Below are 57,671 nucleotides of genomic sequence, written 5' to 3'. Positions count from 1 at the left end.
TCTGCAAAGGCATGAAGTCCTTCTGGCCCTCTCTCCGAGGCTGCCGGAGGGGATGCTGGTTACGGAGCTTTACCGCGACGGAGAAGCTCTGTGGCAGTGGGTCGCGCAAGCCGGCTGGGAAGGCGTCGTCAGCAAACGCCTGGATTCTCTCTATAAGGAAGGCAAGCAGCACAAGGATTGGTTCAAGAAAAAAACCGCCCTGCTGCTGGATGTGGACATCGTCGGACTCAAGATTCGGGATGGAATGGCCGCAAGCCTCGTCATGAGCGTCGACGGGCAGTATTTCGGCAGCGTATCGCTTGGGTTGACCGGGGAGATGCGCGCGCTCCTGACGAGCCGGCTTGTGCCGGAAGGCGCATTCGCCGACGGCTCTTTGCATGCGGGGACAGCCCTTCCCTTTGCCGCTCTCCCCAATGACCTGAAAAAGGAACGGGTCGTCTGGCTTCAAAATCCCTTTCCTTGCACAGTAACCGGGCTGGAGATCACCGAGGCCGGCCAGCTTCGCCATCCCAAGATCGCCGGCTTCGGCCGCCGGAGAGGAGAGTAGAAGTCCATGCCAGCATCCAATGGCTATCGCAGCGAAAAGGGAAGCATCACGCTGGACGGCCACCGGTTGACGATAACGAACCCGTCCAAGCCGCTGTGGCCGGAGATGGGCATAACCAAGCTCATGTATTTGGAGAAGCTGGTCCAGCTCTCCCCCTTCCTGATTCGGCATTGCCGCGACCGTCATTTGACGACGATCCGTTATCCGCACGGCATCCATGACAAGTCCTTTTACCAGAAAAACTGCCCCGAGCCGCGGCCCGAGTTCGTCCGGACCCGGTCGGACGGCAGCATCGATTATGTCGTTCTCGACTCGCTGCCGACCTTGATCTGGCTCGGGAACCTGGCTTGCCTGGAGTTCCACGCTTCATTCGACCTGGCCGACGATCCCCAGCATCCGACCGAATGGGTCATCGATCTCGATCCTTCCGTGGAAGAGGAGCCGAGAATCATGGAGGCGGCCTGGCTTGTCGGCGAGCAGCTGAGAGGCCTCGGCATCGAGTCGATCGCCAAGACGAGCGGCGCTACCGGCGTACAGCTCATCGTACCGCTGGCCGATCGGCTAAGCTTCGACGAGCTGCGCTCGATCGGACTGTTCGTCGGGGGTTATATGACCCAGAAGCATCCCAAGCTGTTCACCGTGGAGCGGCTCAAGAAAAACCGCGGCGATCGAATCTATTTCGATTACCTGCAGCATTATCAAGGCAAGACGATTGCCGCTCCCTATACGCCGAGAGCCAGAGCCGGAGCGACCGTCTCCACTCCGCTGGAATGGGACGAGATCAGGCAGGGAGCGCAGCCGCGCGACTTTCACCTGCTCAATATTCACGATCGGCTCCAGCAGCGCGGAGATCTTCTGGCGCACGCTCCCAAGCAGGCGCTGAGGCCTATTTTGGATTTTTTGAAAAGCAGGACACCATAATCAAAATATGCTATAATGTGCTACATTATGTATCATTCAATTGAAACATACGGGGTGAACGGGGTTGAGTCTGGCTGTCGTCAAAGTGATCTGCTATAGCTGCGGGAATGCGGATTCATGCCCTTCCCTTGAGGACAAGCTCGGCTTATCCGACCCGGCTTCGAGAGAGCAAATAGCCGCAGGCTTGGAACGGAAAGCCTTGTTCCACACCTGCAGCCTCTGCGGCACGCTGTTTAGAATCATAGAAGCCGATCTTGTTCCTCGGCCGCCTGCGCTTTGAAGCTTCGAGCCGCCGGCTTGCCGGCCGCACCATGCCCTCTCTTCGGCCGGCTCCTCCCGGGCCGGCTTATGCCGGTTGTTAAGCCGGCATCCTACAATAGCGGCGACAGCATATGCGCCGCCACTTCCGCCGCCTTCTGCGTCCATGGACGCGCCTCGAATTCGCCGAGCTTCAGCTCGTAGCAGTCCTTCAAATCAAGCATGAAGTCCTCCTCCAGCCTTCCGATCGCCTTGCTTCCGAACAGATTCGCATTGATCTCGAAATTGCTGAAGAAGCTTCTCATATCCATATTCGCCGTTCCGACCGACGCCATGAGCCTGTCCACGATCATGACCTTCGCGTGGATGAAGCCTTTGCGGTAGCGATAGATGCGGACGCCCGCCTCAAGCAGGTCCTGGACATAGGAGAGCGAAGAATAGAGCACCAGCCTGGAATCCGACTTGTGGGGGAGGATGATTCGGACATCCACGCCGCTCAGCGCCGCAGTCCGCAGTCCCATCAGGACGCTCGGGTCGGGAATGAAGTACGGCGTCGCGATGTAGAGCTTGTCCTTGGCGGCGCTGATGGCGGAGAATACGCTCTCCAGGATGGAGTCCGCGCTCGTATTCGGTCCGCTGGCGACGATCTGGACCTGCTCGGTGCCGCTGCAGCCATGCTCCGGAAGATAGGCGGGATGATCCAGCTTCTCCCGGGCCGTGAACCACCAGTCCCGCATGAACACCAGCTGCAGATAATAGACCGCGTCCCCTTCAATCCGAACATGCGTGTCCCGCCAGAAGCCCAGCTTCGGGTTTTTGCCGAGATATTCGTCCCCGATGTTGATGCCTCCGACGAACCCGATCTTCCCGTCGACGACGACAATCTTCCGATGGTTCCGGAAGTTGACGCGCTTGTCGAAGAAGGCGATGCGCGGAGCAAGGAAGCATTGCATCTTCACGCCTCCGTCCAGCAGCTCCTGCACATAGGCGTTCCGGAGCTCCATGCTGCCGATTCCGTCGTAAATGACTCTGACCTCGACGCCTTCGGCGGCTTTGCGGAGCAGCATCGCCTTGAACTTGCTGCCGATCTCGTCATGGCGGATCGTATAATAGTCGAGATGAATGTGATGGCGGGCCGAATCCAGCGCCTGCAGGATCGAGGCGTAGGTCGGCTCCGCGTTGGTGAGGATCTCCGTCCGGTTGCAGCCGGTGACCGGCAGCATCGAGAAGCTGTCGAGCAGGTTGAACAGCCGCACCTCATGCTTGAAGTCCGGATTTTCCATGTCTCCTGGCCGATGGACGAGAACGCTTTGCCGCAGCGCCTTGAGCTGGACCTCATGGGCGATGACGCCCCTTCGCCGGACCGTGCGCCTCGTCTGGTATTCGCGCGCGACGAAGTAGTACATGACAAAGCCGATGACGGGCAGCACGAACAGGATGAGCAGCCAGGCGACGGTCTTGCTCGGCTGGCGGTACTCGAGAATGAGGATCGTCATGATTTGGAAGAGAAAGATGAACAGGGCGAGCACGAGCCAGAACATGAGGCACCTCTTTTGCGGATTGGCGGAATCGGATTGGACTCATCCGTCATTCGTTATTTTACCTGATGGAGAGAGTCCTTTTCTATCGCAGGAAATAAGGATGGCGCATGAATATATCCATTGGTAGTAGTATCAACGGCAGGCAGGATTTTCAAGCATTTTATCCAAGACGATGCCAGGATGGTGAAGTCCCCTTTCTTTGGGAAATGGAATGAAGGACTCCGTTGGGGAATACATACTACATAGCATGAATTCATCCAAGGGAGGCGGATATCGATGTTCAAGGAAAACAAGCGCTGGTCGGCTTCGGATACGTTGATCGGCCAGGGAACGCGTGCGGAAGGCACCCTATCCTGCCAGGCAAGCCTGAGAATCGAAGGCGAATACCGCGGAGACATCGATTGCAAGGAAGATGTCATTGTCGGAGAAAGCGGCGTGGTCCGCTCCAACATTTCGGCCAAGGACGTTACGATATCCGGCAAAGTGTACGGCGACATTACGACGACCGGACGCTTGACGATCATGTCCAGCGGCGAGCTCCACGGCAGCGCGACAGCCGCCTCGCTCATCGTCCAGGACGGCGGCATTCTCAGCGGCAGCTGCCGCATGGAGCGGCCGGCAGAACCGGCCGCTCCAGCCGTCCGCAATCCTGCCGAGCCTTCGGATGCGGCGGGGCGCGATATCCGGGAAGTTCGCGAGGCCGCCCGGGAAGGCTCCGTGAAGGAGCGGCGCCAGGCTGGTTGATGACAAAAAAGCCCAGCATCGGCTCATCGGCCAATGCTGGGCTTTTTAAATCAGCCTTTCATCATGTCGCTCATCAGGTCACGGCCTGCGTCCAATTCTTCGTTGTATTTCTGACGGTACTCCTGGATGATTGACGTGCTGTAGCCATACTTGTTCAGTTCGGCTTCCACTTGGGAGACAAGGGAATCAAACTGCGAGCTGAAGCTGGCCAGCGATGCTTCGCCTTGTTTCTTCAAAGCGGCTCGCTTAGCTTTATCCGACGTGTCCACATATTGCTGCCCGAGCTTGAGGAAAGTCGTTTTGGCGTTCATATACAGAGTCTGGAGCTTGGCGTCCGCCCGGAATTTGACATCCTCATAAGCGGGGGGAGAAGGCATCACGATGCCGCCGCCCGCCGATCCTCCCGAAGCATTGCCGGTCGAGCCGGAATTGCCGCTGCCAGCGGCATTGCCGGAACCAGGATCTTCCGGCTTAGGCTCCGTCGGTTTGTCGGAAGCCGGTGCCGGTGAAGTGATGGTGATCCGCTTGCTGGAGCTGTCCCATTTCACATTCATGCCCGTGCTTTCGCTCATGAACCGGATGGGAACATACAGGCTGTTATTCAGCATATAAGCCGTCTGGCCGGCAGGGAGCTGTTTTTTCACTCCGTAAAAGACAAACGAAGCTTTAGCCGGTGTAATGGACAGCTTTTGATTCCCGATCGAAGCCGGCGCTCCGGAAGCCCCGATCGCATTGAGAAAATACTCCCTCAGAACGACCTGTTCTTTGTCTGTCGGCTTGGATACCGTTACCGTAGATGTCGAGGCGTTCCATTGAACGGACTGGAGCAGACCGTACGCGATATAACGGATCGGAACGTAAGAAGTACCTTGGTAGGTGAATAAATACTGATTGTCAGGCATCTGCAGCGTTCTGCCGTCAAATATGGTCTCATAGGCAACAGATTGCGTTTTTACCGTTGACGCGGCGGCTTGAGCATAGTGCGGCTGGACGATGAAGGCGAGCAATGTCGCCAGAACTCCGATTTTCAATCGATTCCACATCATAAATCCCCATTTCTATTCTTAAAATTCTCCCCAGTGCGAAGCTCTGAGTTCGGTCCTCTCTGCCGGAGAGAGAGCTTGATAATGCTTCAAGAACCGCTCATACTCCGCTGCGACCTCTTCAATATCTCCGTATTTCTTCAGCTCGCCGTCATGAAGCCAGAGCCCTTTGCCGCAGAAGCTCTTGACTTGCGACAGAGAATGGCTGATAAAAAAGATCGTTTTTCCCCGCTCTTTGAATTCATTTATTTTGGCCAGGCACTTGTCGCTGAACGTCTGATCCCCTACGGAAAGAGCCTCGTCGATGACGAGAATGTCAGGATCGATGTGAACCGATATCGCAAATCCAAGTCTGGCCTTCATTCCGCTGGAATAGCTTTTGATAGGCTGATGAATGAATTTCCCCAGCTCGGCAAACTCGATCACAGCCGGCGTTATCGCTTTGATCTGCTGATGGGACAATCCCATCATCAACCCTTTCAGCTCAATATTTTCAAGGCCGTTGAGCTGGTTGTTCAGACCGGAGGATATCGCGATAAGAGCGGCGTTTCCGTTGATGTGAACCGAACCGCTGGAGGGAATCGTCACTCCGGCAATAAGGTTGGACAACGTGCTTTTGCCGGCGCCATTCAGCCCTATGATTCCGACTACATCGCCCTGGTCGACCGCAAAAGTCAGACTGCGCAGAGCATGATGAACAGGGAAATCCTTCTTGATATAAAATAAATCCCGAATCTTTTCATTTATGCTGGAATGCAGCCGAAAAGATTTGCTTACCTCTTGAAACTGGACTTGATGCACGCTTAGTCAACACCTCTATTGATAATCCATAAAATGCTTGCGGAATCGAACATGGATGAACGCGCCCCACACAAACAACACCGCTACTCCCAGCCAAAATCCGGCGGTATAGGCCGTAGCGATATAAAATTGATTGAAGAGCATCGCATTGCGGTATCCATCCACTAAGTAAGTGACGGGATTGTAGTGGATCACTTTTTTCAGCAGCTCCGGCGTCTTGGCGTTTACCGTCCACATGATCGGAGTAATGAAGAACAGGGCTCTTGTAACCGCGCCGATCACAAACCTGAAGTCGCGGACAAATGCCGAAACGGTCGAGGTAAACAAAGCCAACGCGGATAAAAGGGACAATGATGCGATCAGATAATAAACGATTCCCAAATAAGATAATCCGAAAAAGCCATATTTAATGACGACCGCAATCAAAACCATAACCAGCATAATCAAATGAGAGATCAGCTGTGTAAGGATGGTGATGGAAGGAAGTACGCTCAGCGGAAACTTCATTTTGGATACATGGCCTAGCTGCGAGCTGACTGAGTTGGCTCCCTGCACGATTCCTGAGCCGATAAACAACCAAGGAACAAGGCCGCAGCTCAGCCAGAGGACAAAAGGAACTCCCTCTACGGAAGCTCCCCCCCGGATCCCCAATCCAAAAACAACCCAATAGACGGCCAATTGACTGAGCGGATTCAGAAGCACCCAAAGCAAGCCTAAACGATTGGACATATAAGTGGATTTCAGCTGAAACAAGGCGATTCTTACGATCATATAGCGGTTTTTAAAATGTTCCTTTGCTACGATGTTCAAAAAATTCATGCAATCACGGTTTCAAGATTATTTACAAACTGATATAAGTTTCCGAAATTGACTGTTTGCAATCCTTGAGCATTTTCCGGCTTCACACTATTCCTCGTGTCGAACAGCAGCCGGTTCCTCATTCCCTTCACATACGGACTGAAGTCCATGACCCGAAACTCGGTATGAACCGTTAACAGAAGGATAAGATCGGCATCTCTCAGAGCTTCCTCGGCGGAGACAAATCTCGGATCCAGAGTATTTACATGCGGATCATGAATAGACAAGCGGAAGCCCGTTCCCGACAGCAGCTCTACGATTTCCATGGCAGGGCTTTCCCGGATGTCATCCACATCCGCTTTATAGGTAACTCCCAAGACCGCTATTTTCGGATTGTGGATCCCCCTGACCAGTTTCTCTGCATTTGCTGCCACGTAGTGTGGCATGGATGAATTGGTCTCTCTGGAAAGGTGAATGATCTTGGCCAGATCCGGCGACTTGGCGACGATGAAATAAGGATCAACCGCCAGGCAGTGTCCGCCTACACCTGGGCCGGGATGATGCAAATTGACCCGCGGATGTTTGTTGGCCATCTCGATGACTTCCAGCGTGTTGATGCCCAGATCGTTGCAAACCTTCGTCAATTCATTGGCGAGAGCGATATTCACATCCCGGAAGGTATTTTCCATCAGCTTGGACATTTCCGCCGTGCGGGCATTCGTTTTGATGATTTCACCTTTGACGAATGTCCGGTAGACATTCGCCCCCGCTTCCGCGCAAGCTTCCGTAACGCCGCCGACAATGCGATTGTTGTGGACGATCTCATGCAAGATTTTACCTGGCAGCACTCTTTCGGGGCAATGAACCAGATAAATGTCCTTACCAACAACAAACCCCGCGGCCTCAATAAGAGGTTTCACATGGTCATCCATGCTCCGCGGGGCGATCGTCGATTCAATTATGATTACATTGTGCTTTTTAACGTAGGCAAGGATTTGCTTTGTTGCTTGGAGCACATAGCTCAAGTCGCAGGATTTATGCTCATCATCGATATTCGGAGTCGGAACAGCGATGATAAAGACATCTGCTTCTTCCGGCATTAATGAAGCTCGGAACTTCTTCCTTTCGACCACATCTTTGACTGCTTCTTCCAGCCCCGGTTCCTCGATATGGATTCTGCCGGAGTTCAATGTCTCTACTACTTTATGATAGACGTCTACGCCTACGACGTCGGCTCCGTGCTGAGCGAAGGTGACTGAGGTAGGCAGACCGATGTAACCGAGACCTATGGTACAGATTTTCACGTGAATACCCCCATTAAATAAACTTTCTCAGAAGTTAGATTTAACCTTTGGTGATTTCTTCAATAGACTCTAGGAGATACGGTGGATAGAACGTAGCAACATCATTATGACTAGAATAAGGACCTAAATTTAATATATATTTAAAACCGCACTTATCAAACTCTTCCAGCAAGGGAATAACATGTTTTTTATAATGCATTTCCCCTTCTCCTACATGAATTCGTATATTAGGAGACTTCTCAGCTTTTTTTACTACATCAAAAAGTAAATTATCTAAATAGTTTTTATGATTATCTTTTGTTCCACCAGCTATGAAATGTGCAATATAGGCACCCGCAATAACTTGTTCAATTAGATAATGTCCTAATTTGGTTTGAGGAGAAGCTGAAATTACATTTCCATAGCCATACTTAAAGGAAAAATAAAGAGCAGCATACCCCCCCTTACTTGATCCAAATGTAATTACATTTTCCTTACAAATGTTATTTTCGACTCTGATTTTTTCTATTAATTCATAAACGGATCTTTCAACAGCAAATTCTTTGTTTTCTCCAAGATAATAACATCCGATCATTCCATGATGATCCAAAATAAAAAGTTGGTTTATCTCAGTATTCACAAGAGTTTTAGCATAATTATAGTTTGGAGGTGTTCCTATTTTCGGTATTCCAGAAAATCCAACAATTAAATAATCACTATTTCTTTTTTTGAAAACATATTTCACTTCTTTTTCTCCAACATAAATATCTTCTCCAGAAAAAGAGCGAAGTTTACTTTTCAAGATTTCAATTTCTTTGTCTTTCTTTTGTAATTCTAACTCAAAGTTCAATCAATGGCACCCTTTCAATTTCAAATAAAAATAGAACTCAAATATCTATTAGTCTTTTTATTTCTTTTAAGATTTTATTTTCATCAAAATATGTAATTGGATATTTTTCTATATCACTAGAAGTCACATCATATTTAGATTCAAAAATAAATGCAGACATTTCATGTTCATTCTCAAAAATATACTTCTTGGGATAAATCGTTTCTGCTCCAGGCCAATTGAAAATTACTGGGATACTGCCGGAAACCATGCCTTCCATTGGAGCCAAGTGAAAACTCTCATATTCACTAGTAGAAAGAATAAAACCAATTCTCCTGAACCACTCATTCACATCATCCCCAGAAGGATCAAATACGACGTTATTCTTCCAGGGAGCTTGCTCTATTCTACTAAAGGCATTATCGTAGTACAGCTTTTCTTGTTCCCTCTTAAGAACCCAAGGAAGTTCATGAGGTAGTTTGCTTTTAATGAATAGTTTATACCTTTGGTTCTTTTCCCATAAGTTTTCAAAAATATTCAATGCTCTGTCAAATCCTTTGAGAGAGGGAATTATTCCACAGATTCCGACATTAAATTGAATATCCGCATTTTCAATTTTCTTTTTTCTGAATTTTTTAATGTTGATCATATTGTAAATCATAGTAAATTTAGATCTGGGTATTTTAAGAACTCTGTGAAACTCCTCAAGGATGTAGGGAGAAATTGCCACGATATGATCAATATTGTCCAGTTGATAGTTGACTGGAAATACTGTTTCAATTTCTTGGCGATGCATTCTAACAATTAATTTTTGACCTTTTATCTTATGATTCGAGTACCAGACAGCATTGCCCAGACCCCATTCACAGAAAATCACATCTGCCCATTCCAAGCAGTGCTTGCTATGCTCTTCGTTATGCTTGTTATGCCCCGTCCAAGGATCAATCTTCACCTCGTATTCGGGCTGGACTACAAAATAATCAATAGCAGATTGAATAAATTTAAAATCATGTCCTGCAAATACCACATTTATTTTGTCCTTATTAAAGCTCCATAATGTTTCCTTGATTCTCTTATAGGATTCTTCATACCCAAACTTATTACAGGCCTCTTGAATTTTCCTTGATTCTTGCCTGTACAGTTGAGCATTATTCATTATTTGAATTGTCTTCTCAACAACCTCATCCTCAGTTTCTGCATACATAAAATAATCTTTACCTAATATGGATTCATGCAGCTTCGTTCTTCTTACGATCGTCGGTTTGCCTAACCGCCCATATTCCAATAATTTTGTCGATAACTCCGTACTTGAATCATTATCGATACTTTCACTTCTCCAACAAAAGCCGATGTCTGAACTTCTAACCAAATCAATAACAGCACTTCTGGATAAAGCGCCGGTCCATGAAATACCTTCTGTTTGTTGCATTCTCATAGTCAGTTCATTCTTTTTAGCGGCAAGATCACCTTGAAATTTATTTCCCGCTATATTTAATTTCATATTCAAATCCAATGCTCTTAATCTTGCAAAAATATTCAACATCTCTTCAATGTACCACTCTGAAGCAAACTTACCGCTATATACGATTGTATTTGACTTCACACGGGCCCTTGAATCCACGACCTTGAATTCTTCTGGAATCATAGGATATAACAGTCTAAACTTCTGACCGTCCACGTTTAGACTTTCAACTAACAGTTCTCTGGCTTGTTCCGTTTGAACGAAAAAATAAGTAACGTTGTGATATATCTTCTGCAATGCATAAGCATCTTCTGTATTAATGACACTGCCTGTATATTTTATATTTGTGATATACGGAATAACTTTTTGAGCATAGGGCTTGAGACACAACTCTTTTGCCAAATCAAAGCCTCTCACAATAATACAATGGTACTTGTTTTGACCATCAAGTTTCTCAATAGCATGAATGGCATCTTCAATGGACAATCTATTACTTCGAGTTGTAATAACATCATGATGTTGAATTAGTTTCACTCTCGGTTGTTTTTTCAGATCAGATAATACAACCTCGTTGATAGGTTTTGCTTTAAGCAGTACATCCACATCTACGTTTGGATCCTGTGACACTACTCTTGCAGTAGATTGGAGCCAAATCGCCGAGCCATCCAGATGATTTAGGTCAACATCGCCATAGAGCAAAATTTTTAAACGTCGCATAATTACCCTCTTTTATAGATCATATATGACAGGCTGCTTGGAAATGAAATTCTGAATATAATTAAATTTATCTACCGAAAACAACTTATGTCCTTGAGGGAAGTACCTATTGAAATTTTTATTTTCTTTTAAATCAGATAAACATTTAAACAAGTTTTCTTTGAGAATAGACGCTTTAATCATGGAGGAATGCGGCTCCAAATTCATCACGAATACGTACTCATCTTCATCATTATCTATGAACTCATTATTTTTGAAGCAGTACTTGTTGCTCTTGCCGATTATTTCACTATGGCTGTATTCAATAGCTATTGCCATGTCCAACAGGTAGTTTTCGCCGTAATGATCGTTGGGATTAATATAGCAGACATAAGTATCCCCGAAGAAAGAGGCTGCTTTTCCATAAAATTCGGCATAAGAATAAACATATGCGTTCACTTTATCGTTATTATAATGATTAAGGATATCTATGTATCCTTCAAAATTATCTAGAAAAATGCATAGTTTTTTATCATTCCAGGTTTGTTTTGAAAATAAATTGTAGACTCTTTCAAACTCTTCTTTAGAATGCACGACCGAAACCATGCAAATCTGTTTCATCGGCAAAGGATGTTCAACCTTGATTCCGATTTTGTTTACTAAATATTGAAGTCGATGTTGATAAGTATGATTTAAATATATCTCTCTGATTCCTTCAAGAGACTTGCGCCTGTAATAGAGATCATCATTCATTAATAGATTCATTTCTTCTTCAAGGACATGAACCTCGTTAGAATTGATAACTAGGTTGTTAAACATAGCTTGAATACCTTTAGACTTAGTACTCACAACAGGGGTACCGCTTGCCAATGCTTCGAAAACCCTTCTCGAAAACATTGTGGGAGAATCAATGACACTATTAACGTTCAAGCAAATTCTATAACCTTTATAGGCCTTCTCAATATCTTCGTAAGACAAGCTTCCAATGATATGATTCTTCAAGAAATCTGGGAATTGAAAATTACTATTTTTGTTTTTGAGATTAGCCTCGAAGTTCCGATCATAGATATCAAACTCATATTCACAAGCAAGATTAAATAAAATATCCATCGCATTTTGCCGATCCTCGTGTCGGTTCGAATAATAGGAACCCGCAAAATTAATTTTGTGCTTCCGGCCTTCAGGCAGTTTGACCGGATTATGCAAAGAAGGGTCGGCAGAAAAAGGCAGGGCAAAAACACGATTATGTTTAATTTTCTTCTGATAATCAGCAATCATGTTACTATCCGTCGTAAATACGTAGTCAAATAATTGGGCTGTATCTATAAATTTATTGAAATGTATTGGATCCTCTTTGTTCCAAAAAGCGGTGGGAACCCCGTTTTCCCTGCACCAGTTCAGCAATTCCTTCAAGTCTGTTTTATCTTGATTGCTGTAAGTCGCAATTTTATACTCCCAAGTTCCCTGATATCCTTTCCATGCGGATTCAACCAATAAAATATCCGGCACTTCGGAATCAAGAGTTTCTTTCCAGGTGGAAGGTGTAAGATTAATCAGCTGGACATTTTTCTCGTAACAAGTTCTCGAGAATTCGTCTAAAATGCATGCAACTTTAAGGCTCTTTAATGATTTGATTATTTGTTTACGTTTATTTGATATAGGTTTAGTGTTTTGTACATAGAGATCTTTTAATTCAGGTTGCTTTCGAATTAACTCTAATCTTTTAATTTTAGCCGTTCCTTTTCCATTTACCTTAAGAGCGCATCGTACAGCTTTCGTTTCATCCTTTAACCGGAACTCATTACGCTTGCTATTGACTGGCATCACGATTTGATTTATTTTTTCTTTTTCATCATATTCAATGACAATTAAACTAATTTCTATGTTGCCATATTCTTCCATTTCAATATTTATATTTAAAAAATCTTTTGAACATAGCGGGAATCTATGCTTCGGATAGACACTGAAACTGTTGTTTTTCTCTATGTAGGACAGATATCTTTTAGTCTCTTTAGTATTTGATATAACAAGTACATTTGCTTCGTTAACTACCGTGATATCATTAGAAGAGGCAGTCCAATTTTTTCTTAATAACGAATGCTTAGATTTAATTATGTTAGGATCAAGTTGATTTTTAATCAGGTTCATAAGACGATGATTATTATCAATTTGGCTATGGCTACGCTCGTCTTTTTTCATTAATTTTCACTGCCTTTGATAATTTTTTCTTCAATCTCCAATAAAACTTCATCATTACGATTACTTTCATTGTATTCATTTTTTCCAGCTTACGATTTAACTGCTCTACTTCTAACTTATGAGTATGAATTTCTTTTTCAAGATTATTGATTATATGATTATTTTCATCCAATTGTTTTAAAACATCTGCTAATAAAAGAGATACCTTATCCCTATCATTCAAAAAATACGTATTGTTTGGCTCCTCCATTAAATAATCACTTCCTTATATATCTTAATGAAGCTTTCTTTTTCACTTTTCCAATTAAACTTTTGTCTTGACTTCAAGGAGTTTTCTTTCCCACTCTTATAAAGCTGTACATCGCCCAATAGTCTATTCACGCCGCCTGCAATCGACTCCGGACTATGCGAATCCACGCATACACCAATCTGCTCGCCTTCAACAACCCGCTGAATCTCGGGGAAAGAGCAGGCCACTACGGGAACTCCGCTCATCATGTATTCAAACAATTTATTGGAGGAAGCGGAGTAATGATTGAAGCAAATGTTGTTCAGCACCTGGAAGCCGAGGTAGGCATTTTTTGTATAATGAAGCAGATCTTCCACCGGCACTTTAGGAAGAAACCTCACTTTCTGCTCCAGGCCTCGCTCCCGTACCATCGCAACCAGCTCCGGCTTGATTTTCCCGTCGCCGATCATCACGACCACTCCGCGATCGAACAATGGGACCGCCTTTATAATCTTGTCCAGTCCTCGTCCGATTTGAATTCCGCCCTGGTATAACAGGATCGGCTCATGCAGGGGAATATCAAGCAGCTCGTGCAGGTTAACTTGGCTGCTCTCTTCAGGCCTGGAGATCTCCGGGTAGTTATGCACGACATTCGGATAAATACCGTACAATTGTTCCGTATACTTGGCTCTCGTATGATTTTCTGCAATCATGACGTCCACACGCTTCACGAGGAAACGTTCAGCCATCCCGTAAATCGGACTGTTGTAACCCGTCCGGCTCGTCTGAACTTCGTGTGAATCATAAACGAGCTTGCTTTTTCTCCATATCCTGCTGCATAGATATCCCTGAGGCAAAGTGTTCAGATCGTTGCTATGATAAAGGTCGTATTTCTTTTTCAAGCCCAGCCTGACCATTTGCAGAAAGATCAACGATTTGTTGATAAACCCTCGACTTTTTCTTGGCAGAACTAGAGCACAGGCTATCATTGCCGAACAAGTCCATAGGGGAATAAAAAAAAGACCTGCCAAGGCAAGTCCTAAGGGTATGGTTATAAGGATTGGATATTGGCGCAGATGCCTTTTCAATCGGTTGGCTATGCCCGCAACAACGGATAGAAAACGGAATGAGCTTCGGACCCGATAAACCGAATAACCTTCCTTTCGGCTTTCGAACCTGGGCAAGTGCGGATTTTTGAAATCATGAATAGCAATCAAGTCCACTTCGTAGCCAGCCTCGGCAAGAGCGGAGCATTCTCTCATGACTCGAGCATCATTTGTAAAGTGGTTCCAAACGAACATGCAAATTCCCTTGCTCATAATCATTCTCCAATATTTGATCTAAAATGGATATGTTTCGCTGCCATTGAAAGTGCTGCAGAGCATATTCATATCCGCTTCTCCCAAGGTTCATTCTCAATTCTTTGCTAGCTAGAAGCTTTTCGATGAATTCAACGATTGCGATCGGATCGCGATCCTCCGACACGAACCCGCATTTTGCCTGGAGGATGAGGTCGGCGGAATATCCGGATACGGCTCCGATGATCGGCTTGCCCATGGACATATAATCGACGATTTTTCCAGGGAGCACTTTATCGAATACTCTCTGTGGAATCAGGCTAACGAAGGCAATATCCGCTTGATTGACGGCTTCGACCGCTTCCTTTTTGTTGGAGGCGTCAATAATCTCCAGGTTGTCCATCCCAGCCTGGTTCACACGGTCCTTCAGTTCTTTGTAGCGGTATCCATAACCCATGATTTTGAAATTAACATCTCTTCTCTTGCTCATGAGTTCGGCAGCCTTCAAAAAGATGTCCAAATCCTGAGCCAATCCAACGTTGCCGGTATATACCACCGTCAGCGCCTCATTGTCCTTATGCAGGGAAGGCTTGGCTTCGATATCCTTGTTGTTCAAGGAATTCGGCATGAAACTGATTTTGTCCGCTTCGATTCCTTTGCTCACGATATGAGGCTTGAAGCCTTCGCTGTTTACGACAATATGCTTAGCTGCTCTATAAATCCGCTTTTCGATCCAGCCGGCCAGGAAGATGATCGGCCTGTGATTGAACGCGCCTGTACCCAGCAGCGAATCCGGCCATAGATCCCTGACATCGAGAATCAGCGGACATTTCAACCTTTTTTTGGCCGCCATGCCCGCCATTCCCACAAAAATAGCCGGCGTTGAAGCCAGTATGTAATCATATTCAGGGTTGAGCCTGCGCACGGTGCGAATAAATTTATACATCATTTCCGTGTATAACAGCAGCCTGTTATACAGGTTATGACTATACTTCCTTGTCCTCATTTTAAGGCGAATGACCCGATAAGGAGGCTTGTCCTGCTCCCAGAAGCGACTGTCCTTGTACATGTTGCGATTAGGATAGCTTGGCTCCATAGTCAGCACGGTAACCTCGTGCCCCAGAGCCTGGAGTTCGTTCGCCATATTCGTGATTCGGTTGGCGGCGCTACCGATCTCGGGGTAGTAGTTTTGAGCCAGCAGCAATATCTTTTTGATACTATCCCCTCCAATACGACCAGTCTGCCGGTAAATGAAATCGAGCTACATCCTTTAATCGACGTTTGGACAGCTATTTTAAAGGATATAGCTCGATTTCTTTACCATAAAAAAAAAGGGGGCATCCAACCCGCCCTCACATCATGCCCCCGACGATGAACGTCTAAGGTCTCATAACCCACAGCATGACCGAGTGTCTCCAGTGATAGAGGTGCAGGAGGCATTACCTTCTATGCTTTTACTTGCTTTTTTCCTGTTTGAGCAGCCGTTCTTCCTGCTTGATCACTTCTTCGTAATTCCGGCCTTGGCTGACGCCATACTTCTTGGCAATCGTAATAAGCTCGTCATACTGCTCCGGCGTGACTTTATCGTGAATGATGGCACGGGCTTCGCGTTTCTTCTCTCGGGTCAAGCCGCCCTGGGCCAGCTGCTGAAGCTTGCGGATGTCGCTCAGGCTCAGCTTTTTCAGGAGAATCGCCATGACGTCCATTTTGTCCGAGACCGAGACATCTTCCTTTATTTCCTTGATTTTTTCTCCGGTCAGATTGGCCGTATATCCTTTTGGATCTTTGGCCGCTTCTTTTTTCGCTGCAGGAGCTTCTTCCTCCGATGAAACGGTTTCTTGAGCTGCTTTTTGCACGTTTCCGTCCGCCTGTTTCTCCTTTGAACCTTCATCTGCAGACGCTTCCGATGACGCATCTGTTTCCCCTGATTTGCCGACGGCAGTCGCGACGACCTGCTCCGACATGGAATCCAGAAACTTATTCAAGAGAAAATTTGTCGTTGCAATACCGCCTGTACCAAGTACGACAACAACCGCACCCGTCCAAACCAGTACTTTTGTCTTTTTTCGCATGGGCTTCCCTTCTCGGTCGGAATGATAGCCAGCCGACAGCTAAAGTTTAAAAAGTCTTCCTCTTAGGAGAACAAACAAAAGAGGAAGACGGCGACTATTTTATTCTTCAACGAAAGTGAAGAACATGTTATTTGACTTGCAGTGCCCGGTAGATCATGACGGCCGCTTCGGCGCGGCTGGCATTAGCATTCGGCTTGAAATAGCCGTTGTCCCCGATGACGATGTTGAGGCTGGCTGCCAGAGCAGCGCCTTCTCGGAGGGAAGCGTTGATGCTGGCGCCGTCTTTGAACGCAGCCAGATTCGTGTCCGTCCCAGCCGCGGCTTCCTTGCCGATCTTATTGCTTGCTTTCAGCGTGCGGGATACCATCGTCGCCATCTCGGCGCGGGTGATCGGAGCGTTCGGAGCAAAGAGCGAAGCCGTCCTGCCATTGATGATTCCTTTGTTGACGGCGTACCCGACATACGGAGCAAACCAGGATTGGCTTGGAACATCGCTGAACGAGCCCGCTTCCGATTTGCCCTCCAGATTGAAGGCATGAATCAGCATCTTCGCAAACTCGGCCCGGGTAACGGTGCCTTTAGGATCGAAGCTTCCGTTTCCTCTGCCTTCAATCGCGCCTTTGGCGGCAAGAACCTCGATTTGCCTTCCAGCCCAAGCTTTTACGGAGAGGACATCGTTGAAAGCGACTTTGTTCTCCACGACGACATAAGAAGAGAAATGATTGCGCGGCTCAACCAAGTAGTCCCCGTTCAGCTCCCCGCCCTGGAATTTCAGGCTTCCGTTATCGATGCGGGCTGCGCTGAGCAGCTCCTTGTCCACTCCAGCCGAAGCCGCAACCGGAATCCACAGGCTGATCGGATGATCAAAGCTCTCCGTCGCCACTCCGCCAAGGGTAAGGCTGAAGTCATATACGGGAGAAACAGCCTTGTACGCTTTCAGACTTGCTTGTTGAGAAGCATCCTGCTGCTTGATCGTGAAGGCAAACGATTTTTGGAACTCATCCGCACGAGGGAAGGATGCGGTCAAGCCATTCACGGTTACATCCAGAGAACCGAATGGAATCGCTCCCCACTTCTGCATGGATGCTTCCGGAATCTTGAGCGTAACCGTTTCCTGGGCAACATTCCCAAGATCAATCTTGAATGCGACGGATGGAAGGCTTTCCTTGGAGCCCGCTTTATTCAGGAAATCAGCAAGCTTGTCCAGAATAGCCTTTGCTTTGTCCAGCAGATCGTTCAACTCAGGACCCAGCTCTACCAACGCCTCGTTGCCGGCAACTACGGCAAGCTTGGATGCATCCAAGGTTTGAACTTTCTTCAGCTCTTCATTGGCCAGCTGGACGGCTTGCTTCACAAGCTCCTGCTTCTCGGAATCCGATGCATTGGCCAGCTTTTGGAGAAGCTGGTTGAAGGTCGAATCCAAATCCGATGCAGGAGGCGTGACGATAACCGTTGGATAGGTAGGATTTACGGGTGGATCTACAGGATCAACGGGATCTACGGGATCTACAGGATCTACAGGAACTCCCGGATTTGCAGCATCCAGATCAAGGATTTTGAAATAAGCTTTGACCAGAGAATTGACGGCAGCGCTATATACAGGCTGGCCGATTGCATCCCTGATGTTGTTTTTTACTGCCTTCAAGTCCTCGGAATTGATTCCGTAGTGATTCAACAGCTTGTTTACCGGGCTGTTTTCTTCTTTTCGAACGTCAGCCAGCAGCGATTCCAGAAACGCCTCCTGCTTGGACTCGTCCTTGGTCAGAGCAGAGAGTTCAACGGCGCTCAAGGCAAGCAGCTTGATCTGAGCGAGGTCTTGGATATGTAGGAAGTATTCCATTACAGCATCTACACTTACGCTTGTATCCAGTCCGGCGGCAGAGGATAGTTCAACAAGAACCTTTCGGTATGCCTCATTGCTGCGCAGCTTTTCAAGGAATGCGCCTTCTGGATCATAGTTCAGGTAGAGGATTTCGTTTGCCAGATCTCCTAGAACATGCTTCTGATCTTCCGTAAGATTGAATTTCCCGATTACCGGCCGGATGAGATCATGCTTGCTGTCGTCTGGAACCGCTTGGACAGCCTTTAGCGCGGCCTCAAGATTTTCTTTCCCCGCAGCATCGAGAGCCTCATGCAATTGCTTGATTTTCCCCAGCAGATCCGACTGAGTCGAACTGCTCGCCGCACGGACAACAGGGACACCGAACAGTTGAGAAACTCCATTCGTAGAAAGAGGAATTCCTGAGAGACTGCCAGCCAGTACAGTAGCAGCTACTGTACATTTAATTATATTTTTTCCAACTTTATTTTTACTCAACTCTTCACCCCATTTGTTGTATATATGGAAAATTAATCTTAGGCCATACTAGCACCATATTTAGACAATGGTCAAGGAAAAATCCCGATTTATTATATTTCTTAAGTCCTAAAACGAGTTGAACTGCTAGGAATTAGAACCTATATATCACTATATAATTATTTTTATTACGATATTTGTATGGTCGAATTCTCCTATTTTTCGTATTTATTCGAATCATTAAATACAAATAATTTTCATGGAAATAAATCACCATTTTTAGGATTTCAACATTTTCAGACTGATTATTTTACATTAAGTAATATTTTTTAAGGAATTGAAAATTTCATTCATTACTTCTTTACAGCACCGAAAAAAGCCTCCAAGACTATGTCCGCCCCTCCTTAACAGGAGAAATCGACATATCCGGAGGCTCGCTTATTTTTTCCCATAAAATTACTTAAGTTCATCGGTTAAACAAAGCCGTCAAGCGGCGACATCCCGCCTCGTAAACACGAACCATGACAAAGCCATGAAGATGACATAATAGCCGGCAAGGACGGCGAGAGAGAAGCCCAGCGTCATGCCGCCGTTCGCCCCGCTGGAGCCCATGCCGATGTATCGGGTCAGATCGAGATGCTGGAACAGCACGTAATCGACCCATTTGCGGTCGATCAGCCCGAACAGCTGGCCGAGCGTCTTGCCCATCAGCACGACGAACAAGGAAAGTCCGATCGCCAGAGCGCCGCTGCGGAACACCGACGAAATCATGAATGCCAGCGTGACGGTTACGATCAGGGAGATGAACTGCATGAAGAAGGATTGGTTGAAATACGACCAGGCCGACATCGCAGGGTCCGCGGCTCCGAACACCTCAGCCGCCTTGATGCCCTTCTCATAGCCGAAGAAGATGATATTGACCAGCAGCAGCGCGGCATACAGCAGCGCCATGCTGAAAAAACCGAACAGAAGCGTCGCCGCATACTTGGACAGCAAAATCTTCGAACGGGACCAAGGTCGGATCAGCAGCAGCTTGATCGTTCCCGCCGTGAATTCTCCCGCGACGATGTCAGCGGCGACAATGACGGCGAAAATGCTGACAAGCGGCATCATCACAATCATCTCGATGGCTACCATCTGCCACATGGAAGGCGGGTTCGCACTGGATGAATAGGCGATTCCCGATACTGCGGCTACCGCAAGGACCATCAGTCCCCACATGATCCATACCCGGGCGCGCCGGTAGATCTTCATGTTCTCGTTGAGCACGAGATTCCCGAAATCAAACAACCGACTCACCTCCCGTCACTTCCAGGAATTGATCCTCAAGCGACTTCGCTTTGGACCGGATTCCGTATACCCGGATGCCTTCCTTCACCAGGAGAGCGTTGAGCTCCGCTATATCCTCGCGCAGCGCGTCGATGACCAGCAAGCCTTCCCTTACCGATGCGCGGATCTCCCTGCCCCCGTCATCCCCGGCAGGACGGATCGACCGGCGGATGACCGCCAGCGCTTCGTCCGGACGGTCGAGCTCGAACTGGACCGGTACGGGCACCGCCTCCTGAGACCCATCGCCGCTGCGCAGCGATCGGATATCGATCAGCTTGCCGGCCTGGATGATGGCCACCTGATCGCACATCAGCTCCATCTCGGAGAGCAGATGGCTCGAGACGAACACCGTAATCCCTTCCTCTTCGGCGAGCTTGCGCAGGTAATCCCTCAGCTCCCGGATGCCGGCGGGATCAAGGCCGTTGGTCGGCTCGTCCAGAATGAGCAGCGACGGCTTGTGCAGCAGCGCCTGGGCGACGCCAAGCCTCTGCCTCATGCCCAGCGAGTAGGTCTTCACCTTGTCGTGGATCCGTTTGTCCAGCCCCGCTAGGCGAATGACTTCGTCGATGCGGTTCCGCCCGACTCCCGGAATCATCCGAGCGAAGTGAAGCAGGTTCTGGTACCCCGTCAAGTATTTGTACATCTCCGGTTTCTCGACGATAGCCCCTACATGGCGGATCGCCTTCTCGTAATCCGTCGCGATGCTGGCTCCGCCGATGCGGATCTCGCCTTCCGTCATTCTCATCAGGCCTACCATCATCCGGATCGTCGTCGTCTTGCCCGATCCGTTCGGTCCGAGAAAGCCGAATACTTCCCCCCTCGGCAAATCCAGAGTGAGGCCGTCGATAATGGTCTTGCCGCCTATTTTCTTGGTCACGTTCCTGAATTGAACGATCGCGCTCGTCTCCAAACTTGCACCTCCTCATCGACCTTCCAGCCGTTTACATATCCTGTTGTATTATAGACCATCAAGCAGGGTAAGTGGAACCTGGACCTTGGTCGGGAAAGCGGACCGCAGGCTGCCGCACGCAAGGCAGGAGCGGATCCGGGCAAAAGAAAAACCTGCCTTGCTCAGGCAGGATCAGCTCTGTGGAAATGTCAGGCCGTCAGAATCTTGCCGCGCCCGATAAATCCGCTTCCCTCTCTCGTCCGGCGCTCCGCAGGCAAGGCCACGATCTCGATATGGGCAACGCCGCTGTCCGAATCATCCGCATCCTGGCTCAAAGCGCAGGACCGGCAGTAGCCGAGACGGTAGGAACGGCGGTAGAAACCGGTTTTGAACAGCATCTCCGCTTCCTGGCGGGACATCAACTTCTCGCAGCATACGCAGTGGAATTGCTCAGTCAAGCTGCATCTCTCCTTGGAGTAAATATAGGACGGCTCGGGTTACGAAATGTATCTGATTCCTGGACCAAAAGCTCAGGATTCGCGGGCGACTGCTCTTCTCGACTGTACCCTCGCCATGACTATGACCTCATCCGACGACATCAACGACAAGATTTTGCTGCATGACGGACAGCTGGCATAGGGCTCTCAATGACCCTAACCATTGTTACGAAATGTATCATAACTCCTTCTATAATTTATGACAAATCTCGATTCCCGTCAAGGGCTAAAACTCATTTTTTTGTCGAATGCCTCCACGGTATGAATACGCTTACATATTTGACGAAAATAGCCAAATTCCTTCTTGGGATACTAATAGATCAAATAGCCCCGGATGCAATACCGTTAGGCATTGCATCCGGGGCTCTGCGGTCCATTTCTACAGGCTCAGGCTCGTCCTCAACTGATCTTGCCCCACTGCTCCCGGCTGTTCCGATCCATCCGCTCCAGCCCGGACAGCTCGTAGCGCCGCTGGTCATCGTCCGTCACGATCCATCTGTCGTCGGACAGCTCATGGATGCCTTCATGGAGGATGCTCATGCGCAGCGTGCTCGGGCCATAATCGGTCTCGACCGACCAGATCCACTCGGAGCCTTTTTTGCGGATGGACACGATCCGTTCGATCCGGGGAATGATGTAGCTTCGCTCCAGCTCCAGGACGGCGGCCTGGCGGCTCTCCTCCTCCAGCAGATCCAGCTCGGCCAGCAGGGCGATCTCCACGTTGTCCTCATAGGATCGGATGGAGATGAGCCGGTCCGGCAGCGAATAGGGGAAACATCGGACCAGCTTCACCCTCCCCATCTGCTCGCCGCCGCGCACCGCCTTCAAATAGCCTTCGCGGTTGTGGTACAGCAGCACGTCGTCCGGCTTGGCTCGGTTCATATAAACGAGATTGTTCGTCATCCCTATCCCACCTCCTGAGGCGACTCGGTCATCTGCTTCTGCGACTCCACCAGCCTGTAATAAGTTCCCTTGCTCTTGTACAGCTCGTCATGCGTGCCCGTCTCGGCTATGCGGCCGTTGTCCAGCACGATCAGCCGGTCCGCCCCGCGGAGCGTGGACAGCCTGTGCGCGATCGCGATCGTCGTCCTGCCGCGGATCAAGCGGGCAAGGGCTTCCTGAATTTCGCGCTCCGTCTCGGTATCGACCGAAGCCGTCGCCTCGTCGAGGATGAGAATCGCCGGATCGAGCAGCACGGCCCGCGCGATCGCGATCCGCTGCTTCTCCCCGCCCGACAGCCGGTGCCCGCGCTCCCCGACCCTCGTCTCGTAGCCCTCGGGAAATCCGCAGATAAAGGAATGGGCGTTGGCGATCCGAGCCGCCTCGATGATCCGCTCGGGAGTGGCGTCTTTCATGCCGTAGGCGATATTCTGGGCGATCGTGCCGTCGAACAGGAAGGTTTCCTGCAGCACGACCCCGATATGGGAGCGCAGGCTTTCCTGCCGGATATCCCGCAGATCGATCCCGTCCAGGCAGATGCGGCCGTCATCGGGATCGTAGAAGCGGCAGACCAGGTTGATCAGCGTCGTCTTGCCCGCTCCGGAATGGCCTACCAGGCCGACCATCTCGCCGGGCCGGATGGCCAGGTCGATTCCTTTGAGAACCGTCCGCTGCTTGTCGTAGCCGTACCTTACACCCTCGAACCGGATCTCGCCCTGGACGGCCGGCAGCGGGGAGGCATTCTCCCGGTCCGGCGTATCGCTCGGCGCGTCCATGATCTCGAAGATCCGCTCCGCCGATCCCATGACGCGGTTGATCATTCCGAGCGAGGCGCCCATGAACTGCAGCGGCCCGAAGAACATGACCAGGTAGGAAGCATAGGCCGTCAGCGATCCCAGCGACATGCTGCCGTCGAGGACATGCCTGCCCCCCATATACCAGACGAGCAGTCCGAAGGCCGCAATGACCAGAGAGAAGACGGGCGAGATGCCGATCCACATATTGCCCATGGAGATCATCTTCTTGACGAGCAGATCGTTGGCTTTGCCGAAGCGCTCCTTCTCCCTCTTCTCCTGGGCGAACGCCTTGATGACCCGGATGCCTTGGAGCGTTTCGCCGATGACGTTGTTGACTCCCATCGTGCCCATCCACTGCGAGTACCACATGACCTGCACGCGCGGCCACAGCCAGAGCATCCCGAGAGCGAGGAAGGGGAGCGGAATCAGGATCATCCAGGTCAGAGGGGCGTTGAGGTAGAACAGCAGGCCCAGCACCCCGACCGCCATCAAAACCTGCGACAGAATCTGGATGAATCCCTCCGTCAGGAACTGCTTGAGCTCCTCCGTATCGTTCTGGACGCGCCCGATGAACTGGGACACCTGCCTCCGGTCGAAAAATCCGAGCGACAGCCGCATCAGGGAGGCAAAGGCATCCTTGCGGATGTCGCCCATCAGCTTGCCGCCGAAGCGCAGGCCGATATAGCTCCTGGCCATGGACAAGCCCGTACCGGCCAGATGGGCGCCGGCCATCGCGCCGATGAGCAGGAGAAGCGTCGAAGGATTTCCGCCCAAGGTGAAGTTGTCGATCAGGAGCTTCATGAGATAGGTGGGGAGCAGTTCGAGGAGAATGCTCAGCAGCAGCAGGATGCCGCTGGCCTTCATCAGCTTGCGGTGAGGCGACGCATAAGCGAGTATGCGCCGGAACATCTTGGCCTTGTTGCTGCAGCGCAGGCACTTGGTCCGCCGGTGCAGCAGGCGCCTGCCGCAGACGGCGCAGGCTCTGCCCGGACGCCGGCGGGCGTCGGAGGCAGGTTCCTGCTCGGCCTGGCTGCCGCTGTCCCGACCGCTGCCAGACGCAGGCGCGGACGTCTCCAGCAGCGGGGAGAAGCCCGGGACAGGCACCGGCTCGTCGAGCCACGCTGAGATGGCCGGCATCGCCTTGGCGCATGCCTCCGCATGGCCGGCGGAGAAGCGGCCCGCTTCCCGCATGCCGTCCCTCGTCATCAGGATCAAGGCGCCGCCCGACAAGGCCTGGCGGAATTCGATCTCGTCGATCATGCCTTTGGGGTAGCGGCGCTGCAGCTGCCCCCTGTCGTTCAGAACCGCGACCTCCCGGTCGGTGAACAGAATGCGGTAGGATTCGAACTGGCGCGCCTCGTTGATGTCCCCGCTCAGCTTGAGCCAGGCTCCATCAAGCCTCTGCCTGAGAGCGGAGGCCGCTCCCGCAGCCTCGCCTTCCACTATTGCCTTGTGCTGCTTCGGTGTCCTTGCCATGATTGCTACCGGCCTTTCCGCGCTCGGCTCCGGCGCACTATGATGTGGAGCGGTACAGTGGCTTCCTGGACATGCTCCAATTGCCCAGCTTGCGCAGCACCTTGCGCGTCAGCGGGATGCGGAGCACGAGCAGGCGCAGCGCCCGGGAGCGGAATCCGCTCTCCGGCTTCCATCCCGTGCCGCTCCTGACTCCCGTCCACTTTCCCAGAATCGCTCCGGCCGGCACGGGATCATCCGGGATGAAGCTCGTATCCCCCCGGAACAGAAAGACATCGTCTCCGTCTTCGCTTCCTATGGAGACCAGCCTGTGGCCGGTCATGATTCCATAGGCATTGACGAACAAGCATACATCCCCTACGGCCAGCTCAGCCGCATCCGTCGTGACGAACCGGCTGACATCGCCTTCCTGGATTAGGGGATACATGCTCATCCCGAAGGACGGCAGCTCGATGCTGCCGCGCTTGCGCAGCAAGGCGGCAACGATCGGAGCCATATCCTCTCCCCTGCTATCCATGCGTGACCAGTCCTACCCGGATCAGCTCCGCGATGAAGACTTCCGCGTCCCGCCTGGCGACCTCGCGGTCGACATCGTACTCGGAGGCGATCCGGTCGATAAGCTGCCCGAGCGTGTTGTGATGCTCCAGCTGCTCCCAGATATAACCGCCCATCTCGTTGACCTTGGTAATGGAGTGGCTGTCGAGATCAAGCAGCACCCACTCCCCGTCCATCTCCGCCGACTCGACGGATTCCTGCCGGCGCAGGATCCGGCCTGCCGATATCGTCATGAAATCTGCCCCCAGAATGCATCGTTTTTTTGAAAATAGAGATTGTACGCAGGCACCTTCTCGACAACCTCGCGGCATGCCGCGATCATCTTGCCCGTCTCCAGCTTGCTGTGCTTCCAATAGAACACCTTGTCCATAAGGCCGATCAGGGTGTCCACCTTGCCCAGCCGGACTCTCTGCACCTCCGGCGATTGGATGAGGAAATGGATGCCGCCAAGCGGACAGCTGCTCGCCTCGCCCCGCTCCTCGTTCTCGCTGCGCAGCGGCGAGTCCTGGATGACGATGCCGCCCTGGCCGTCGAACAGCAGGAGAGTCGCCTCGTCGGACAAGATCGGCCGCGGCGCCGACAGCTCGGCGACCGTGGACTTGCCCGCCCCGGAGTGGCCGACGAAAATCCATGCCTTGCCGTTCTCCACGACGCAGGAGGAATGGATCAGGAGGCCTTTGCGGCGGTGGATCAGCCAGGCGCTGTACCAGGTGATGAGCGCATGCTTGAGCGCCAGATCGTCAAATACCTTGAGATCGACGCTGCCGTAATCGGCCGAGACTTCCATCCGGTAGTCGATCCGCTTGTACGTCACCGTCTCGCCGTTGTCTTCGATCTCCACGGGACCGTCATCGTACATGGAGCCGTAGAAATCCGTTATGTACAGGTGGATGGATTCGACGGCTTGACCGCTGCCGTCCGCCGGCTCATCCATTTCTTCCGGAAACCGGCTGGCGATCCATTCCTTCAGATGCTCGGTCTGGACGTTGAAGACAAGCCGGTGATCCCTGATTCTCGACGTATACAGATACATATTGTATCACCCCATATGTGACAATTCGCCGCAACGATGCTCCGAGAGAGGGGAACGGCGGCTTGAAGCCCGTTCCCCCTCAGGATTGCCGGTGCGGTGGATTACTTCGGACCGTCGTAACGGTCCAGATACCCGAGCGGCTTGCTGCAGCCGCAGGGAGGATTGCCCGGATTGGAGCCGTAGAACAGCTTGCAGATGAACGGCTTCATCCCTTGGCTGACGCACCATTTGTAGAACCAGTTGTTGCTGATATTGACCGTTCCGAACTCGACCGTCTGATGCATAAGTACAGCTGGAGCCATATACGGCTTCATTGACATCCACCTCATCCAAAAAGCTGATCATCAACTTATTTTTTCGGAATCCAGCCTTCCGGGAAATCAAGCGGAGTCGAGATGCCTGATGCTCCTTTGGGGCCGATATTGCCATAAAACAGCCTGCAAATGAACGGCTTGAAGTTATAGCACTTGCACCATTCATAAAAGAAATTATTGCTGATATTGACGGTGCCGAACTCAACCGCCTGATGCATGATGATCCGGGGAGACTGATACGATTTCATGACACCCACCTCGCGTCCTTGAAGCTGAACTGCTTGTAGAAAAAGTTGTTGCTGACGTTGATGTTGGCCGTTCCGAATTCAACGGATGGATTCGGAATGACAGTAGGAGGATTGCAAGCCTTGCTATACTCCACCTCCTTTCTCCAATTTACGATACATTTTGTATCACGTCAAGAGGATTCCTTCAAGGAATTCCCTTGATATGACCAGAGGATCTTCCATTCATCGCCTTCCTTCGCCGCGTAGACCGTCTGCTCGAGATCGAAAGCGCCAAAGCTGCTCTCATAGAGCATCGTCACCGGCACGGCATAGACCTCCGGCAGCGCCGGACTGTCCTTGCTCATACGCCAGCCGCTCACCGTCTTGCCGCTTCCGAGCTTGAAGCTGAAGGTGTCGACGCCGAAGTCCTGCATGAATACATGGGCCCGCTTCTGGATGTAGCTGTCCTTGGTGAAATGCTCCTTCATCTGGGAATGGAACAGCTCCCAGGACCCTCCGAAGTTGCCCTCCCGCTCCATCGTGTAGAAGCTCTCCACGACTTCGCGGGCGTCCCCCGAACCGTTTCCCTCCGCCAGTCCCGATATGCCCCTGACCAGCATCCAGGCCATCAGCAGCCCGGCTGCCGCAAGCAGAAGCTTGAAGACCGGAAATCTCCTTCTTCTCCGGAACAACGACATGACCCCCTGTCCGCCAAAAGTGCCTTAGAATATGCGGCCGGACAAGGATCTAGACCAGCGGAGGCCGATCGAGCAGCTGTATAGAATGAAGACCCCGAGGCTGCCGCCGATCAGATCGATCAGCACATCCTCGGGGTTCGGGGTACGCATGGTTGAGAATTGTTGGTTCAACTCGTCGCCGCAAGCGATCAGCAAAGTGAGCGCGACGACGTTGAACAGAAGAACCGGCGGATAGATGCGGTAGCACCGCTGCAGAGACCAGGCAATTCCCGCAAGCACCGCATAGACGAACAGATGCGCCGACTTGCGGAAGATGAACTCCAGGACGTCGTAAGGATCGGCGGCCGTGTCATACTCATGCCGGTTGTAGGTGAAACCGAGGCTGGGCAGGAGCGCCGCCGCCTGCTCGTCGCTGAAGCTTCTCTCCAGCGCGGGTTTGATCGTCTGCGTCTGGTAGGACTGGGAGGAGAACAAGAAAATAAGGGCGATCCAGGCTCCCAAGGATAACCATAACACCGGCTTCAGCCATGCTGTGCCGGCAGCAGACGGATTCTTGGCCATCGCTGGCGCGCAGGCTCCTTTCATAGGCGGAGATCCCCTTTCCTTCCATGGACTGTATTAATTCAATGAAGGCTGGACTTCCTGCTCCTGATGCTTCTTGAGCAGCTCGTGGATCTTGTCCCTCTCGCCTTGATCGACAATGTAATACCAGATTCCGTTTATCATCCTGCCTTGGCCGCTGATCTCCTGCTGCTCGATCTTCTCGATCTTGGGCCGGTAATTGATCAGCATATCCTTCATCGTGTCGAAGGAAATGTCCGTCTTCACGTTGCTGCCGATCTCCTCCAGCATGTCGCTGGCCTTCGTCAGGCTGCTGACCGTAAGAGCATTCTTCATCACCTGCTGGATGATATCGCGCTGGCGGGCCGTGCGGCCGAAGTCGCCTCGAGGGTCGTCGTAGCGCATGCGGGAGTAAAGCAGCGTGGATTCGCCATTCAGCTTCAATTTGCCCTTGTCGTATTTTTGTCCGTCGATGGTGAAGCTGAACGGATTATTGACTTCAACTCCGCCCAATAAATCAACGATTTTAACGAACCCCTCCATGTTGACCTTCACGTAGTAATCCACAGGAAAGTCCAGGAAGCTCTCTACCGTCTGCACAGACATATTCACGCCTCCGAAGGCATAAGCGTGGTTGATCTTGTCCTCGACATCGCGGCCGACGATGGTCGTTCTCGTATCCCGCGGAATGCTCACCATAAGCAGGTCGTTTTTTTGCGGATTTGCCGCGAGCAGCATCATCGTATCGGAGCGGCCTTGATCGCCGGGACGTTGATCGACACCCATCACGAGTACGGTGAAGGGCAGATTATCCGAGTTCACGGCCTGCGCCGTTTTGGTCACGCCCGGATCCTTGCTGACGTAATTCGTGCGGCTGGTCGGCTCATACACCTTGTGGGCCGTCCCTTTCAAGTTGTTGTAGAGGTACCATCCGAAGCCGACGACGGCCAGCCCTGAAACGAGCAGGACGGAAAGAACGGAAATCAAAACCCGCTTTTGAATGATGCTCATCAGATGTCATACTCCTTTGTTCCGGCTCTCGCCGCGCCGCCTCCGAATAAGTTCCGCAGCCGGATCCGGTAAATTCGTGTGTACAGGGACAGCAAAGAGCCGCCCTTGTCTTCCCTGAATTGGGAACGCGCGTAATCGCGGGGCGGCAGGAAAAGATATCGCAAATGTTTCAGCATCGCTCCCGCGGAATCATACATGACGAAGATCGACAGGAGACGAAAGAAATAGTACCGTCGGCTCTTGAGGCCAAGACCGGCTTCCCTCATCAGTTCTTCGTTCCAAAGCGGCCATCTTTTCCGCTCCGGCAAAGGCTTGATTTTCTCCAGCGATGGACATAGGGAGTATACCAGGGACAAAACCGTTATCAGCTTTGAGTAGTTCCCGTCTTTTCGAGCACGAGCCGTCATCGTTGCCCATCTGAGGGAAGGAGCTGTCTCGACAACAAGCCGAGCTACATCGAGGATATATTTCAGCGACAGCATCTGATGGTTGAAGCCGTGCAGGCAGATATGATACAAGCTGTCTTCGTCGGACAGCTCCCTCACCCCAGCATAACCCGGATAGGGCTGAGACCTTTCCCATAACCCTTCGGTATCCGTATCCGAAGCATGAGACCGGAGTATGTCCCAGTGGAGCTCAACCGCAAGAAACGGGAACATCGGATTGTCATAGAACTTATTGAACAGAAGATGGAAGTGGTCGCTGTCGGGACTGTCATCCTGTTGGAAGTCCATGCCGGACAGCAGCTTTGATGCTCTCTCCAAATCCTGCGGACGCACAAGCAGATCCAAATCGGTCGTCGGCCTTGCGGCGAAATGGCCGAAATATCTTTCTGCCATTCGAATCCCCTTGAGGGGGATGACAGGAATTCCGGCCGCATCAAATGCCTTCAGCAGCTTCTTGAGCTCCGAGCGGATCAGCATGTTCTGGAACAGGACCCGATCCGATTCCGCCTTGAGCTCGCTCTGCAGCCACGAGGGGACCAGGTCCATAAGGTCCATACGCAACAGATGGTAGAATTGGGTCCCCGTGAACGAATCCTGAATATCCGCCCAAGCCTCTCTCCAGTTCTCCTCTGTCATTCCATTCAAGGAATGCCGTCCATGAATCCGGTCCAGCAGCTTAACCGCTTCGCTTCTGTTCATAAGTCCTCCGTTAAAATAAAAGTGCGGGGCTTTGCTCTTTTACGCCTTTGTTCAGGTTCGGCCTGCCTACGGAATAATAGATGAAGGAAGTCTCCGCGAGCTCTTCTTCGGTGAATTGATTTCTTCCGTCAATAAGAACGGGCCGCTTGAGCAGCGTCTCCAGTCTGGAAAGCGGGAATTCACGGAACTCGGCCCACTCCGTAAGCAAGCAGAGGGCATCCGCCCCAGAAGCGGCCTCTTCCGCCGAGGAGCAGTAGTTGACATCCGGTGCATTCAGCTGGCTGCGGAAGTTGTCTTTGGCGACAGGATCATAAGCACGGATCTTTGCCCCTTTATTCAGCAGGGCTTGAATAATTTCGAAGGCCGGCGCATCCCGCACGTCATCCGTCTCCGGCTTGAAGGCCAGCCCCCAGATAGCGACCGTTCTGCCGCCGAGCTCGCCAAGAGTGGCTTCCAGCTTGCGGATGACGTTGAACCGCTGATCGCGGTTCACATCCACGACCGACTTCAGCAGCTTGAATTCGTAATCCACATGTCCGGCGATCTGGATGAGAGCTTCGGTATCCTTGGGGAAGCAAGAGCCCCCATACCCAATGCCCGCCTTGAGGAAGGACGGCCCGATCCGATGGTCGTAGCCCATGCCTTCCGCCACCAGCGTCACATCGGCTCCGACCTTCTCGCAGATGTTGGCGATTTCGTTGATGAAGCTGATCTTTGTCGCCAGGAAGGCATTCGAGGCGTACTTGATCATCTCCGCGCTGCGGATATCCGTTACCAGGATTTTGTCCGTAAGCGGACGGTGAAGAGCTTTGAGCCGCTCCTTCGCCATGACGCTGTCAGCGCCGATGACGATTCGATCCGGGTTGAGCGTATCCTTTACCGCAGAGCCTTCCCGCAGGAATTCGGGGACCGATGCGATGTCAAAATGATGGATCGAGTATTCAGCCAAAATGGAACCGATTTTTTCGTTCGTCCCTACCGGAACCGTGCTCTTCGTGACCACGATTTTGTAGCCGTTCATCGCCAGCGCAATTTCTTGCGCGGCTTGCTTGATATAGCTTAGATTCGCCTCTCCATTCGGAAGAGACGGAGTGCCGACAGCCAGAATCACGATATCCGATTGCTGGACGGCCGCGACCAGGTTGGTCGTGAAATGAAGCCTCCCCGCTTCGGTGTTTCGTTCGATCAGCTGTTTCAACCCCGGCTCGTAGATCGGCACCTCGCCCTGCTTCAGCATGTCGATTTTGGTCTCGATCTTATCCACGCAGACCACTTCGTTGCCGAGCTCGGAGAAGCATACCCCCGATACGAGGCCAACATAGCCCGTTCCAATGACAGCCAGTTTCATCTCTTGACCGCTCCCTTATCCGATATGGTGCACATATTGCAAGATGTCTTCCCAGCTCATGCACAGCCGGACGATATCCTCCTCGACCAGCTCCTGGCCGCTCTGGACTTCGATCATCTCCAGATTCGTGACGGCTCTGACGCTATGCATCATTCCTGCCGGAACGAGCACCACATCACCCGGTAGAAGCTCCCGATGCTTGCCGTCCAGGATGAGCTCGCCGCGGCCCGAGGTGATCGTCCACACTTCGCTGCGCCGGGTATGATACTGATAGCTGAGGTTCTTCCCTTCCGCGATGCAGATTCGTTTGGTCAGCACTTCGCGGCCGTCTTCGTACTTGACGTAGTCGACCACCTTGTATGAACCCCATCGCCGTTCCTCGAACATAGGCCTCTGATCCTGGCTGCCATTCACGTCCTTGATTCGCGAGCTCACGGACTTCTCCGATACGAGGATCCCATCCGGGCTTGCCGCTACCACGATTCCTGAAAGGCCCATGACTGTGATGGGAATATCCAGCTCGTTGATGAGATGCGTATCCTTGCAGTCCTCGGTCACAATCCCTTTGCCGATCACACTGTCTTCCATCTCGTCGGTCAGGCTGTTCCAAGTACCCAGATCCCTCCATATGCCCTGGTAAGGAGTGACGACCATGCGGCTTAGATTCTCCACCACCTCATAGTCAAAGCTGTTCTTGGGAAGCTTGCGGTACTGCTTCACCATCTCGTCGTAGGAGATCGGGAGATTCAGCGAGATAAGCAGGTTGATGATCCGGTCCAGCCGGAATGCAAAAACCCCGCAGTTCCAAAGCGCTCCCTGCTCAATCAGAGCAGCGGCTTCTTCCCTCGGGGGTTTTTCCTTGAACTTATTTACCTGTTGATATTTATGCTCGGCATTTCTGGATTCATGAGGAACGATATAACCAAAGTTTTCGGAAGGTTGATCCGGAACGACACCGATCAAGGCGAGCTCGGCATCCGTTTCCTGAATCGCCTCTTCCAGCTTCCGGATGGATGCGTAAAAGGAGTCATCCACATAGGGATCGACCGGCATCACCGTGACCACTTCATGCAGAGATACGCCCACGACCGAGTACAGATAGACAGCAGCCAACGCGATAGCCGGGAAGGTATCCCTTCGCTCCGGTTCCACAATGATCGGAACGGCAGCCCCCAATTGGCTTTGCAGCACTTCGACTTGAGAGCGGCTGGTGGCGATATAGCTGTCGCCGGCCAAGCCTGCTTGCGCCAATTGCCGCCATACCCGCTGCACCATCGACTCATTCGCTCCATCCTCCCGCTTGAGGAGAGGGAGAAATTGCTTGGAGCGCAAATCATTGGAGAGCGGCCATAACCGCTTACCCGATCCGCCCGACAGCAGTACGGTTTTCATCGTTACCCTCCTCTGATTCCAGCGCCAGGAATTCCTTCAATCCCTCTCTCCAGTTCCGCATGGGCGGGAACCCGTTCTCCGACAAGGATTGGTGCCGCAGAACCGAATAGGCCGGCCGCTGAGCGGGACGAATGAATCGACTGCTGTCTACCGGAGCAAGCTCCACCTTCATGCCGGCTTCCTCAAAGATCGCTTGGGCAAATTCATACCATGAACAAGAACCCGAATTAGACACATGATAGGTTCCATAGTGATCGGATTGAATCAATCGCAACACACACTCGGCCAAATCGACCGTAAATGTAGGACTCCCGAACTGATCCTCAACAACGGTCAACGGTTTCCCTTGGCGGCCCAAATTCAGCATCGTCTTGACAAAGTTAGAGCCGTGAAGGCCATATACCCATGAGGTGCGGACAATAAAATAGCGTTTCGCCGCTGCCTTCACAAGCGTTTCCCCCAACAGCTTAGAGGCGCCGTATACGTTGATCGGGTTCGTCGCCGCAGATTCGGGAATCGGCTCGACGGCAGTTCCGTCGAACACATAATCCGTGCTCACGTACACAAGCTTCGCTCCAACGAGTTCGGCAGCTTCCGCCAGATATCCGGACCCATGGCCATTCACTCTCTCAGCCAGCTCACGCTCCGTCTCGGCTTGATCCACCTTGGTATAAGCACCGCAATGAACAATAATATCCGGCTGCAAAGCTTCCACGACTTCCAGAACTTCGCGCCGATCGGTGAAATCCAGCTTCTCTCTGCCGAAGGCGTGGACTTCATATCCCGCTTCCGACAAGAGAGAGGCCATATCCGTACCCAACTGGCCTTTGGCGCCTGTTACGATCACCCTTGTCTCAACCATGCGCAACGGGCTGCCTATACCGGATATCGTAGCTTTTGAGATATTGACCCGATTGGATATCCCTCCACCACTTCTCGTTAGCCAAATACCAGTCGATCGTTTCCACTATTCCGGTCTCAAAAGTGTACTTAGGCTTCCAGCCAAGCTTCGTTTCCAGCTTCTCCGGATCGATGGCATAACGGCGGTCGTGGCCTAGACGGTCTTCCACGTAAGCGATCAGATCCTTGGATTTGCCCAGGCGCTCCAGAATCAGCTCCACGATCTGGATGTTGGTCCGCTCGTTATGACCGCCTATATTGTAGATCTCGCCGGGAACGCCCTGATGCAGGACCAGATCGATAGCAGCCGCGTGATCCCTCACATGCAGCCAATCCCGGATGTTGAGTCCATCCCCGTAGACAGGAAGCTGCTTGTTGTCGAGAGCGTGGGTAATCATGAGCGGTATCAGCTTCTCCGGGAAATGATAGGGCCCATAATTATTGGAGCAGCGGGTAATGTTGACATTCAAGCCATACGTTTCATGGTAGGCGCGAGCAAGCAGATCACCCCCTGCCTTGCTGGAGGAGTAGGGACTGTTCGGAGCCAGCGGCGTCTCCTCCGTGAAGTATCCTGTTTCTCCGAGAGAACCGTACACTTCATCCGTAGAGATCTGGATATACTTGCTTATTCCGTACGCTCTTGCAGCCTCCAGCAGAACCTGTGTCCCGGAAATATTGGTCGTTACGAAAATGCCGGGGTCGCTTATGCTCCTGTCCACGTGCGACTCGGCTGCAAAATTGACGATAGCGTCGATGCGGTGTTCTCTCAGCAGATGCCGGACAAGAGCTTCATTGCAGATATCGCCTTTCACAAAATAATAATTCCCGCTCTCATCGAGATCCGATAAGTTATCCAGATTGCCGGCGTAAGTAAGCTTGTCGATATTCACGATCTTGTACTCAGGATGCTCTTCGTGCATATGGCGGATGAAGTTGCTGCCGATAAAGCCGGCGCCGCCTGTGACCAGTAGGTTCATCTCTCTACAACTCCCTAAAAGTTATGTTCGGCTTCGTGAAATCCAGGATGGATCTTATCCTTATCCGAGAGAACGACTCGATCGGAAGGCCAGTCGATTCCAAGTGCCGGGTCATTCCACAGAATGCCGCGGTCATGCTCCTTGGAGTAATATTCATCCACTTTGTATACAACCTGAGTATTGGAGACGAGGGTACAGAAGCCATGTGCAAATCCGCGAGGCACGAGAAGCTGCCGCTTATTGTCTTCGCTGAGAATGAATCCTTGCCACTCCCCGTACGTAGCCGAACCCTGCCTTAAATCCACCACCACATCATAGATAGCACCGCTAATTGCACGCACCAGCTTGGTTTGGGCCTTTGGATTCAGCTGATAATGAAGCCCCCGAAGCGTTCCCGCCTCTTGGGATAAGGAATGGTTATCTTGAATGAAGCGATGCTCGATTCCTGCTGCTCTGAATGTTTCTTCATTGTAGCTTTCCGTAAAAAAGCCCCGATTGTCACCGAATACATCGGTCTCGACAATCAGGACTCCCTCGAGCTTGCTTGGTATGATTTTCATTTTTGGTCCGGTCCCCTCTACACGGATGCCAGCTTGCGGCCGAAGTTCAGATCGAAGGTATGGTTGCGGACAAGCTCATTGGCATGGGCCCAGGACTCATGCGTACCCGCATCCGTCCACCATCCATCCAGTACATCGTAGGTGAGCGAGCCTTGCTGAATATAGGCATTGTTGACATCCGTGATCTCGAGCTCGCCGCGTCCGGATGGTTTAAGACCTTTTACGATCTCAAATACATCGTTGTCGTACATGTAGATGCCGGTTACAGCCATCGAGCTCTTCGGCTGCTTCGGCTTTTCTTCAATGGACCGAATCAATGTTCCGTCCAGCTCAGCAACGCCATAGCGCTCCGGATCGTGAACTTCCTTGAGGAGAATCTTCGCCCCTCTGCCTTGACGCTTGAAGTTCTCCACAAATGGCCTCATGTCATCCTGGAAGACATTATCGCCAAGGATGACCGCCATCGGCTCGCTTCCAATGAAGCTGCGCGCCAGTCCGAGAGCTTGCGCGATGCCTCCAGCCTGATCCTGTACCTTATAAGAGAAGCTGACGCCGAATTCGAATCCGCTGCCCAAAAGATTAACGACATCGCCCATATGGTCACGTCCCGTGACAATGAGGATGTCGTCGATTCCAGCTTCTTTTAATTTGTAGATCGAATGGTAAATCATGGGGTACTGTCCAACCGGAAGCAAGTGTTTATTGGTCACCTTGGTTAGGGGGTAAAGTCTGGATCCTGTTCCGCCTGCTAGGATGATGCCTTTCATTTTTCAACACTCCTCAATTAATATTAAAAAGATTGTTTAGAAACTTGTTTGGTTTCTTTAGAAGAGACCTTTTTACCAATTTTCAGTTTCCCAATGACTAACCAAAGTAGAGGATCCTTAAAAGCCAATAAAGCAATTAAATATATAGTTGCGCCAATGGCTATGTCCGTAAACGTTTGAAGGACACCGTGCATCAGTAAAAAAGAATCAAACCATTTTATTATTATTAACATCATGGCACCCAGGAAACCATATTTCAAAGCAAGGCGAGCATGGGCAGAGAAATTAAAGTAACTTCTTGCGTAATACATCGAAATAAGAGCTCCCGTTACTTCAGCGGATAAGAGCGCAATTGTAGTACCGAGGCTTTTCAAACTAAATACCAACATAATATTGACAATCAAACTGAGTATGGCACCGATTGTAATAGCAAGGGAATACTTGCCTTGTTGATTGGTTGAAACTAATATTTGCACTCCAAAAACATTTGCAAGACCAACGACAATAATAACTGGGCTCATAGTCATTAGAACTAGACTAACTGCACCGAATTCAGGTCCAAAAAACCAATTCACAAAATTGGGGGTAATGGCTATCGTACCAAATGTCAAAGGAATTGTTAGGAATAGAATGAATTTCAAAGAATAATCGGCATATTTCTTTAGAGATTCTTTATTTCCACCCGAGAACTCAGAGGCCATCCTCGGCATCATAACAGAACTGACTGAGCTAATTATACCAAGGGTAAGACGTATGATTTTATTAGCCTGTGTATAATATCCAACTTCGATCTCCCCAGACACATTTCCCAATACAACTCTATTGACTAAAATGTAGACTTGAATCATTACCTGAGGAATAAATAAAATCAATATTGGTTTCAAATGTGTTTTCAAATCGATTATTTTTTTTCTTCCGAAACCCAACTCCTTAATTAATGGAATCCACATTATTAATTGACCAATAAATAGTGTAGATGTATTAATTAAAATATATAGCCATAAATCATTTCTGTTTTTAACTAACATAAAAATCAGTAGAACACCTATGAGTTTAACAGCCGTATTTCTCAGAACAGTCTTCTTTATCTCTTCTCTACCAATAAAATACCATGATATATCAGAAGCATATGCTAAAAACATAAACATGTTAATCCAGTAAAGGCTTTTATCTTCAAAGAAGAAAAGAATGAACACAGCATAAATTAAAAGCATAAAACCAGAAGAAAGAAATTGAAATGTGTAAATAGACCAGAATTCTTTTGCCACATCTTCAATTGATTTTTTTGTTGCAATTTGTCTACTTCCATATAGAGGTATACTTAAAATTGAAAAGATTAAAAAAAGTTGAACGATCGAGGTAACATAAGCTTCTTTCCCAACTCCATCAGCCCCCAAAACTCGAGAAACATAAGGAATAGTCAGAAAAGGAACAAGCATTACCAAGACCTGATAAATTGCAGTAAATGCATAGTTAGAAATCAATTTACGATTCATATAATAAGTTCTCCCGTATTCGGCATTCCAAGTAATGATGTAGACAATTAAAAGGAGAATTTTGAGTGATTAGTGATTAAGACATTCCTTAAATTTAGATTGAACTATTTTTTGACTAGATGTAGATTGAATGATCTGATAGGCTGCCTCCCCTAACCGATTCATATACTCCGGATTATGATATAACTCTAAGATCGCTTCGGCTAATTGTTCAGAATGATTTAAATCTCCATGTATTAAAATTATGTTTTCTTTATCTTTAAAGAGCAAACGTATTCCGGCCGTTCCTAAAGTAACTATAGGTTTTGCACAAGCAGCAATCTGATAAACCTTGTTAGGAATAACACGATCTGCTTTTTCAGATAAACCGAAAATTCCTAACCCAACATCACATTGATGAATTGTTTCAGGCAATTCATCATAAGGAATATTTCCAGAAAAATGTACATTATTTAATCCAAGCTCTTCTGCAAGTTTCACCATTTCTGATTTTGTTTGTCCATTGCCTATTAGTTTAAAATAGATCCCCTTATAATCTAACAATAAACTTGCAGCCTTAAGAATTGTTTCTATTCCATGCAAAGGACTAAACCCTCCATAGAACAATACGCAGAACTCATTTCTACACTGCTCGTTAATAGGTAATAACGGTTTGAATACTTCTTCAGCCCCAACTGGAATGACCTTAAATTTATTTTCTCTTCCACTATATTTTTTTAAAAAATACTCTTTGTGTAGTTCTGTATCGCATATTAAATAATTAGCAAATTTAACACAAAACCAATCGTTAAAATAAGCTTTATATGCTGTTAAAGAATGCTTTTTAAAAAGTTTCCGATCGTTCACTAGCGTATCGTATTCTGATATTAATAAGTCACTTATAACTTTTTTTCTGCATAATCTAGACAATATAATAATTGGAATGCTATAGTTCTGATTCATAGAAGAAATATAAATATGTTTGCATTTGTATTTAAATAAAGCTTTAATTAGTTTTGTTGTGACAGCAATCTGGCTTTTGATGTATCCTTTTCGATCCAACGGAACTTTTTCATAACTAAAATTGGCTCCGTTAAATAATACTTTGGTTCTTGAATACTCTAGTTCTACACCAATTATTATGACATCAGTTTTTATCATAACTTACTCTCCATTACTTAAAAATAACTGAGTTCAAACCATTACCGCTTTCGTTAAATCCTTATTTTCAGTCCCTGTTTCAACAAAATCTATTTGATTTTTGAAAAATGTCTCATATTCTGATACGATCTTATTCCATGAATAACTAGTGGAAATTACTCTTTTAGATTTAACCTCCATATCATTAATTTCTTTTTGGGATAGCTGAACAGTAGACTCCAATATATGCTTCAAACTGCCTTTGTGCTTAGAAAAATATAACGCCGCATCTCTTCCAACTTCATTGTTAAAAACAACATCCAACAGTATATTTATTTTTGTGCTAGCTAACGCTTCAAGCAGAGATGGATTGGTTCCTCCAACCTCATGCCCGTGTAGATATGCAAATGCTTTTTCCCTGATTTTTTTCAATAGTTCCTGATCGTATATAGTGCCTACGAACTTTATTCTTTTGTCTTTATTAAAAGCTGTCTTCTCTTTTAAATCCGAATAAAAATTATTTTCAGCAATATTAGTAACTATGACAAGATCCATATCAAGGTTACTCTCCATAAATTCTAAGATCATTAATTCGTAATTATTCTCTGGTACAAATCTTCCAACGATTAAAAAATATCTGTCTTCCCTAATTTCTTTACTTAAAAGCCATTCTTTAAATCCTTCATCCTTATCATCAAGAACGGAAGGAGTAAGGTCAGCCCCATAAGATATGTACTGAGTTTGAGGCTTAAAACTACTGTACGTGCTATGAATGTAACTTTCGATTCCCAAAGAATCGCAAATAATATAATCAGCATGTTTAACCATTTGTTTTTCGGAATATTTCCAATATCTCCTGATAGGAGCACTCCACTTGCTTCGTCGCCACTCATTACCATCTGGATTGATAAAAATTCTTACGTTCATACGTTCAAGTATCCTTTTATATATAAAAAAAACTGGCCCTATTCTACAGGCCAGGATGTAAATCATACAATTCTTAAGATTGTTTTTCTTAATATACTTAATACAAGCTCTTAAGCTTTGAATATCATAAATTATTGCTTTAGCACTGCCTATATTAGCTGTCGGTATATTAAAGCATCTTGATCTATTATAGAAAAACTCATTCCTGTTGTCTGACATACAAGAAACATGATAATTAATTGCTTGGCTCTGTTTTCTTGCAGTTAGTTGATCAACGAATGTTTCAAATCCTCCATACTGTGCCGGAATTCCTTTTGAACCGATAATGAAAATATTAGCTTCCTCTGCGGATTTCTTAGAATGCCTTAGACTCGCATCACTTTTGAGAGTCATCATTATGCTAAGCTCACATCCTTTATAATTGAATAAATCTCGTTTGTTCGTGATGCCCAACCATTTTGCTTCATATATTCTTGTCTGGACTGTTTATTCTCTTGCCCAACCTCATCCAGTGCATTTTGCAGTTTTTCAGCAAACCTCTCCTTGTCATCAGCTATATATACATAATCCATTAATAATTCAGATGGTGGGACCGGTGTTGTTACAATGGGTTTTCCCAGAGATAAAAAGTCATACATTTTCATTGAATCCTGAGTAAGTGTGAATACATCGACAATATGCGGAATAATACAAACATCAAAATCGAGTATTTTGTTAGTTATCTGATCATAAGGAATTTTATCATTATAAAAAACATTATTTTTTTTAGTTAACTGTAAGAATTTTTCTTTATCAAGCTGATTGCCCCACGTTTGTTTTCCAATAAAAATAAAATCAACATCTAAAAACTTATCTGATATAAAATCAATGATATTTAAATCAAGTCTTTCATAAATGTTCCCTATGTACCCAACGCTCTTTTTTTTATTATATTCAGATTCCTTTTTTGTAATTATCTTGTCAGATGATAACGAAGATGTATTACCAACCAAATATACATGACCTTCATTTCGTAGCATGGATTGCATCATGTACGGAGTATTGGTAATTAAAACCTCTGCATATTTTGATGCTATTTTATATCCACTACTTATAGCTTCCCGATTACGTTTATCGTCTTTATACAATGGGCTCAATTCCCAATTATCATATGCATCAAAAATACCCAATCCTAGTTTTGCTTGAAAAATACTTGCTGATTTAGGATCAGAAACAAGTATTATTGAATCTTTAATTTTTTTCTTTCTTTTAATTCGCTTTATAATCATTGGAAGCATGATCTCTTCTGCTTTTCCAAAAGGAAAACAATGTTCCACATAATAAGTGTTAGCAAAGTCATTGCATCTCAAAATTTTAAACCCCAAACTTTTGCCAACTTCCAGCCGATTATGTTTTGTAAAGTATAGAACTTGAGGTCTTATTCGATTCACTATATAAATTTCTTTAAACATTTGATCTTTAGAGAATTGCTCTGCTAACTTCAGTGGTCTATTTATTTGATTCTTTGAGACATGATCATGCCAGTTATGAGGACTAATAAAAAATAGAGTCAAATCTTTCTTCATGATTAAAAACTCCTTTCCACACTCTTCATCTCAGTGTTATTTGCTTGATACCCAATTAATAACCACAAAAATATACAGCATCCTTCCCAGCTAAACATATCAAATGAAAATCCTTGCATTAAGAATGAAATAATTATAATAGTTATAAATGTATCTTTTCTGTATTTTAGCTTTAGATTCATTAATATTTTTCCAACTATAAAAACAAAGAAAAATAACCCTAATAAACCTAGCTCAATTATTAGTGTTAAAAATGTATTATCCATAACCGCAAAACCATCAGGCGGTACATCACTTTTCAACAAAGGATAAGATTGATAATAACCAATTCCAATTAAAAAATTGGAATTCATTTTTGAAAGATGATCCCATGTCCATGCAAACATGTAACTTCTATGAGATAAAGATCCATCGTTCATATTTAGAGCTGCAAAACGATCGCTTATAGAAGTTACTAAGTCCCCTCCCAATACAACTAAAGCTAAAGCTCCTAAAGTAGCAAAAATATATGATTTTGTATTTTTAAAAACCCTTCTTTTTATTAAAATAGCAAAAGTCGCAACAATTAATGATATCCATGCTCCCCTTGAATAAGTTAGGAATATTGAATAGAGAATTAAACATGTAAATATCCCACTGAGTATTTTTTCTGTTTTCTTTGCGCTTGAATCAAGAAGAGTATCTAACCAACAAATAAATGATGGCAACAACAAGGTAGCGAGTACAATAGGATGGCCGATAGAACCTACTTCTCTATATCCTCCACCTGCTGTTTGAGTACTCATTTGCCAGAATAATCCTCTACTCGTTGATGCTTCAAATGTAAATGGTTTAAATAGAATAATTAAAGTTTGAATAATACCTGAATAACCAATTATTCTTTTTAGAATTAACCCTACATTTTGGTATACCAGAAATTTACCAGTTAAATATGGAAGAGCAATGAACATAAAATAAAATAACATTACTTGTTTAATATCACTCATGTTAACCAAGACAATACAACTTATTCCGATCATACTAATATCTGCAGACGATAGTTCAACTTGATACCTTTTGCTTAAAAAACTTATTAGAGTGAAAAAGAGTAGCATTAATGTTGCTGCTACATTCAATGTGAATGGGCCAAATTTGATGGGTATCAAATCAGAAGGCGGCAAATTTACTGCAAAAAAAATTAATATTGCCAGGAAAAAACCTGAAATTCTAATAAATATATCATTTCTAATTATTTTTTTTGAATTATAAAACGAAATTATATCCTTTTCTAAAATCATTTAATTTCCTCCAAATAACAATTGTGATTTACAAATCATTTAACGCTTCTAAAAAATGTAGAGCGGAATTGTTCCAAGTCCACTTTTTCGCTTGTGAATAACCTTTATTTATTTGCTTTACTTTAAATTCCTCATTGTTAATTAAAATTGATACTGCTTCAACTATTTGCTCCGCTTTATTAGGATCAACCAATATTCCTGCATTCCCCACCACATCTGGAATTGCAGTGCTATTCGACGACACCACTGGAACCCCACAAGCCATTGCCTCTATGGGTGGAATGCCGAACCCTTCCGCGAAGGTTGGATAAACAAAAACAGATGCAGCCCGATAAATATGCGGGAGCATCTGATCATCTACAGAATCTATAATGTTCACGTAGGGTTTTAACTGCAATTCATCAATTTTCTTGAAGAAGTCCTGGAAGCCAAAATCCGGCTTGCCCACGATAACAAGATTTCCTACGGATATATTCTTTTCCAGAAGAATTTTATAGGCTTTAAGCAAGGCAATGTGATTCTTTCGAGGTTCGATACGTCCAACCGTTAAAAGATAATCCCGCACTCCATATTTTTGTTCAATTAATGCTTTTGATTCATCCTTATTTTCAGGAGAGAATCGACTTAAATCGACTCCATTGGGAACGACTTTCACTTTATGCTCCGGTATTCCGTAGAGCTCCATGATTTTGTTTTTCGAGTATTGAGATACGGTGTGGACCTGCTTCGCTTTCTGAGCGGAATACCTGACCAGGATTTTGTTGCGAAGCACTTCTTGTTTGGAGAAGTATTGAGGATGGGTTTCAAACAAGATGTCATGAATGGTGCAGATCGTGTCGCAAGGGACCATCAGAGGGGAAATGTATTGAGTGTGGTATAGATCAATTTTGCTGCTTTTAAGAAGCGGCCGGGATTCATAGGTCAACCGTCTGACTTTGGAACCGGATTTAAAATTGATGTATTCCGCTTCATTGCTATAGGGAAGGTCCGCTTCATTTCCCCAATGTCCAAAGAAGACATAGTCTTCGGGATTGCTTTGCTTTAATACTTCTTTGTATAAGTTGAGCAGATAAGTACGGCTCCCCTGAAACTTCCCGGCAAGAACATGAGCATCCACGCCAATCCTCATTTATCTCTCTCCTTCATTCAAAAAAAAATCAAAATGCGTCCCTGGAACCGAACAAAACCTTGACGGTTTTGAACAAAATATTGATATCAAATGGAAGACTGCGTTTTTGTATGTACCGAATATCCAGTTCCACCATCTCTTTAAAGCTCAAATTATTCCGCCCGCTCACCTGCCACAACCCCGTGCAGCCAGGCGTTACCTTAAGCCGCTGTTTGTCATAAGCCGTATACTCCGCAACTTCCCTTGGCAGTGGCGGCCGCGGTCCGACGAGCGACATATCCCCGCGCACGACATTCCACAGTTGCGGAAGTTCATCGATGCTGGTCTTCCGGATGAATTTCCCGATCCTCGTAATTCGCGGATCATCCTTCATCTTGAACATAGCGCCTTGAATTTCGTTCTTCTCCAGCAGATCAGCCAGCAGCTCCTCCGCATTGGATACCATCGAACGGAATTTATACATATGGAACGGCCGCTCTCCCTTGCCGACCCGCTTCTGGGAGAAGAACACTGGGCCCTTGGGGTCCTCGATCTTGATCGCGATGGCGAGCAGAAGAAAGACCGGCATAAGAAAAATCAAGCCAATCGAAGCGGCCACGATGTCCATCGCACGCTTCATCATCAGATAACCCGTCAAATTCCTTTTGTTTTCAACTGCGTAGGAGGAGTAGTAGGCGCTCGATTCCAGGACAGCTTCCGCTTCCTTGCGGTTCGGGTTCAAACTCATCTTCGATCACCCCAGCTTGATAGAATTGGTTGTATTGGAGTACTCTTCAATGAGCTCTTCAAGGGCGGTCAGCAGCGGATGCTTCAGCTCATCATTGCGCAGCGCGAAGTCGATCGTCGTCAGGATAAACCCGAGCTTCTCTCCGACGTCATACCGTTTCCCGTCAAAGTCGTAGGCGTATACGCCCTGAGACTCGTTCAGCTTCTGAATCGCATCGGTCAGCTGGATCTCTCCGCCGGCTCCGATGTTGTGTTCGCCAAGATAATCGAAGATCTCCGGCGTGAATACGTAGCGACCCATGATCGCCAGATTGGAAGGGGCTTGCCCTCGCGCCGGCTTCTCCACGAATCTCTTGACTTGAACGAGGCGGCCCATCGTTTCGAGCGGATCCACGATGCCGTACCGATCCGTCTGATCGATGCCCACGGTCTGGACGCCGATGACCGAGCGGCCGGTTTCTTCGTATTGATGCATCAGCTGCCTCGTGCAGGGAACCTCTCCCTGTACGATGTCGTCGCCGAGCAGGACGGCGAACGGCTCGTTGCCGATGAAGTTGCGGGCGCACCAGACGGCATGGCCGAGCCCCTTCGCTTCTTTTTGCCTTATGTAATGAATATCCACGTTGGAAGACTTCTGCACCTCGCTGAGCAGGCCGAGCTTCCCCTTCTCCATCAGGCTGTGCTCCAGCTCGAAGGCGATGTCGAAGTGGTCTTCAATCGCTCTCTTGCCCTTGCCTGTGACGATGATGATGTCCTCGATGCCGGATTGCACCGCTTCTTCCACAATGTACTGGATGGTCGGCTTGTCGACGATCGGCAGCATTTCCTTCGGCATCGCCTTGGTCGCGGGCAGGAACCGGGTCCCCAACCCCGCAGCCGGAATAATCGCTTTTCGAACTTTTTTCATACCGTCACCTATCCTTATCCTTTTTCTCTCTGGTTCTTCCAGTCCTATCCTTGGGAAAATGCCAAAAAAACGAGTCATGTTTTCGTTGAAAGCGGAAACATAACCCGTTTTTCTGCCATTTCGTTAGTAAAACCGGGGCATTCAACCCCTCCTCACACCGTACCATCGACGATTCACGTCTAAGGCCCACTCATGAGCCCACAGCACGGCCGAGTGCCTGCAGTGATAAAGGTGCAGCAGGCCTTACCTGAAAGTTGGAATTGGAGGGAATAGGCGCTACTTCGCTTCTTTGGTTCCGTAGTAGTAATAGGTGTACTTGTCGCCCTTCCGGCTCTTCATGTTGTTGAGGACGACACCGAGAATCCGGGCCTGCACATGCTCCAGGTTGCTTTTGGCTTTGCGGACAAGCTCGCTCTTGACCTTGCCGGCTTGGACGACGAGGATGACGCCTTGGCAGAGAGAGGAGATAATCAGCGAATCCGTCACGGCGAGCACGGGCGGCGTATCAAAGATGATGATGTCGTATTGAGCCTGCAGCTCCTGCAGAAGAGACTTCATGCTATGGGAGGCCAGCAGCTCGGATGGGTTGGGAGGAATCGGTCCCGATGGCAGCACATCGAGCTGCTCGACATGGGTATCCTGGATGGCATCGGCCCATCGGCATTGGCCGGACACGACCGTCGACAATCCGACCCGGTTGGATACCGAGAAAACCTGGAACACCGATGGCTTGCGCAGATCGGCGTCGATCAGCAGCGTCTTTTTGCCTTCTTGGGCATAAGTGACCGCGAGGTTGGAAGCCGTCGTGCTCTTGCCCTCGCCGGGATTGGCCGAAGCGACCATGATGACCTGGATCGGTTCATCGAAGGAAGAGAACTGGATGTTCGTACGCAACGTGCGGTAGGCTTCCGAGATCGGAGATTTCGGCTCGTAATAGGTGATGAGGCTGGATTCACTGGTTGAGCGTGGCATAGGAGCCCTCCTTGACCGGATTTGGCTTGGTTGAAGACGGCTTGCGGGACTTCGAGCCGTACTTGTCGATCTTCGTAATCTGGGTCAGCATCGGCAGCTCGAGCTGAGCCTCTACATCCTTCTCCGTCTTGATCGTGTCGTCCAGGTAATGAATCAGGAAGACAAGTCCGACCGAGAGCATGAACGAGACGACAAAGCTGATGAAGATCAGCACGATCGGGCTGGTGTTGATGCTCATGGCGGCCGCATCCGGATTCGCCTTGTTGAGAATGTTCACGTTGTCGACTTTCATGATGGAGGGATTCGTTTCTTTGAAGGTTTGGGCGATGGCATTGACGGCCTTGGCCGCCTGAGGATAAGAGGTGCCGGTGAAGGAAAGATCCATGACTTGCGATTCCGCCGAGGAGCCTACGCCGAGCCCGCCTCTCAGTTCATCTGCCGACATCTTGAGATCGGGGTACTTTTCCACGACTTTGTCGAGTATGGCCGCGGATTGAATGATTTCCTTGTAGGAGTTGATGACGGTGATGTTCGTCTGCATCGTGCTGAGATCCAGCATCGACATTCCCTGGTATTCGAATGCCTGATTGACGATCAGCTTGGCTGATGCGGAATAGACCGGAGTTGTATAGAAAAAGCTTTTGAATCCTGTCGCCAGGCAGGCGATAAGGACGATGGCGGTGATGAGCCACTTGCGCTTGCCCATGATAGTCAAGTATTCTTTAAGTTCCACGTTGTCGAGCCTCCGTCATATAGAAATGGTTCACTTCCGATAAATATAGTGGACTTTATAAGGATGCCGGGCCGGCTGCCCGCTCAGCAGCCAATCGTTCAATTCACGGATCCATTCGAGCCGGCTGACCGATCGGCCGGTTATGTCCAGCTCGTAATGGTACAGATTGCCGGACTTGGCTCTGGACCCGACCGTGCCGGTGATGAGATGCATGCGCCGGTTGAGCATGAGGGTGAGGGTAAGCCGGTAGCCGTTCTGGACGGGGAACAGCAGCGTGGTGGAGAATTCCATCCGATCCGGGCTCATAGTATGTAACAAGACTTTGCGCGATCGGGATTGAACCGCCTTTCCCCGAACTTCGGAGATGCGGATATCCCCAAGAAGCTTGCGGCCCATGCGCGCCTGACTTAATCTGTCAGATCCGGGCTCCAAATTACGACGGACGACCATCCTTCACCTCCGACAAAATGCTGCTGGCCAGCAAGAATAAAGGAGCTTTGAATCGGGAATCATGGCATATATATGATACAGAATGTATCTTTAACATCTCCAACTTTACGATACAATTCGTAACATGTCAAGCGATTTTACATCCCGGATTTGAAAAATGCGACTATTCGTAGCAAATCATCCATAACGCTCATTTCCGTATTAAACTGGGTTATATAGAGATCTAGGAGGTACCTAATGGACATTGGAACTCGGATCGCGAGACTAAGAGAAGAACGAGGCTGGACTCAGGAACAGACCTCTGTAACGCTCGGAATTTCCCGCGCGGCCTTGTCTCATTATGAAAAAAACCGGCGGGAGCCGGATACCGATACGCTGGCGAAATTTGCGGATTTATACCATGTGTCCATCGACTATCTGGTCGGAAGAACCGACAATCCCGCTGCCGTTCTCGATGCGGGGGTTGGAGAATTTGTCTCCAGCCTGGAGCTGTCCGATCAGGAAATGATGGAGAAGTTCGCCTTTTCCATCGACGGCCGCAAGCTGACGGCTGAAGAAGCGAAGAGATTCATCGCCTTTATCCGCGCCGAACGCTCCATGAGGTAATAATGCCCGCTAATATGCTGAAACCCGCCTGTATTCAGGCGGGTTTATTTTTTAATGTACCCGGTTGTCCGCTGCGCTAGGATTAAAGTAGCGACAATTCCATGACCCTAAGGTCCCTGTTTCGACAATAATCAACCAAAATTATCCAAACTTGTCCTTCAGATTCCGACAGCTTTTGCGTCATGCGTCATTTATACTATCTACTATGTTCCCAAGTAGAGATAATAAATGAGAGAAATGGGAGTGGGTTGAACAATATGGTAACCAATCATCAAGACGGCAATAAGCTACCTCCTCGGGTAGAGCTGGATGTCAGGTTCATTCTGGAACAGCTCGGTATCGACAGCGAACTCGCCATTCAGCGCATCTTCAAGGACCATTCCGCCCCCACGTCGCAAGAGGAGAAGAAAAAGTAGCAAATTCTCCCGCGCCTGTCGGCCCTTCTTGCCAGCCTGTCCAAACAGCCCCGCCCCCCAGCTGAAAGAGCCCTATAGGCCTGAATGATACATATGAGCGTTACATCATGTATAGTTACAATAGGTATCATAACCTGCAAAAAAAAAGGATAAAAAAAGAACCGGCATCCTCCTATTGGAGGATGCCGGTTCTTGCTATTTGCTTCGGATCAGTTGCCGCCTACACGGGCGAGCTCGCGCATATTGGCTTCAAAAGCTGCCAGAAGAGCATGCTCGCCCTCCAGGCCGTCCTCCTCTTCCGCTTTGCGGATCTGCTCCAGCATGCGCTTGTAGTCCTTGGGAATGACGCGGACGAAGCTGTCCAGAGACTGCTCCCAGTCCGCGAGCAGGCGCTCGCCTACGGCGCTGCCGGTGTTCGAGACATGGGCTTCGATCAGGGAGCGCAGCTCCGCGATGTCTTCCTCGGCCTCGACTCTCTCCAGCAGGACCATCTCCAGGTTCACTTGCTTGTAGAAGGTGCGCTGCTCATCGAGCACATACGCCACGCCGCCCGACATGCCGGCCGCGAAGTTCCGTCCCGTGCCCCCCAGCACGACGACGCGTCCGCCTGTCATGTATTCGCATCCGTGGTCGCCTGTACCCTCGACTACGACCTTCACGCCGCTGTTCCGCACCGCGAAGCGCTCTCCGGCAATGCCGCGGATATAAGCTTCGCCGCCGGTAGCGCCGTAGAAGGCGGTGTTGCCGATAATGACGTTGTCCTCCGCCTTGAAGGTCGCCTTCGGCGACGGAGCGACGATGATCTTGCCGCCGGAGAGGCCCTTGCCGACGTAGTCGTTGGAATCCCCTTCAAGCGTAAGCGTAATGCCCTTCGGCACGAACGCGCCGAAGCTCTGGCCGGCAGAGCCGGTGAAGCGAAGGCTGATCGTGTCTTCCGGCAGTCCCTTGGCTCCGTAGCGGCGGGTAACCTCGCTGCCCAGAATCGTGCCGATGACGCGGTTCGTATTGCCGACCTGGAACGAGGCTTCCACCCGCTCGCCGCGCTCGAGCGCCGGCGCCGCTGCCGGCAGCAGGCTCCGCATGTCGAGCGTCTCTTCGAGCCCGTGGTTCTGCCGCTGCACGTTGTGCCGGGATGCGCCATGCGGCACTTCAGGGATATGCAGGAGCGGCGTCAGGTCGATGCCGCGCAGCTTGTAATGATGGATCAGATCCTTGGACTCCAGCAGATCCACGCGGCCGACCATTTCGTTGACCGTGCGGAAGCCGAGCTCCGCCATGTACTCGCGCATTTCCTGGGCGACGAACGTCATGTAGTTCACGACATGGGACGGATCGCCCATGAACTTGCTGCGCAGCTCCGGATTCTGCGTCGCGACGCCGACCGGACATGTATCCAGCTGGCAGACGCGCATCATGACGCAGCCGAGCACGACGAGCGGAGCGGTCGAGAAGCCGAACTCCTCGGCGCCCAGCAGAGCGGCGATCGCGAGGTCGCGGCCGTTCATGATCTTGCCGTCGGTCTCCACGACGACGCGGTCGCGCAGGTTGTTGAGCATGAGCGTCTGATGCGTCTCGGCAAGGCCGAGCTCCCATGGCATGCCCGCGTGGCGCATGGAGTTCATCGGAGAAGCTCCCGTGCCTCCGTCATAACCGCTGACGAGAATGACGTCCGCCCGGCCCTTGGCGACGCCGGCCGCGATCGTGCCGACGCCGACCTCGGATACGAGCTTGACGTTGATGCGGGCGCGCGGGTTGGCGTTCTTGAGATCATGGATCAGCTCCGCAAGATCCTCGATGGAGTAGATGTCATGATGCGGCGGCGGCGAGATGAGGCCGACGCCCGGAGTAGAGCCGCGAACCTCGGCGACCCACGGATAAACCTTGCGTCCCGGGAGCTGTCCGCCCTCGCCCGGCTTGGCGCCCTGCGCCATCTTGATCTGGATCTCGTCGGCGTTGACCAGATAGTTGCTCGTCACGCCAAAGCGGCCCGAAGCGACCTGCTTGATCGCGCTCCGCCTCGAATCTCCGTTGGCATCCGGAATGAAGCGCGCCGGATCTTCGCCGCCCTCGCCCGTATTGGACTTGCCGCCGATGCGGTTCATCGCGATGGCCAGGCTCTCATGCGCTTCCTTGCTGATGGAGCCGAAGGACATCGCGCCGGATTTGAAGCGGCTCATGATCTTCTCTACGGATTCGACTTCCTCGATCGGCACCGGGGTGCGGTCCTTCTTGAAGTCCAGCAGCGAGCGCAGCGTCAGGAACTTGCGGTCCTCGCCCTGCACGAGCTCCGAGAATTTCTTGTACAGCTTGTAGTCGTTCGAGCGGGAAGCCATCTGCAGCGTATGGATCGTCTGCGGGCTGAACAGATGGTCCTCCCCGTCCTTGCGCCACTGGTACTCGCCGCCGGAGTCGAGCTCCTTCTCGGCGCCCTCCTGCTCGGCGTAGGCGCGGTTGTGGTGCTTGAGCGTTTCCTCGGCGATGATGTCCAGGCCGATGCCGCCTATGCGCGATGGCGTCCAGGTGAAGTACTTGTCGACGAGTTCCTCGTTCAGGCCGACCGCCTCGAAAATCTGGGCTCCGCGGTAGGATTGGATCGTCGAGATGCCCATCTTGGACAGAATCTTCAGAACGCCCTTGGTCGCGGCCTTGATGAAGTTCTTGACGGCCTTCTCATGCGTAACGCCGCGCAGCATGCCCTGGCGGATCATGTCGTCGAGCGTCTCGAACGCCAGGTACGGATTGATCGCGCTCACGCCGTAGCCGAGCAGCAGCGCGAAGTGATGCACCTCGCGCGGCTCGCCGGATTCCAGCAGCAGGCTGACGCGGGTACGCGTGCCGTTGCGGATGAGATGGTGATGCAGGCAGGACACCGCAAGCAGCGCCGGGATCGGGCAGTTGTCGCGATCCGAGCCGAAGTCGGACAATATGAGGACGTTGTGGCCCTTGGCGATGACGCGGTCAGCCGCTTCGCACATCGTGTCGAGCGCCTTGCGCAGCCCTTCCTCTCCGCCGTCGGCAGGGAAGAAGATCGGCAGCGTGATGGACTTGAAGCCCGGGCGGCGCACATGGCGCAGCTTGGCGAAGTCCTCGTTGGAGAGGATCGGCGACTCCAGACGGATCTGGCGCGCGCTCTCCGGCTCCGGCTTCAGCAGGTTGCGCTCCGGACCGAGCGAGGTGCCGGTCGCGGTGATGATCTCCTCGCGAATGGCGTCGATCGGCGGATTGGTGACCTGGGCGAACAATTGCTTGAAGTAACTGTAGAGACGCTGCGGTCGTTCGGACAGAATAGCCAGCGGAGCGTCGTAGCCCATCGAGCCGATCGGCTCCACGCCGCTCGAAGCCATCGGCTCCAGAACCTTGCGCAGATCCTCGAACGTATAGCCGAACGATTGCTGGCGCTGCTGCACCGTCGCATGCTCGAGCTCCGGCAGCTCCGGGGCATCCGGCAGATCGACGAGGCTGATGAGGTTGTCGTCGAGCCATTCGCGGTACGGGTTCTCCGCAATGATGCCCGCCTTGACCTCTTCGTCGGAGATGATCCGGCCTTCCTTGGTATCGACGAGCAGCATGCGGCCTGGACGAAGGCGGTCCTTATAAAGGATATTCTCCGGCTCTACGTGCACGGTGCCCGCTTCGGAGCCGAGGATGATGACATCGTCCTTGGTCACGTAGTAGCGCGCCGGACGAAGGCCGTTGCGGTCGAGGATGGCTCCGATCTGAGTGCCGTCCGTGAACCCCATCGCGGCAGGGCCGTCCCACGGCTCCATCAGGCAGCTGTGGTATTCGTAGAACGCTTTTTTGTCGTCGCTCATGTCCTCGTGGTTGGACCAAGGCTCCGGCACCATCATCATCGCCGCATGCGGCAGGGAGCGGCCGGCCAGGTACAGGAACTCCAGCGTATTGTCGAACATGGCCGTATCGGAGCCGTCCGGATTGATAATCGGCTTGATCTTGTCGAGATCCTCTCCGAACAGCTCGGAGGCGAACAGAGACTGGCGGGCATGCATCCAGTTGACGTTGCCGCGCAGCGTGTTGATCTCGCCGTTGTGGATCAGGTAGCGGTACGGGTGGGCGCGCTCCCAGCTCGGGAACGTGTTCGTGCTGAAGCGGGAGTGGACGAGCGCAAGCGCCGTCTCCATCGCTTCGTCATTGAGCTCCACATAGAAGGAGCGGACCTGCTCCGTCGTCAGCATGCCTTTGTACACGATCTTCTTGCTGGAAAGGGACGGGAAATAGAACATGTCTCCGCCTTCTTCGCCGGCATAGCGGATCGCGAGCTCGGCGCGCTTGCGGATGACATAGAGCTTGCGCTCGAATGCCAGCTCTTCCGAGAGCTCCGCGCTGCGCGCGATGAACACCTGGCGGACGAAAGGCATCGCCTTGCGGGCCGATTCTCCGAGCAGCTCGTCGTTGGTCGGCACGGTGCGCCAGCCGAGCAGCGACTGGCCTTCCTCGGCGATGATCGTCTCCAGCTTGTTCTCAAGCCGCTCCCGGACGGACGGGTCCTGCGGCAGGAAGAGCATGCCGACCGCATAAGCGCCTTCAGCCGGGAGCTGGATGCCTTGGGCGGACAGCTCGCGCTTGAAGAAGCCGTGCGGAATCTGCAGCAGGATGCCTGCGCCGTCGCCGGTGTTGGGCTCGCTGCCCTGGCCGCCGCGGTGTTCCATGTTCTCCAGGACGGTGAGCGCCTGGCGTATGATGGTATGGGATGGTACTCCCTTGATGTTCGCCACAAATCCCATGCCGCAAGCGTCTTTTTCGAACTGCGGATCGTAGAGGCCTTGTTTCGGCGGCAATCCAGTCATTTTCCTGTTCATCGGATGCAACCTTTCTGTCGGAGGATAGATATAAGAACGGACAGCAGGCAGAAGGTCCTCCGTATACGGTTCGGATGAAGGCGGCCGAAATGTATAAAAATGCATACGAATTCATATTCAAGCTTGGCTGTCCAGTTGTTAACTTGGCAGAAATAATCGGTCACGGCATGGAGCTCAGGAAGCGGAAATACACTCCGGAAACGATAGTTATTCGTTGATTTTATCATCCTGAACGGGGCATATCAATGTAATTCTTTTTATAAACCTGATTATTAATATCGTTCATTATCGCCCGTACGCCTTATCAGGCAAGGGTTTGGGAGCGCCGGGCGGGCGCTTTGGCACAGTACAGCGTCGATTCTGCATTCATCGTATCACATCGCCGGTCCAGTTGGGTACAACAACTTTGAGGCAAGCCGTTTCCTCCCAATAAGATCACAGTTCATGTTAACTTTGAGTAAACAAAGACATGTATAGACATGCAAATTGTCCGAATCGGCGCCCTTTTGCGACAAATGAAAACGCTCTACCCTGACGCAGCCAGGAAGGAAGAACATTTTTATACGCTTTATGCACCTGGATGGAGATGAAAAAGCCTTCCGCCGCATAAAGGCGAAAGGCTTCAAAATAAAGGATATTCATTCCCGCTGGAATTCCGCTGGCCGCTTCCTAAAGACCGTAGTCCTTCGCCACATCCTGCAGCGTCTCCCGCGCGCGGGCCGACCAGCGCTCCAGACGCTCCAGCTCGCCGAGCGAGAGACGCACCGCTGCAGCGAGCGATTCCTTGTAATCCGGAATCCCGCTTCCCCGGAACGGCTCCATATCGCGAAGCAGGACGAGCGCTTTCTCCCGATGCGACAAGGCGCGGCGCTCATGGAACATCGGAACGTCCGGATCGTAGGGATGATGAAGATCTCCCTGGTCGGGATGGCGCAGCACGGCAAGCGTCTCGACCACGCAGCGAGGCGATCCGGTCTCGGCCACCCTGCCGGCGTAGGTTCCCGTTTTGTACGTGAATCGGACCAGATCTCCCTCGGAGACCGGCTGTCGTTGTTCGTTCATTTGAAATTATCCTTCCTTATATAGGGTTTCCGGATGGCGTCAAGGCGGGTACAGCGGTTCGATCCGTCATGCCAAGAATATCGGAGAAGCAGGGCTGGATGCAACTCCCAACTCCCATGCTTGTCTTTCCTACCGCGCTCGTCGTAATATTGGGATAGAGAAAAGTAGGTGAGTGCATGCGCAAGAAAAGGGTGCTGTTGCTCTCAGAGGGGTTCGGATCCGGTCATACGCAAGCGGCTTACGCGCTCGCTGCCGGACTCAGGCAGCTGTCTCCGGATGTCCAGACACGGGTGCTCGAGCTGGGTAAATTCCTTAATCCGGTCCTGGCCCCGCTGATCATGTCCGCATACCGCAAAACCGTAGGCAAGCAGCCTAAGCTGGTCGGCATGATGTACCGCACCAATTATAAGCGTTCCTTCAACCGGTTCACGCAGCTGGCCATTCACCGGATCTTCTATACGCAGACCGAGCAGGTCATCCAGCAGCTCAAGCCGGAGATCATCGTCTGCACGCATCCGGGGCCCAATGCGGCTGTCGCACGGCTCAAAAGGCTCGGACTCGATGTGCCTTTATATACGCTGATCACCGATTATGACGCCCATGGCACCTGGGCCAGCCCGGAAGTGAACCATTATCTGGTCTCTACGCCCGTCGTCAAGCGCAAGCTGATGGAGCGGGGAATCCCGCCGGCCCGAATCGAGGTCACCGGCATACCGGTTCATCCCCAGTTCTGGCAAGCCCAGAATCAAGCGGAAGCGCAGCGGGAGCTTGGACTCAAAGCGATGCCGACCGTCCTGGTCATGGGCGGCGGATGGGGCCTGATGGAAGAAGAAGACGAGTTCATCACGTACATGACGCGATGGCGCGAGGAAGTCCAGCTGATCTTCTGCACGGGCACGAACGGAAAATCCCGCGAAGCCATGCTGGAGGATCCCCGCTTCGTCCATCCCAACATCCGCGTGCTCGGCTTCACGAAGGAGATATCCAAGCTCATGGACGCCTCCGATCTGCTCGTGACCAAGCCGGGAGGCATGACCTGCACCGAGGGCATGAGCAAAGGCATCCCGATGCTCTTCCACAAGCCGATACCCGGCCAGGAGGAAGAGAATCTGGAGTACTTCATCCGCAGCGGCTTCGGGGAGATGCTGCATTCGTCCGGCACGATCGACAAGTGGTTCCGGATGATCCAGCAGCCCTACAGCTCCGGAGAGTACAGGCAGACTCTCATGAGCAAGCGCAATCAGCAGTACGACCCCCTGGAATGCCCGACTGCCGTCTTGCGGCTGATGCATTGACGGCTCCGGCTTTCTGCTGGAACATGAACTATACACAATCCGGCTTTCTTTCTGCCGGAACATGACTACACACGCCTCCCGCTGCGGCGGAGAGGCTCACCTGAGGAGATGAGCGCATGGATAACAAAGCGTTGGATGGAAAAACAGTCATTGTCAGGCTCGAAATTGAGAGCGGTACCAATTTCAGCTCCGTCGTATCGGCGATCGAAGCCGCAGGCGGCGACGTGATCGCCATCGACGTCATTTCGACGAGCAAGGGCAGCACGACTCGCGACTTGACGGTCAAGGTCAAAGACACCGGAACGACGGAAAGGCTCGGCAAATCGCTCGGGCTGATCAACGGAATCCGCGTCATCAACACCTCCGACCGCACCTTCCTGCTCCATCTTGGCGGCAAGATCACGATCCAGCCGAAAACGCCGATCCAAAACCGCGACGATCTGTCGAGGGTTTACACGCCGGAGGTCGCCCGCGTCTGTACGGCTATCCATGAGGATCCTTCCAAAGCGTTCTCTCTGACGATCAAGCGCAACACGGTCGCCGTCGTCTCCGACGGAAGCGCTGTGCTCGGCCTCGGCAACATCGGTCCTGAAGCGGCCATGCCGGTCATGGAGGGCAAGGCGATGCTGTTCAAGCAATTCGCCGACGTCGACGCCTTCCCGATCTGCCTGGACACGCAGGATACGGAAGAGATCATCGCCGCGGTAAAAGCCATCGCGCCAGGCTTCGGCGGCATCAACCTGGAGGACATCTCCGCTCCGCGCTGCTTCGAGATCGAGGAGCGGCTGCGCGAAGAGCTGAACATTCCGGTCTTCCACGATGACCAGCACGGCACGGCTGTCGTCCTGTACGCAGGGCTGCTCAACGCCCTGCGCCTGACGGGCAAGCGGATCGAGGACGCCAAGATCGTCGTCTGCGGCATCGGCGCGGCAGGAACGGCCTGCACCAAGATGCTGCTGGCCGGCGGAGCCCGCAACGTGCTCGGCGTCGACCGCGAGGGCATTCTGACGGCGGACAAGGAGTACGCGCATCCGATGTGGAACTGGTACGCCGGCAACACCAATCCGGATCGCGTGAGCGGCGGACTGTCCGAAGCGATTGCCGGAGCGGATGTGTTCATCGGCCTGTCGGCCGGCGGCATTCTCAAGCGCCATATGGTGCAGACGATGAACGAGCAGCCGATCGTGTTCGCGATGGCCAATCCGGAGCCGGAGATTCGTCCGGAGGAAGCGGAGGACATCGTCGCCGTCTTCGCGACGGGCCGCTCCGACTATCCGAACCAGATCAACAACGTGCTGTGCTTCCCCGGCATCTTCCGCGGCGCTCTCGATTGCCGCGCAATTACGATCAACGAGGAGATGAAGCTTGCCGCGGCCGAAGCGATCGCCTCCACGGTAGGCGAAGACGAGCTGAGCCGCAGCTACATCATCCCGAGCGTGTTCAACGCCAAGGTCGTCGAGGAAGTCCGCCGCCGCGTCGTCCAGGCGGCTCGCGCCAGCGGCGTCGCCCGCCGGAATCCGAAGGACGCTCTGTAAGCCATACCGAAGCCCTGCTAGGCCGGACAGAAGGTTGTCCAGCCCGGCGGGGCTTCGTCGGTTCAGCGGAGAGAGCCGATTGGGCGGGATGTGCCTATTAGGCGGAATGAGCCGGTTGCGCGGGATGAGCCGGTTGCGCGGGATGTGCCTATTGGGCGGAATGAGCCGGTTGGGCGGAATGAGCCGGTTGAGGCGAATAAGACGATTTTT

53 protein-coding genes and 1 pseudogene (1 of these 54 running past the window's edge) are annotated in these 57,671 nt (G+C 50.4%); 7 read left to right on the top strand and 47 right to left on the bottom strand.

Annotated elements, in window-relative coordinates:
• Both PHU01S_RS08495 and ligD read left to right on the top strand, forming a co-directional pair.
• A protein-coding gene (locus PHU01S_RS08495; RefSeq protein WP_127507139.1) for an ATP-dependent DNA ligase crosses the window boundary here: on the top strand, positions 1 to 547 show its 3' end. The gene continues 578 nt to the left of window position 1, outside the view; 547 of the gene's 1,125 nt are visible here — the last part of the coding sequence; its start codon lies beyond the left edge, outside the window; the stop codon is at positions 545 to 547.
• Between the two features lie 6 nt (positions 548 to 553).
• On the top strand, positions 554 to 1,468 hold the full coding sequence (gene ligD / locus PHU01S_RS08490) for a non-homologous end-joining DNA ligase (protein ID WP_049869264.1): 915 nt from the start codon (positions 554 to 556) through the stop codon (positions 1,466 to 1,468).
• 371 nt (positions 1,469 to 1,839) lie between these two features.
• On the opposite strand, the gene cls is transcribed toward ligD, so the two are convergent.
• Positions 1,840 to 3,267 carry a cardiolipin synthase gene (cls, locus tag PHU01S_RS08485; RefSeq protein WP_021877376.1) on the bottom strand — a complete coding sequence of 476 codons (1,428 nt, stop codon included), beginning with the start codon at positions 3,265 to 3,267 and terminating at the stop codon, positions 1,840 to 1,842.
• Positions 3,268 to 3,543: 276 nt separating this feature from the next.
• Here cls and PHU01S_RS08480 point away from each other — a divergent pair, with 276 nt between their 5' ends.
• On the top strand, positions 3,544 to 4,011 hold the full coding sequence (locus PHU01S_RS08480) for a bactofilin family protein (protein ID WP_021877375.1): 468 nt from the start codon (positions 3,544 to 3,546) through the stop codon (positions 4,009 to 4,011).
• A gap of 50 nt (positions 4,012 to 4,061) precedes the next feature.
• On the opposite strand, the gene PHU01S_RS08475 is transcribed toward PHU01S_RS08480, so the two are convergent.
• From PHU01S_RS08475 to PHU01S_RS08265, 44 genes and pseudogenes are all read right to left on the bottom strand, one after another.
• Positions 4,062 to 5,042, bottom strand: coding sequence for a copper amine oxidase N-terminal domain-containing protein (locus tag PHU01S_RS08475; protein WP_164763023.1), 981 nt, complete (start codon positions 5,040 to 5,042; stop codon positions 4,062 to 4,064).
• A 36-nt stretch (positions 5,043 to 5,078) separates the two neighbouring features.
• Positions 5,079 to 5,855 (bottom strand): annotated as a pseudogene (gene tagH / locus PHU01S_RS08470) (teichoic acids export ABC transporter ATP-binding subunit TagH); the annotation flags it as partial.
• Positions 5,856 to 5,870: 15 nt separating this feature from the next.
• Positions 5,871 to 6,674: an ABC transporter permease gene (locus tag PHU01S_RS08465; RefSeq protein ID WP_021877372.1), complete on the bottom strand. Its 804-nt coding sequence runs from the start codon at positions 6,672 to 6,674 to the stop codon at positions 5,871 to 5,873.
• Positions 6,671 to 7,957 carry a nucleotide sugar dehydrogenase gene (locus tag PHU01S_RS08460; protein WP_127507137.1) on the bottom strand — a complete coding sequence of 429 codons (1,287 nt, stop codon included), beginning with the start codon at positions 7,955 to 7,957 and terminating at the stop codon, positions 6,671 to 6,673. The genes PHU01S_RS08465 and PHU01S_RS08460 overlap by 4 nt, the downstream gene beginning before the upstream one ends.
• Positions 7,958 to 7,997: 40 nt before the next feature.
• Entirely contained in the window at positions 7,998 to 8,786 is a 789-nt protein-coding gene (locus PHU01S_RS08455; protein ID WP_021877370.1) for a hypothetical protein, read from the bottom strand.
• A gap of 37 nt (positions 8,787 to 8,823) precedes the next feature.
• Positions 8,824 to 10,944: a glycosyltransferase gene (locus PHU01S_RS08450; RefSeq protein ID WP_049869261.1), complete on the bottom strand. Its 2,121-nt coding sequence runs from the start codon at positions 10,942 to 10,944 to the stop codon at positions 8,824 to 8,826.
• A gap of 12 nt (positions 10,945 to 10,956) precedes the next feature.
• Complete coding sequence (locus PHU01S_RS08445) at positions 10,957 to 13,122, bottom strand: CgeB family protein (protein WP_049869260.1); 2,166 nt, start codon at positions 13,120 to 13,122, stop codon at positions 10,957 to 10,959.
• The gene (locus PHU01S_RS08440; RefSeq protein ID WP_021877367.1) at positions 13,103 to 13,372 is read right to left on the bottom strand and encodes a hypothetical protein; all 270 of its coding nucleotides are present in this window, start codon (positions 13,370 to 13,372) and stop codon (positions 13,103 to 13,105) included. The genes PHU01S_RS08445 and PHU01S_RS08440 overlap by 20 nt, the downstream gene beginning before the upstream one ends.
• Positions 13,372 to 14,673, bottom strand: coding sequence for a glycosyltransferase (locus tag PHU01S_RS08435; protein WP_127507182.1), 1,302 nt, complete (start codon positions 14,671 to 14,673; stop codon positions 13,372 to 13,374). The genes PHU01S_RS08440 and PHU01S_RS08435 overlap by 1 nt, the downstream gene beginning before the upstream one ends.
• Positions 14,624 to 15,853 (bottom strand): glycosyltransferase family 4 protein, encoded by a 1,230-nt coding sequence (locus tag PHU01S_RS08430; RefSeq protein WP_127507135.1) that lies wholly within the window; start codon positions 15,851 to 15,853, stop codon positions 14,624 to 14,626. The genes PHU01S_RS08435 and PHU01S_RS08430 overlap by 50 nt, the downstream gene beginning before the upstream one ends.
• 250 nt (positions 15,854 to 16,103) lie before the next feature.
• Entirely contained in the window at positions 16,104 to 16,721 is a 618-nt protein-coding gene (locus PHU01S_RS08425; protein ID WP_127507133.1) for a hypothetical protein, read from the bottom strand.
• Between the two features lie 127 nt (positions 16,722 to 16,848).
• Positions 16,849 to 18,510, bottom strand: coding sequence for an S-layer homology domain-containing protein (locus PHU01S_RS26865; RefSeq protein WP_218032431.1), 1,662 nt, complete (start codon positions 18,508 to 18,510; stop codon positions 16,849 to 16,851).
• A gap of 993 nt (positions 18,511 to 19,503) precedes the next feature.
• Positions 19,504 to 20,316, bottom strand: a complete 813-nt coding sequence (locus tag PHU01S_RS08415) for an ABC transporter permease (protein ID WP_232317021.1) — start codon at positions 20,314 to 20,316, stop codon at positions 19,504 to 19,506.
• Positions 20,300 to 21,256 carry an ABC transporter ATP-binding protein gene (locus tag PHU01S_RS08410; protein ID WP_127507129.1) on the bottom strand — a complete coding sequence of 319 codons (957 nt, stop codon included), beginning with the start codon at positions 21,254 to 21,256 and terminating at the stop codon, positions 20,300 to 20,302. Before PHU01S_RS08410 ends, PHU01S_RS08415 begins: the two co-directional genes overlap by 17 nt.
• Before the next feature lie 188 nt (positions 21,257 to 21,444).
• A complete protein-coding gene (locus PHU01S_RS08405; protein ID WP_076359433.1) occupies positions 21,445 to 21,693 on the bottom strand; it encodes a hypothetical protein in 249 nt (82 codons plus the stop codon).
• Positions 21,694 to 22,131: 438 nt separating this feature from the next.
• The gene (locus tag PHU01S_RS08400) at positions 22,132 to 22,635 is read right to left on the bottom strand and encodes a DUF1854 domain-containing protein (RefSeq protein WP_021877359.1); all 504 of its coding nucleotides are present in this window, start codon (positions 22,633 to 22,635) and stop codon (positions 22,132 to 22,134) included.
• Between the two features lie 2 nt (positions 22,636 to 22,637).
• Entirely contained in the window at positions 22,638 to 24,944 is a 2,307-nt protein-coding gene (locus PHU01S_RS08395; RefSeq protein WP_127507127.1) for an ABC transporter ATP-binding protein, read from the bottom strand.
• Positions 24,945 to 24,981: 37 nt separating this feature from the next.
• Positions 24,982 to 25,437 carry a S24/S26 family peptidase gene (locus PHU01S_RS08390; protein ID WP_127507125.1) on the bottom strand — a complete coding sequence of 152 codons (456 nt, stop codon included), beginning with the start codon at positions 25,435 to 25,437 and terminating at the stop codon, positions 24,982 to 24,984.
• A 13-nt stretch (positions 25,438 to 25,450) separates the two neighbouring features.
• Positions 25,451 to 25,729, bottom strand: coding sequence for a PqqD family protein (locus PHU01S_RS08385; protein ID WP_048744811.1), 279 nt, complete (start codon positions 25,727 to 25,729; stop codon positions 25,451 to 25,453).
• The gene (locus tag PHU01S_RS08380) at positions 25,726 to 26,529 is read right to left on the bottom strand and encodes a hypothetical protein (RefSeq protein ID WP_021877355.1); all 804 of its coding nucleotides are present in this window, start codon (positions 26,527 to 26,529) and stop codon (positions 25,726 to 25,728) included. The genes PHU01S_RS08385 and PHU01S_RS08380 overlap by 4 nt, the downstream gene beginning before the upstream one ends.
• 101 nt (positions 26,530 to 26,630) lie before the next feature.
• Complete coding sequence (locus PHU01S_RS08375; RefSeq protein WP_021877354.1) at positions 26,631 to 26,843, bottom strand: hypothetical protein; 213 nt, start codon at positions 26,841 to 26,843, stop codon at positions 26,631 to 26,633.
• Between the two features lie 35 nt (positions 26,844 to 26,878).
• Positions 26,879 to 27,091 carry a hypothetical protein gene (locus tag PHU01S_RS08370; RefSeq protein WP_021877353.1) on the bottom strand — a complete coding sequence of 71 codons (213 nt, stop codon included), beginning with the start codon at positions 27,089 to 27,091 and terminating at the stop codon, positions 26,879 to 26,881.
• Entirely contained in the window at positions 27,088 to 27,225 is a 138-nt protein-coding gene (locus PHU01S_RS25700; protein WP_021877352.1) for a hypothetical protein, read from the bottom strand. Before PHU01S_RS25700 ends, PHU01S_RS08370 begins: the two co-directional genes overlap by 4 nt.
• A gap of 36 nt (positions 27,226 to 27,261) precedes the next feature.
• Positions 27,262 to 27,762, bottom strand: a complete 501-nt coding sequence (locus tag PHU01S_RS08365) for a hypothetical protein (RefSeq protein WP_049869252.1) — start codon at positions 27,760 to 27,762, stop codon at positions 27,262 to 27,264.
• Positions 27,763 to 27,792: 30 nt separating this feature from the next.
• Positions 27,793 to 28,353 (bottom strand): VanZ family protein, encoded by a 561-nt coding sequence (locus PHU01S_RS08360; protein ID WP_127507123.1) that lies wholly within the window; start codon positions 28,351 to 28,353, stop codon positions 27,793 to 27,795.
• Positions 28,354 to 28,386: 33 nt separating this feature from the next.
• A complete protein-coding gene (locus tag PHU01S_RS08355) occupies positions 28,387 to 29,340 on the bottom strand; it encodes an LCP family glycopolymer transferase (RefSeq protein WP_127507121.1) in 954 nt (317 codons plus the stop codon).
• Positions 29,340 to 30,485, bottom strand: a complete 1,146-nt coding sequence (locus tag PHU01S_RS08350) for a nucleotidyltransferase domain-containing protein (protein WP_127507119.1) — start codon at positions 30,483 to 30,485, stop codon at positions 29,340 to 29,342. The genes PHU01S_RS08355 and PHU01S_RS08350 overlap by 1 nt, the downstream gene beginning before the upstream one ends.
• A 10-nt stretch (positions 30,486 to 30,495) precedes the next feature.
• On the bottom strand, positions 30,496 to 31,833 hold the full coding sequence (locus PHU01S_RS08345; RefSeq protein ID WP_127507117.1) for a UDP-glucose dehydrogenase family protein: 1,338 nt from the start codon (positions 31,831 to 31,833) through the stop codon (positions 30,496 to 30,498).
• 15 nt (positions 31,834 to 31,848) lie between these two features.
• Positions 31,849 to 33,225, bottom strand: coding sequence for a sugar phosphate nucleotidyltransferase (locus tag PHU01S_RS08340; RefSeq protein WP_127507115.1), 1,377 nt, complete (start codon positions 33,223 to 33,225; stop codon positions 31,849 to 31,851).
• Positions 33,191 to 34,072: a dTDP-4-dehydrorhamnose reductase gene (rfbD, locus tag PHU01S_RS08335; RefSeq protein WP_307721790.1), complete on the bottom strand. Its 882-nt coding sequence runs from the start codon at positions 34,070 to 34,072 to the stop codon at positions 33,191 to 33,193. Before rfbD ends, PHU01S_RS08340 begins: the two co-directional genes overlap by 35 nt.
• A gap of 7 nt (positions 34,073 to 34,079) precedes the next feature.
• Positions 34,080 to 35,102 carry a dTDP-glucose 4,6-dehydratase gene (gene rfbB, locus PHU01S_RS08330; protein WP_127507111.1) on the bottom strand — a complete coding sequence of 341 codons (1,023 nt, stop codon included), beginning with the start codon at positions 35,100 to 35,102 and terminating at the stop codon, positions 34,080 to 34,082.
• A 14-nt stretch (positions 35,103 to 35,116) separates the two neighbouring features.
• Positions 35,117 to 35,662, bottom strand: a complete 546-nt coding sequence (gene rfbC, locus PHU01S_RS08325) for a dTDP-4-dehydrorhamnose 3,5-epimerase (protein ID WP_127507109.1) — start codon at positions 35,660 to 35,662, stop codon at positions 35,117 to 35,119.
• Between the two features lie 17 nt (positions 35,663 to 35,679).
• Positions 35,680 to 36,429, bottom strand: a complete 750-nt coding sequence (locus tag PHU01S_RS08320) for a sugar phosphate nucleotidyltransferase (RefSeq protein ID WP_049869242.1) — start codon at positions 36,427 to 36,429, stop codon at positions 35,680 to 35,682.
• Positions 36,430 to 36,452: 23 nt separating this feature from the next.
• Entirely contained in the window at positions 36,453 to 37,925 is a 1,473-nt protein-coding gene (locus tag PHU01S_RS08315; RefSeq protein ID WP_127507107.1) for an oligosaccharide flippase family protein, read from the bottom strand.
• A gap of 69 nt (positions 37,926 to 37,994) precedes the next feature.
• Positions 37,995 to 39,065 carry a glycosyltransferase family 4 protein gene (locus PHU01S_RS08310; RefSeq protein WP_127507105.1) on the bottom strand — a complete coding sequence of 357 codons (1,071 nt, stop codon included), beginning with the start codon at positions 39,063 to 39,065 and terminating at the stop codon, positions 37,995 to 37,997.
• 33 nt (positions 39,066 to 39,098) lie between these two features.
• The gene (cps2T, locus tag PHU01S_RS08305) at positions 39,099 to 40,367 is read right to left on the bottom strand and encodes a beta 1-4 rhamnosyltransferase Cps2T (RefSeq protein ID WP_307721789.1); all 1,269 of its coding nucleotides are present in this window, start codon (positions 40,365 to 40,367) and stop codon (positions 39,099 to 39,101) included.
• Positions 40,367 to 41,536: a glycosyltransferase family protein gene (locus PHU01S_RS08300; protein WP_127507102.1), complete on the bottom strand. Its 1,170-nt coding sequence runs from the start codon at positions 41,534 to 41,536 to the stop codon at positions 40,367 to 40,369. Before PHU01S_RS08300 ends, cps2T begins: the two co-directional genes overlap by 1 nt.
• A 2-nt stretch (positions 41,537 to 41,538) precedes the next feature.
• Positions 41,539 to 42,813, bottom strand: coding sequence for an O-antigen ligase family protein (locus PHU01S_RS08295; protein WP_127507100.1), 1,275 nt, complete (start codon positions 42,811 to 42,813; stop codon positions 41,539 to 41,541).
• Between the two features lie 28 nt (positions 42,814 to 42,841).
• Positions 42,842 to 43,942, bottom strand: coding sequence for a glycosyltransferase family 4 protein (locus tag PHU01S_RS08290; RefSeq protein ID WP_127507098.1), 1,101 nt, complete (start codon positions 43,940 to 43,942; stop codon positions 42,842 to 42,844).
• A gap of 28 nt (positions 43,943 to 43,970) precedes the next feature.
• Positions 43,971 to 44,669: a sugar transferase gene (locus PHU01S_RS08285; RefSeq protein ID WP_127507096.1), complete on the bottom strand. Its 699-nt coding sequence runs from the start codon at positions 44,667 to 44,669 to the stop codon at positions 43,971 to 43,973.
• Between the two features lie 6 nt (positions 44,670 to 44,675).
• Positions 44,676 to 45,575 (bottom strand): UTP--glucose-1-phosphate uridylyltransferase GalU, encoded by a 900-nt coding sequence (gene galU, locus PHU01S_RS08280; protein ID WP_127507094.1) that lies wholly within the window; start codon positions 45,573 to 45,575, stop codon positions 44,676 to 44,678.
• 276 nt (positions 45,576 to 45,851) lie between these two features.
• Positions 45,852 to 46,547, bottom strand: coding sequence for a CpsD/CapB family tyrosine-protein kinase (locus PHU01S_RS08275; RefSeq protein WP_049869231.1), 696 nt, complete (start codon positions 46,545 to 46,547; stop codon positions 45,852 to 45,854).
• Positions 46,528 to 47,280 carry a YveK family protein gene (locus PHU01S_RS08270; RefSeq protein WP_127507092.1) on the bottom strand — a complete coding sequence of 251 codons (753 nt, stop codon included), beginning with the start codon at positions 47,278 to 47,280 and terminating at the stop codon, positions 46,528 to 46,530. Before PHU01S_RS08270 ends, PHU01S_RS08275 begins: the two co-directional genes overlap by 20 nt.
• A gap of 30 nt (positions 47,281 to 47,310) precedes the next feature.
• Complete coding sequence (locus tag PHU01S_RS08265) at positions 47,311 to 47,571, bottom strand: hypothetical protein (protein WP_157054029.1); 261 nt, start codon at positions 47,569 to 47,571, stop codon at positions 47,311 to 47,313.
• Positions 47,572 to 47,967: 396 nt separating this feature from the next.
• On the opposite strand from PHU01S_RS08265, the gene PHU01S_RS08260 reads away from it, so the two are divergent.
• Both PHU01S_RS08260 and PHU01S_RS25695 read left to right on the top strand, forming a co-directional pair.
• Positions 47,968 to 48,336: a helix-turn-helix domain-containing protein gene (locus PHU01S_RS08260; RefSeq protein WP_021877331.1), complete on the top strand. Its 369-nt coding sequence runs from the start codon at positions 47,968 to 47,970 to the stop codon at positions 48,334 to 48,336.
• 257 nt (positions 48,337 to 48,593) lie between these two features.
• Positions 48,594 to 48,752, top strand: coding sequence for a hypothetical protein (locus PHU01S_RS25695; protein ID WP_021877330.1), 159 nt, complete (start codon positions 48,594 to 48,596; stop codon positions 48,750 to 48,752).
• A gap of 209 nt (positions 48,753 to 48,961) precedes the next feature.
• Here PHU01S_RS25695 and gltB read toward each other — a convergent pair whose 3' ends face one another.
• Together gltB and kapB are read right to left on the bottom strand one after the other, a co-directional pair.
• Positions 48,962 to 53,569 (bottom strand): glutamate synthase large subunit, encoded by a 4,608-nt coding sequence (gene gltB / locus PHU01S_RS08255; protein ID WP_127507088.1) that lies wholly within the window; start codon positions 53,567 to 53,569, stop codon positions 48,962 to 48,964.
• A 669-nt stretch (positions 53,570 to 54,238) separates the two neighbouring features.
• Positions 54,239 to 54,631, bottom strand: coding sequence for a sporulation phosphorelay system protein KapB (gene kapB / locus PHU01S_RS08250; RefSeq protein ID WP_021877327.1), 393 nt, complete (start codon positions 54,629 to 54,631; stop codon positions 54,239 to 54,241).
• A 176-nt stretch (positions 54,632 to 54,807) separates the two neighbouring features.
• Between kapB and PHU01S_RS08245 the strand changes: the two genes are divergently transcribed.
• Both PHU01S_RS08245 and PHU01S_RS08240 read left to right on the top strand, forming a co-directional pair.
• Entirely contained in the window at positions 54,808 to 55,926 is a 1,119-nt protein-coding gene (locus tag PHU01S_RS08245; protein ID WP_048748901.1) for a UDP-N-acetylglucosamine--LPS N-acetylglucosamine transferase, read from the top strand.
• Between the two features lie 116 nt (positions 55,927 to 56,042).
• The gene (locus PHU01S_RS08240) at positions 56,043 to 57,461 is read left to right on the top strand and encodes an NAD-dependent malic enzyme (RefSeq protein ID WP_021877324.1); all 1,419 of its coding nucleotides are present in this window, start codon (positions 56,043 to 56,045) and stop codon (positions 57,459 to 57,461) included.
• Positions 57,462 to 57,671 lie beyond the last annotated feature (210 nt).

Origin of the sequence: Paenibacillus humicus NBRC 102415 (assembly GCF_004000905.1) — a bacterium.
Classification (GTDB): Bacteria; Bacillota; Bacilli; order Paenibacillales; family Paenibacillaceae; genus Paenibacillus_O; species Paenibacillus_O humicus.
The sequence above is the reverse complement of the archived record's forward strand: the minus strand, read 5'-3'. Positions and strand labels throughout refer to the sequence as shown.

What these genes read in the sequence shown, in the direction of transcription:
- PHU01S_RS08400 (WP_021877359.1), bottom strand. Translation starts at nt 22,635, where the DNA reads ATGACGAACAATCTCGTTTATATGAACCGAGCCAAGCCGGACGACGTG.
- PHU01S_RS08275 (WP_049869231.1), bottom strand. Translation starts at nt 46,547, where the DNA reads ATGCCACGCTCAACCAGTGAATCCAGCCTCATCACCTATTACGAGCCG.
- ligD (WP_049869264.1), top strand. Translation starts at nt 554, where the DNA reads ATGCCAGCATCCAATGGCTATCGCAGCGAAAAGGGAAGCATCACGCTG.
- PHU01S_RS08340 (WP_127507115.1), bottom strand. Translation starts at nt 33,225, where the DNA reads ATGAAAACCGTACTGCTGTCGGGCGGATCGGGTAAGCGGTTATGGCCG.
- cps2T (WP_307721789.1), bottom strand. Translation starts at nt 40,367, where the DNA reads ATGATGACTCTCAAAAGTGATGCGAGTCTAAGGCATTCTAAGAAATCC.
- galU (WP_127507094.1), bottom strand. Translation starts at nt 45,575, where the DNA reads ATGAAAAAAGTTCGAAAAGCGATTATTCCGGCTGCGGGGTTGGGGACC.
- PHU01S_RS08385 (WP_048744811.1), bottom strand. Translation starts at nt 25,729, where the DNA reads ATGACGATATCGGCAGGCCGGATCCTGCGCCGGCAGGAATCCGTCGAG.
- PHU01S_RS08285 (WP_127507096.1), bottom strand. Translation starts at nt 44,669, where the DNA reads ATGAGTTTGAACCCGAACCGCAAGGAAGCGGAAGCTGTCCTGGAATCG.
- PHU01S_RS08240 (WP_021877324.1), top strand. Translation starts at nt 56,043, where the DNA reads ATGGATAACAAAGCGTTGGATGGAAAAACAGTCATTGTCAGGCTCGAA.
- PHU01S_RS08355 (WP_127507121.1), bottom strand. Translation starts at nt 29,340, where the DNA reads ATGAGCATCATTCAAAAGCGGGTTTTGATTTCCGTTCTTTCCGTCCTG.
- PHU01S_RS08265 (WP_157054029.1), bottom strand. Translation starts at nt 47,571, where the DNA reads ATGGAATTCTCCACCACGCTGCTGTTCCCCGTCCAGAACGGCTACCGG.
- PHU01S_RS08345 (WP_127507117.1), bottom strand. Translation starts at nt 31,833, where the DNA reads ATGAAACTGGCTGTCATTGGAACGGGCTATGTTGGCCTCGTATCGGGG.
- kapB (WP_021877327.1), bottom strand. Translation starts at nt 54,631, where the DNA reads ATGAACGAACAACGACAGCCGGTCTCCGAGGGAGATCTGGTCCGATTC.
- PHU01S_RS25695 (WP_021877330.1), top strand. Translation starts at nt 48,594, where the DNA reads ATGGTAACCAATCATCAAGACGGCAATAAGCTACCTCCTCGGGTAGAG.
- PHU01S_RS08245 (WP_048748901.1), top strand. Translation starts at nt 54,808, where the DNA reads ATGCGCAAGAAAAGGGTGCTGTTGCTCTCAGAGGGGTTCGGATCCGGT.
- PHU01S_RS08310 (WP_127507105.1), bottom strand. Translation starts at nt 39,065, where the DNA reads ATGATAAAAACTGATGTCATAATAATTGGTGTAGAACTAGAGTATTCA.
- rfbB (WP_127507111.1), bottom strand. Translation starts at nt 35,102, where the DNA reads ATGAACCTACTGGTCACAGGCGGCGCCGGCTTTATCGGCAGCAACTTC.
- gltB (WP_127507088.1), bottom strand. Translation starts at nt 53,569, where the DNA reads ATGAACAGGAAAATGACTGGATTGCCGCCGAAACAAGGCCTCTACGAT.
- PHU01S_RS08465 (WP_021877372.1), bottom strand. Translation starts at nt 6,674, where the DNA reads ATGAATTTTTTGAACATCGTAGCAAAGGAACATTTTAAAAACCGCTAT.
- PHU01S_RS08350 (WP_127507119.1), bottom strand. Translation starts at nt 30,485, where the DNA reads ATGAACAGAAGCGAAGCGGTTAAGCTGCTGGACCGGATTCATGGACGG.
- PHU01S_RS08480 (WP_021877375.1), top strand. Translation starts at nt 3,544, where the DNA reads ATGTTCAAGGAAAACAAGCGCTGGTCGGCTTCGGATACGTTGATCGGC.
- PHU01S_RS08320 (WP_049869242.1), bottom strand. Translation starts at nt 36,429, where the DNA reads ATGAAAGGCATCATCCTAGCAGGCGGAACAGGATCCAGACTTTACCCC.
- PHU01S_RS08290 (WP_127507098.1), bottom strand. Translation starts at nt 43,942, where the DNA reads ATGAGGATTGGCGTGGATGCTCATGTTCTTGCCGGGAAGTTTCAGGGG.
- PHU01S_RS08300 (WP_127507102.1), bottom strand. Translation starts at nt 41,536, where the DNA reads ATGAAGAAAGATTTGACTCTATTTTTTATTAGTCCTCATAACTGGCAT.
- PHU01S_RS08360 (WP_127507123.1), bottom strand. Translation starts at nt 28,353, where the DNA reads ATGAAAGGAGCCTGCGCGCCAGCGATGGCCAAGAATCCGTCTGCTGCC.
- PHU01S_RS08440 (WP_021877367.1), bottom strand. Translation starts at nt 13,372, where the DNA reads ATGGAGGAGCCAAACAATACGTATTTTTTGAATGATAGGGATAAGGTA.
- rfbC (WP_127507109.1), bottom strand. Translation starts at nt 35,662, where the DNA reads ATGAAAATCATACCAAGCAAGCTCGAGGGAGTCCTGATTGTCGAGACC.
- PHU01S_RS08315 (WP_127507107.1), bottom strand. Translation starts at nt 37,925, where the DNA reads ATGAATCGTAAATTGATTTCTAACTATGCATTTACTGCAATTTATCAG.
- cls (WP_021877376.1), bottom strand. Translation starts at nt 3,267, where the DNA reads ATGTTCTGGCTCGTGCTCGCCCTGTTCATCTTTCTCTTCCAAATCATG.
- PHU01S_RS08260 (WP_021877331.1), top strand. Translation starts at nt 47,968, where the DNA reads ATGGACATTGGAACTCGGATCGCGAGACTAAGAGAAGAACGAGGCTGG.
- PHU01S_RS08395 (WP_127507127.1), bottom strand. Translation starts at nt 24,944, where the DNA reads ATGGCAAGGACACCGAAGCAGCACAAGGCAATAGTGGAAGGCGAGGCT.
- PHU01S_RS08445 (WP_049869260.1), bottom strand. Translation starts at nt 13,122, where the DNA reads ATGAAAAAAGACGAGCGTAGCCATAGCCAAATTGATAATAATCATCGT.
- PHU01S_RS08370 (WP_021877353.1), bottom strand. Translation starts at nt 27,091, where the DNA reads ATGAAATCGTATCAGTCTCCCCGGATCATCATGCATCAGGCGGTTGAG.
- PHU01S_RS08390 (WP_127507125.1), bottom strand. Translation starts at nt 25,437, where the DNA reads ATGGCTCCGATCGTTGCCGCCTTGCTGCGCAAGCGCGGCAGCATCGAG.
- PHU01S_RS08425 (WP_127507133.1), bottom strand. Translation starts at nt 16,721, where the DNA reads ATGCGAAAAAAGACAAAAGTACTGGTTTGGACGGGTGCGGTTGTTGTC.
- PHU01S_RS08450 (WP_049869261.1), bottom strand. Translation starts at nt 10,944, where the DNA reads ATGCGACGTTTAAAAATTTTGCTCTATGGCGATGTTGACCTAAATCAT.
- PHU01S_RS08380 (WP_021877355.1), bottom strand. Translation starts at nt 26,529, where the DNA reads ATGTATCTGTATACGTCGAGAATCAGGGATCACCGGCTTGTCTTCAAC.
- PHU01S_RS08295 (WP_127507100.1), bottom strand. Translation starts at nt 42,813, where the DNA reads ATGATTTTAGAAAAGGATATAATTTCGTTTTATAATTCAAAAAAAATA.
- PHU01S_RS08375 (WP_021877354.1), bottom strand. Translation starts at nt 26,843, where the DNA reads ATGAAGCCGTATATGGCTCCAGCTGTACTTATGCATCAGACGGTCGAG.